Source organism: Mesorhizobium sp. M0174, from assembly GCF_040322275.1.
Classification (GTDB): Bacteria; Pseudomonadota; Alphaproteobacteria; order Rhizobiales; family Rhizobiaceae; genus Mesorhizobium.
The window spans coordinates 1-43,896 of record NZ_JAMYTB010000030.1 but is presented as its reverse complement, the minus strand read 5'-3'; the positions used below and the strand labels follow the sequence as shown (position 1 = coordinate 43,896).

Genomic DNA, 43,896 nt, shown 5'->3' with positions numbered 1-43,896 from the left:
TCGAATGGCATCCCGAACCCCCCAGCGCAAAGCGCGCCAAACTGTTCGCGATGTCCTCGCACACCTGTTCGCGATGTCCCCGGTCCAAACAGGGGGGAGATCAGACATCTCGCCGGCTTTCGCCAATCTTCAACGTTGCAGAATTGAGCGGAGCGCCCAAGCTGCCAATCTCCCCCCTTGAGGGGGAGATGTCCGGCAGGACAGAGGGGGGCGCTGTCCCGCCAGCGTCGCGCACTAGCCCTGGGGTATCGCGCTAGCGCGCTTCGGTTGCTCGTCACGCTAGCGCCTCCTCGACAATCTTGCCGAGCTCGGGCGCGATGCAGGAAAAGTCCTCCTCGTCCTTGATCAGCACGCCGATGGCGCGGCGGAAGGCTTCCGGCCAGGGGCTGCCGCCCTTTTCGAGGATGGTGGCGGCATTGGCCCATTCGACCGCCTCGGCGATGCCTGGCGGCTTGGCCAGCGGACGCGCGCGGATGTCGCGCACCGCGGAAGCCACGGCGCGCGCCGTGGCCTCGGCGACGTCGCCGGCGCGCAGCATGATGATCTCGGCCTCGCGATTGGCGTCGGGATAGGTGATCCAGTGATAGACGCAGCGCCGCCGCAGCGCTTCGGCCAGTTCACGCGTGCGGTTCGAGGTCAGGATGACGATCGGCTGCGCCGTCGCGCGAATGGTGCCGCGCTCGGGAATGCTGATCTGGAAATCGGACAGGAACTCCAGCAGCAGCGCTTCGAATTCATGGTCGGAACGGTCGATTTCGTCGACCAGCAGCACGCACTTTTCCGGCGCCTTCAGCACCTGCAGCAGCGGCCGCGCGATCAGGAAACGGTCGTCGTAGATGTCGACCTCGTGCTCGCCGGCATGGCGGATGGCGAGCAGCTGGCGCTGGTAGTTCCACTCGTATAGTGCATGTGCGGCGTCGATGCCTTCGTAGCATTGCAGCCGCACCAGATCGCGCCCGAGCAGTTCGGCTATCGCCTTCGCCGCTTCGGTCTTGCCGACGCCGGGCGCGCCTTCGAGCAGCAGCGGCTTACCCAGCCTGATCGCCAGGAAGATTGCGGTGGCCAGGCTTTCATCTGCGAGATAGCGCGAGGCGGCGAGGCGGGACGCCACCGCCTCCGGCGAGGTCGCGACTGTCTCTGCGCTTGAAGTCCGGGCGCTTCTCTTGGGCATTTCCAGCACTCAGTTCGATGCTTGCGCCTTCAGCGCCCGCAGGATGCGCTCCGGCGTGATCGGCAGCGTGTCGATGCGCACACCGACGGCGTCGAAGACGGCGTTGGCCACCGCCGGGATTTGCGGGTTGGCGCACATTTCACCCGGCCCCTTAGCGCCGTACGGCCCGTCGGCCGAGGGCCTCTCCAGCACGATGATCTCGGTTTGCGCGAGATCGCCAGGACCCGGCATCAGATATTGGTTGAAGTCGGTGCCGCCATGGTCGCGGTTGGGATAATAGGGCTCGGTCGTTTCGTAGAGAGCATGGCTGATGCCCATCCACGAACCGCCGACGAGCTGCTGCTCGACCATTTTCGGGTTCAGCGCACGGCCGATCTCAAACATGTTCTTCACCGTCAGCACGGTGACCTCGCCGGTCTCGTCGTCGACTTCGACCTCGGCAACCGTGCAGGCGTGCGCATAGCAGGTCGAGGGCTTCATCGCGCCGGTCTCTTTCTCCGGATAGGAGCGCGGGATCAAAAACATGCCGCGGCCGGAAATCGAACGGCCGCGCTTGAAATGCGCCGACAGCGCGACATCGAAGATCGAGATCGATTTCTGCGGCGCGCCCTTGACCAGGATGTTGCCCTGGCCATCGGTCTCGAGGTCCGAGGCATTCACCTCCAGCTCCTCGGCCGCCACTTCCAGCATCACCTGGCGGGCTTCCCTGGCCGCCTGGATGACGGCGTTGCCGGCGCGGTGCGTGCCGCGCGAGGCGAAGGTGCCCATGCAATGCGGGCCGGTGTCGGTGTCGGCGGTGTCGACGACGACACGGTCGGTCGGCACGCCGATCGTCTCGGCGCAGATCTGCGCCATGATCTGCTTCATGCCCTGGCCGAGGTCGACGCTCGACAGCGTGACCATGAAATTGCCGGTCGGCGTCGAATGGACCAGCGCCTGCGTCGGGTCGCCACCGAGATTCATGCCGGTCGGATAATTGATCGCGGCGACGCCGCGTCCGCGCCTGATCGCCATCTCAAACTCCCTTCGCGTAAGACGACATCGCCATGAATTTTTCCGCTACCGGCCAGTTGGCGGCGCGCGAGGCTTCCTGCATGCACTCGATCAGCGCCGCACCCTCGGTCGGCTGCCGATGTGCTTTCATGTCGCCATCGCGATAGGCGTTGATGAAACGGAATTCGAGCGGGTCCATGCCGATCAGCCGGGCGAGTTTGTCCATCTGTACCTCTAGCGCGAAATCGCCAATCGTCACGCCGAAGCCACGCATCGCAGAGGACGGGGTGCGGTTGGTGTAGACGCAGTAGGTGTCGATCCAGACATTCGGGATCGTATAGGGGCCGGGATAATGGCCGGCGCCCTTCTGCGCGCCGTAGGGCGAATGGCGCGAATAGGCGCCGGCGTCGGTGTAGCCGGTCACTTTGCGCGCGACGATGCGGCCGTCGTTCATGACGCCGTCCTTGATGACGACTTTCTCGGCGGCGCGCGGCGAGGAAATCTGCATCTCTTCCTCGCGGCTGTAGATAAAACAGACCGGTCGTCCTGTTAGTTTGGCGCCAAGGATGGCGATCGGCTCGACGATGACGTCGACCTTGCCGCCAAAGCCGCCGCCGACAGTGCCGCCGACGAAATGCAGCTTGTTGCCGGGCATCTGCAGGATGATCGAGGCGTTATCGAGGGTGAAGAACATCGCCTGCGTGTTGGTGTAGCAGGTGAAGCGGTCGTTGCCCTCCGGCGCGACGATGCAGCCGGTCGTTTCGGTCGGCGCATGCTCGATCGGTGAAGACTGGTAGGTCTGTTCGAGCACGTGGTCGGCTCCTGTAAAGCCTGCCTCGACATCGCCGAAGCGCACCTTGCGGCATTCGCCGCTGTCGTAGAGGTAATAATTCCGGCCGTGATATTCGTTGACGATCGGCGCGCCGGGCTTCAGCGCTTCGTCCATGTCGAAGACGGCCGGCAGCACCTCGTAATCGACCTTGACCTTGGCGGCGGCTTCCTGGGCGGCGCGCTCGGTCTCGGCCAGCACCGCCACCACGGCCTCGCCCTTCCAGCGCACCTTGCCGTCGGCCAGCACCGTCTCGTCCTCCGGCCCGATCTGGATCAGGATCAGGATGGTGTAGACATTGTGCGGCACATCCTTGGCGGTCAGCACCTTGACGACGCCGGGGTGCTTTTCCGCCTCTGACGTATCGATGCTGCGGATGCGGGCGTGATGATGCGGGCTGCGCACCATCTTCAGGTGCAGCATGCCGGGAAAATTGCGGTCGGCGAAATAGGCGGTCTTGCCGGTGACATGGCCGGGCGAATCCGAACGCGGCCGCGGCTGGCCGATCTCGTGCAGATCGTCCTTGCGCTGGTCGGCAAAGTAGCTCTTGCGGAGTTCCATCTTTTTGACTCCCCTCAAGCCGCGTTCTGCGAATTGGAGCGCGCGGCGCTCAGCACCGCCTGGATGATCGGTTCGTAGCCGGTGCAGCGGCAGATATTGCCGGACAGTGCCTCGACCACATCCTCGCGGCTGGGGTTCGGGGTTTGATCGAGCAGCACCTTGGCGGCCATGATCATGCCCGGCGTGCAGAAACCGCATTGCGTGGCGAAGGCGTCGAGGAAAGCGCGTTGCAGCGGATGCAGCACGCCGCCTTCCGAAAGCCCCGACGTCGTGGTGACGGTCGCACCGTTGCAGGTCTCGGCCAGCGTCAGGCAGGAGAGCCTGAGCTCGCCGTCGATGATGACCGAGCAGGCGCCGCAAGTGCCCTGGTGGCAGCCGCCTTTCGGCGAGGTGTCGCCGATCTTGTCGCGCAGCGCATGAAGCAGCGTTGTGCCGCTGTCGATGAATTCGGCCTTTTCGGCACCATTGAGCGTGAACTGAACCGGGACCTTTGCCATCTTTTTACTCCTTGCGCCGCAGCCAGGCGGACATACGCGCCACGGTCTTTCAGGCGAGCAGCAGCCGGCCGAGATGGACCGGCAGGACTTCGTTGCGATACCAGGCACTGGCGATCGGATCGGTTCGCGGCGAAGTGCCGTCGCGGGCAACAGCCAGTGCCGGTGCGATGCCCTCGCTCGTGAGTTCCCGGCCAATCAGGGCCTTCTCCGCCGCCCTGGCACGGATCGGCCGGTCGGCCATGCAGCCGAGCGCGATCCGCGCTGAGGTGACAGTGCCGTCCGGCGCCTGTTCCAGCACGGTGGCGATGCTCAGCACCGAAATGCCCTTTGGCTTGACCCTCGACACTTTCAGGAAGCGAAAGCCGCCTTCCTTCGGAATCGTGAAGCCGACCGCAGTGACGATGGCGTGGTTGCTTTCGCGTTTCGCCAGGAAGGTTTCGATCGGGAGTTCGCCGTCGCCGGTGCTGACGGTTGCATCCAAAGCCAGCAGCGCAACGGTGAAATCGCCGTAAGGCGCTGGCGCGAAGAGATTGCCGCCGACGCTCGCCATGTTGCGGATCGCCGGGCCGCCGACGGCGCGCGCGGCGTGGGCCAGCGGGATGAGATCCGGGTGACGGGCGACCGCCGCCATGGTCACCGAAGCGCCGATGCGGACCGTGCCGCCGGAGACGGTGATGGCCGACAACGCCGGGTCGGTCGACCTGACGAAACCGGAGATCGACACGTCGCCTTCATTGACGGCGCGCACCACCAGTGTGCCGCCACCGAGATAGCGGGTGCCGGCGGCTTTCAGCGCCGCGCCGGCGTCCTTCACCGTAGGGAAAGTCTGCAGTGCAAGCGCCATGGAACGCTCCCTTTTTCGGGCTTAGTCCGTCATTCAACTCTGGCCGGCAAAGTGGGCCTTCAGGGCGTTGAACCCGCCCTGGAAAACATTGGCGCCCATGCCTTCGGCCAATTTATCGGCTTCCTCGGGAGCGGCGTCGAAGCTGGCGGTCCATTCGGCATAGGTGCGGTCGCCGTCCGTCACCCGCCGCAACTGCAGCGTCGACTTGTGGTTGGTGAGCGGCTGCGGCGTCTCCAGGATGGCGTAGCTGACGAGGAAGTTCTCGTCGGAGAAATCGAGCAGCTTTTCGCGGAGGCGGGCGCCGCTGGCGAGCTGGAAATTGCGCACGCAGCCGATCGTGCCGGCATCCTTGCCGTCTTCGATATGGCTTTCGACCATGCGCGGGTGCCAGGTCGGCAGACCGTTGAAGTCGCGTATGCGCGCCCAGACCTTTTCGACCGGTGCGTCGATGACGCTGGAGATGGTGACTTTCGCCATATGATCGTTCCCTTGCAAATCAGCTGCTTGGGAGGGTAGAGCGGCAGGCTCGGCAGCGCTTATCAATGCGTCTTGAACGCCTATCAAATAGTCTGAAAAAACGGGCGCTCAGCTGATCGCCCGCGCCGCCTCGCGGTAAAGCGTCGGCGGGACGCCGACATGGTCGCGGAAGAAGCGCGAGAAATTGCCTTGCGTGGTGAAGCCGAGATTGCAGGCGACCGAGATCAGCGGCTCCTGCGACCACTGTAACTGCCGCACCGCTTCCTCCATGCGCAGCGTGTTCCAATAGACGTTGGGCGTCAGATTGGTCTGTTCCTTGAACAGGGCGAAGAAATGCGGCCGCGACAGGCCGACGCTGCGCGCCACGTCGTCGAAGCAGATGCGCTCGCAGACATTGGCTTTCATCAGCTGGATCGCCTTGCGGACGCGGAAGTCTTGCATGGTGTTGATGCGGGTGCGCACCGTCTGCGGTGCGGACGCGTCGGCGGCATCGAGCACGCTGTCGATGAAGCGCTCGATCTCGTAATTGGCGATGTCGTCGATGCTCTCATTGTCGCTGAGATGATCGAGAAGGTTGGCCGCTGCCTTGTGCAGCCAAGGCTCGAGCGTGATTGCCGGGGCGGAGAACAGCGGCGCGGCGGAAGGCAGCTCGCGGCGTTTTCGTGCCCAGTCCGGATCGATGTAAAAGGCGAGGAACAGGCCGGGCGTGCCGTCGCGGGACAGAGCGTGGCTGTGCGGCTGGAAGGAATTGATGCCGGCGGCGGTGCCCGGTCCAAGCCGTACCGTCTCGCGGCCGATGGTCATCTCGCCGGCGGTGCCTTCCAGCCAGATGATGATATGCGCCTCGACATGGGCATGGGTGACGAAGTCGCTGGCGACGTTCAGGACAGAAACATGTCCGAACCGGCCCCAGTAGAGCCTGATCGCTTCCGTCATGGGTATATCCTCCCGCAGGCGACTGGCCTCCCTTCGCCTGCTGCGAGCGATTGTGCGGCGCAGTTTGGGCTTGCGTCAAGACGCATGTGCACGTCCGGGCGCCGGCCATGCGCCGCAGCGGCGGATTTTCAGACCCGGCGATAGGAGGAAGGCGAGCGTTTCAAGGCCGCTATGGGAAGACAGATGCGGTCGGCCGGCGACCAGCGCCGGCGAGGCCTCGAGGCCGGCAATTCAACCGGCGAACGGTCTATGATTCAGCGTCGGGATGCGGCCGAGATTCAGTCGTTGCGCCTGAAATTGCGGATGCGGTCGAACAGCACGGCGAGCAGGATGGCGCCGCCGATGAACACGCCTTGCCAGAAGGCATTGATGCCGAGCAGGCCGAGGCTGTTGCGGATGACCTCGATCAGCGCCGCGCCGACGACCGCGCCGAAGGCTGTGCCCATGCCGCCGGCCAGGTTGGCGCCACCGATGACGGTGGCGGCGATCACCTGAAGCTCCATGCCGTTGCCGAGATTGGTGGTGACCGCGCCCAGCCAGCCGGTCTGGATGATGCCGGCAAGGCCAGCCGCCATTGCCGAGATCATGTAGACGACGACCTTGATCTGGCGCACCGGAACGCCGGTCAGCGTTGCCGCATGCTCGTTGCCGCCGATGGCGAAGATGTGCCGGCCGAATTTCGTCCAGCGCAGCACAAAGCCGGTGATCAACGCCAGCACGATCATGTAAAGCACCGGATTGGCAATGCCGAACACCCAGGCGCCGCCGCCCAGCGCCAGCAGCTTGTCGTGGTCCGGTCCGAACTGGAAGACGACGGTGTTGTTGGAGGCGACCATGGCAAGGCTGCGTGCAATCGACAGCATGCCAAGCGTCACCACGAAGGGCGGAAAGCCGAGATAGGCGATCAGAACCCCGTTGAAGGCGCCGATGATCAGCGCTGTGGCGATCGCAGCGCCAATGCCGATCTCGATGCCGTAGCCGGCATGCATGGTCACGGCCAGCACCATCGAGCACAGGCAAAGCACCGAGCCGACCGACAGGTCGATACCGCCGGTGATGATGACGAAGGTCATGCCAAGCGCCACGATGGCGACGAAGGTGACGTTGCGGGTGATGTTGTAGAGGTTCTTGGTCGTGGCAAAGGAATCCGTTGCCACCGACAGGAACAGGCAGGCGAGGATGACCGCGATCACCACCCAGAAGGTCTGGCTGGCAAACACCTTGCTCAGCAAGGTGTGCTGCTTGTGCGCGATCGTCTGATCAAGGGTGACTGCCATTATCGACCTTTTTTACTCATGGTTGAGGGGTCAATCATACCTGTTCGATGGCGCCGGTGATGAGCCCGGTGACTTCTTCCGGCGAACTCGATGCGATCGTCTTGTCGGCGACCTTGCGGCCGCGCCGCATGACGATGACGCGGTCGGCGACGTCAAAGACGTCGGGCATGCGGTGGCTGATCAGCACGACGGCGATGCCCTGGTCGCGCAAATGGCGGATCAGGTTCAATACCTCGGCGACCTGGCGGACCGAGATCGCCGCCGTCGGCTCGTCCATCAGCACGATCTTGGCCTGCGAAAGCATGGTGCGGGCGATCGCCACCGCTTGCCGCTGGCCGCCCGACATTTGTTTGACCAGGTCGCGCGGGCGGGTTTCGGATTTCAGCTCGGCGAAGATCTGGCCGGCACGCTTGTACATCGCGGCATAGTCGAGGATGCGAAGCGGCCCGAGGCCGCGGCGCAATTCACGGCCGAGATAGACGTTGGCGGCGGCCGTCAGATTGTTGCACAGTGCCAGGTCCTGATGGACGATTTCGATGCCGTGCTGGCGCGCCTCGACCGGCTTGTGCAGGATCAGCTCCTTGCCGTCCATCTGCATCGTGCCATGGCTCGGCGGGAAATTGCCGGCGATCATCTTGACCAGCGTCGACTTGCCGGCGCCGTTGTCGCCCATCAGGCCGACAACCTGTCCGGCCTCGATCGACAACGAAACGTCGTTGACCGCCTGGATGGCGCCAAAATGCTTCGAGATGTTGGTGAGTTCGAGAACCGCCACCAGCCTTCTTGCCTCCCCGTGCTTTGCGGCCTGCGGTTCTGCCGCGGCCATTCGCTCTCCCCAGTTCCTCCCGGAAGCAGCGATTTTGCCCATTTACGCATAAGCCTCCTTGGCGTCAACCACGGCTTCTTTCGAAAAATCAGTTTTGTAGGACAAATAGCATTGACGTCGATGACAAGGCGATATTAGCTAAGTGTCGGAGGAGCTTGCGCCGAGCCACCGGGTTGCCGGAAGGAATCGGTGAGGGTTTGTCGGTCAGGGATTTGGTAACCAGCGATATCTGTCGGTGCCGGTCTGAGACTGAATATGAAAATGCTTATCGACCTGGCTTGGCGACACGAGTGCGACGTCCTCTGTCATCTTGCTCCGGGTCGGTCTGTGTGTGGCGGGCACGCCGTGTCCGTTTGTTTCAAAGGGAGGACTGACATGAGGAAATCACTATTGCTCGCTGCCGCCGCCGTCATGGCGCTGGGTGCCGGGCCGGCTATGGCCAAGAAACAGCTCGTCATCGTCGTGAAGGGTCTCGACAATCCATTCTTCGAGGCCATCCACCAGGGTTGCGAGAAATGGAACAAGGAAAACGCCAGCTCGGAATATGAGTGCTTCTACACCGGACCGGCATCGACCTCGGATGAGGCCGGTGAAGCCCAGATCGTCCAGGACATGCTGAGCAAGCCCGACACGGTGGCGATGGCGATTTCGCCGTCGAACGCGCCATTGATCGCGCAGACGATCAAAAGCGCCAATCCGTCGATCCCGATCATGACCCTCGACGCCGACCTCAGCAAGGAAGACGCGGCGCTGCGCAAGACCTACCTCGGCACCGACAACTACCTGATGGGTCACAAGATCGGCGAATACATCAAGAAGGCCAAGCCGAATGGCGGCAAGATCTGCACCATCGAAGGCAATCCGGCCGCCGACAACATCCTGCGCCGCGCGCAGGGCATGCGTGACGCGCTGTCGGGCAAGGACGGCCTCGCGGCGCTGGCGGGCGAAGGCGGCTGGACGGAAGTTGCCGGCTGCCCGGTGTTCACCAATGACGACGGCGCCAAGGGCGTGCAGGCGATGACCGACATCCTCGCCGCCAATCCCGATCTCGACGCCTTCGGCATCATGGGCGGCTGGCCGCTGTTCGGCGCTCCGCAGCCCTACCGCGACCTGTTCAAGCCGATGGCCGACAAGATCGCCAGCAACGCCTTCGTCATCGGCGCCGCCGACACGATCGGCGACGAGGTGGCGATTGCCCGTGACGGGCTGGTGACTGCGCTGGTTGGCCAGCGGCCGTTCGAGATGGGCTACAAGGCACCCTCGGTGATGATCGACCTGGTCGACGGCAAGCCGGTCGCCGATCCGGTGTTCACCGGCCTCGACGAATGCACCAAGGACACCGTCGACACCTGCATCCAGAAGTAGGTTCGCAGTTTCGGGGCGCCCGTCGGGCGCCCCGTTACGCATCGTCCATACAAACGCACGAGGCGACGCTGCTTTGGAGCGTAGGCCGCTGCTTTGCCGTGCCCTGAGTTCAGGCTTTCGACAAGCAGTTGCCGGGGAATACCAATGCCGGACGCGACATCAAAAAAGCGACCCGCCAAATTCAAGGCAGAGCCTGGGCGGCCGGCCGTCGTTCGGCGTGCCGATGCCGCACACTTTCCCGGCTCGAGTGTGCACGCCTCGCTCGCCAACGAAATCGGGCTGAGGATCGTGCGCGGCGACTATCCGCCGGGAACCATCCTGCCCAACGAAGCCAAATGGTCCGAGACCTTCGACGTCAGCCGCTCGGCGGTGCGCGAAGCCATAAAAATGCTGATGGCCAAGAGCCTATTGGCGTCACGCCCGAAGATCGGCAGCTGGGTCGAGCCGAAGGAGCGCTGGAACCTGCTCGATCGCGACGTGCTGGCCTGGTATGCGACCTCGCCGGACCGCGAGGTGTTCCTGAGGACCGTGCAGGAATTCCGCCACATCATCGAGCCGGAGGCCAGCGCCTTTGCCGCGATGCGACGCACCGACGAGCAGATGGCCGAGATCAGCCAGGCTTGCCGCGAGATGGGCGAGGCGACCAACCTGCAGGAGCGGACCCGCGCCGACACGCGATTTCACCTCGCCATCCTGCGGGCCTCGGGCAACGATCTGCTGGTGCCGCTCGGCGTGCTGATCGAATCGGCGCTCGACCATTTGTTCCAGTTCGTCACCCGCGAGACCAGCGATCAGCGGCGGGCGCAGGCACTGCACGAGGCGATCGAGAAGAACATCCGCCTGCAGCGGCCCGCCGCAGCCCGCGCCGCGGTGCACAGGCTTCTTGCCAACACCGACGATGTCATCGGCCGGTCGCGGCGGTGATTTATGCGCCAGGGCTGGCGTTGCTCCGAACGATTGCAAAACTAGCATTCCTTCGCGCCCCTCCTTGTCCTGCCGGACATCTCCCCCACGAGGGGGGAGATTGGATGCCATTTCGGCTTTCGCTGATCATCAACGCTAGGCAATGAGGGCGGCGACCTCGGGTGGGAAAGGAATTCGGACTTTTTTTGCCGTCGCAGCTATTTTGTTCTTGCTTTGTGCCGGCAGCTATGCTAGTAATTTTGGTATGGTGCTAATTGGCTCCAACGACCCGCCTCCCGAGGCGGGTTTTTTGTTTCTGGCTTTCTCTTCGATCGGACGTTGCGTGTTGCAATGCACCGACTTTTCGACAACACCGACGACGTCATCTGCCCGGTTGCGATGTTGATTTGTCATATAGGTTGGTGCTGCCCCTCATCCGGCTGCCGCCACCTTCTCCCCGTATAGTGACGGGGAGAAGGGGCTGTCCGCGATCTTGGCACACCTTCTTGCAACGCAGGCAGTTGGCTTGCAACGCAGGCAGTTGGCGAAATCATTGGCGAAGGCGTCCTTCTCCCCGTCACTATACGGGGAGAAGTACCCGGCAGGGTGATGAGGGGCAGCGCCGGCCTCGATTGAAGGCAGTGTGCCGGGCGTATCGCACAAGCCTCAGATCGTCTGCTTCTTGCCATCCCTCGTCGGCATGAGGTCGACGCCGTTGACCTTGCCGATATGCGTCGCCAGCATCGGCACGTACTGATCGGCGGGGCCGGTGGCAAAGGCGCCGGCGAAGGCGTTCTTGGTGGCGTTGCCGAGCGGGTTGGCGATGCCGGCAGCACCCGCCATGGACTCGAGATAGGTGAGATCCTTGAAGGCGTTGGCGATGGTGAATTTGTGCGCGTCGCGGTCGCCTTCCAGCGTCCAGCGCATGAAGGTCTGGTAGAAGCCGCAATCCATGCGACCGTTGCGGATGACGCTGTCGAAGCGCGGCGGCGAGATGCCGACCTTCTGCGCCAGCGCCAGCGCCTCGGAATAAATCGCGGCGTAGCCGAGCGAAATGAAATTGTTGAGCAGCTTCATGCGATGGCCGTCACCGGTGTCGCCGATATGGACGATACGCCCGGCCCAGGTTTCGAGCACCGGCTTCAGCCGGGCAAAGACCGCATCGGGCGCGCCGACCATGGCGTCGAGCGTGCCTTCCCAAGCCTCCTTCGGGGTGCGGCTGAGCGGGGCATCGACATAATCGACGCCGAGCGCCTTGAGTTCGGCGGCCAGCGCCACCGTCGAAACGGGATCAGAGGTCGAGCAGTCTACGACAACCGATCCCTGCTTCAGGCCTTCCTTGAGGCCGCCTGGGCCGCGGATGATGGCTTCGACCTCGCGCGAGCCGGTGACGCAGATGAAGACGATATCGGATGCCGCCGCGACGTCGCGCGAGGTCGTCGCCTCCTTGGCGCCGCGGCCGAGCAGGTCTTCCGCCGGCGTGCGGTTCTTGCGGCCGAGAAACGTCAGCGGATAACCCTTGTCGACGATGTTCTTCGCGATCCCGTGCCCCATCAGGCCAAGCCCGATGAAGCCGATCTTTTCGCTCGCGGCAGTCGTGTTCATGTCGTTTCGTCCTATTTGCAGTGATGGATGACGGCGCTGCACATTGCCGGCGAATTGTTGAAGCGGGTTTTTGCCGCATGCCATGGCAGGCGATTGCAGAGTTCGATATTGTCTGACAATACACATGAATTCCAGGGAGAGCAAAATGACGAAGCGGATCATGTTCACCGGCGGCAGCGGCAAGGCCGGGCGCCACGTCGTGCAGTATCTGGTCGAGCAGGGCTGCCAGGTGCTCAACATCGACACCAAGCCGCTCGACAATCCCAAGGTGCGCACGCTGATCACCGACATCACCGACAGCGGGCAGGTGTTCAATGCGCTATCGAGCTATATGGGCCTGCATGAATTCGACCCGTCGCTGCGCTCGCAGCCGGTCGATGCGGTCGTGCATTTCGCGGCGATCCCGCGCATCATGATCACGCCCGACAATGAGGTGTTCCGCATCAACGCGCTCGGCACCTACAACGTGATCGAGGCTGCGGTGAAGCTCGGCATCCGCAAGGTGGTGATCGCCTCCAGCGAAACGACCTACGGGCTGGTATTCGCCAACGAGCCGCGCAACCCGACGCATTTCCCGCTCGACGAGGAGTACGACGTCGATCCGATGGACAGCTATGCGCTGTCCAAGGTCGTCAACGAGAAGACCGCGCGGGCGTTTGCACAACGCGATGGCAGCGACATCTATGCCTTGCGCATCGGCAACGTCATCGAGCCGCATGAATATTCGCTGTTTCCGAAATGGTTCGCCGATCCGGGTTTCCGCAAGCGCATCGCCTGGAGCTATATCGACGCGCGCGACCTCGGCCAGATCACGCTGCGCGCCATCGAGAAGGACGGGCTCGGCTATCAGGTGTTCAACGCCGCCAACGACGACACCTCGTCCGACCTGCCGACGGCCGAACTTTTGAAGCGGTTTTACCCCGATGTGCCGGTCAAGGGCGAACTTGGCGAATACGAGACGCTGCTCTCCAACCGCAAGGCGCGCGACATGCTCGGCTTTCGGCCGGAGCACAGCTGGCGGAAATATGTCAAGACGACCTGACGGGCGCACCTGACGCGGAGCCGCCACTGGGCCAGCCCCGAATTGCTCGTCATGACTCCAGGCTTACACCGGCTACGACCGATGCGCCCACACCCTAGGTTCAGGCGTTCGCAGTCGGGTTCATCCATACGATTTCCCAGACGTAGCCATCCGGGTCTTCAATGTGGCGGTTGTACATGAAGCCAAGATCCTGTGCGGGGTTGGGATCGGCGCGACCGCCCGCCGCAACCGCGCTGGTCAGTGTTGCATCGACGGCGTCGCGGTTATCGACAGTGAGGACGATCATTGCCTGGCTGTCGCGCCGTGCGTCGCCGATTGGGCGTTTGGTGAATTCGCGGTAGTGGTCATGGGTCAGCAGCATCACCCCGATCGTGTCCGAGAACATGAGCGAGGTGGATTTCTCGCCCGAAAACTGCGGGTTCACAGTGCCGCCTAGCGCCACGTAGAACGCCGTCGACGCCGACAGGTCACGGACAGGCAGGTTCACGAAAATCATTTTGGGCATCGATTTCTCCTTCTCCAAGGCTGCGCGCTGCGCTATTGTCTTGCTGCAATGTAAGTAGATGCAATGTATCTTGATTGCAAGATACATTTTGCCGAGGGAATATTTGCCATGGATCGCGCCGAGGCCGCAGCTAAGCAATGGGCCCGCGAGCGCCACGATCTTCCGTCGTTACCTGTTGAAACGGTAGGTCGTCTGCTTGATGCCGCCGCACGGGTCATCCGCGATCACATGAACCCGTTGCTCAAAGAAGCAGGCCTGAATGTAGGTGAGTTCGATGTGCTCACGCCGCTTAGGCGCGCCGGTGAACCCTATATGCTTTCACCTACTCAGCTCTACGAATCGGCAATGATCTCCTCGGGCGGCATGACCAGCCGCCTGGACCGGCTGGAGCGCGCTGGGCTGGTTGAACGACGCCCCGATCCCGCCGACCGGCGCGGCAAGCAAATTGCGCTGACGACCGGCGGCAAGCGCGCGATAGACGATTTGATCGGTCCAATGGTGGCGCTGGAAGAGCAATTAATCTCCGTGCTGACGTCGGCGGAGCAGGAAACTCTTAATGCTCTACTTAAGAAATTGCTCGCCGGCCTTTGAATTAGAAACTGTTTTGTCGTTCACGGAAACGCCGAACCGATCTATATTTTTTGTTTTGAGGCAATTCCGGGCGGAAAATCGTTTCACACTTTTCCTGGAATTGCTTCAGGTCGTTGTCCACGTCGGCACTCACCTCTGCCTCTGAATCAACGAGTCCTGACCCTACTTGTCTTTCCAGAATTCGGCCTGGAGTTGCGCCGCTTCATCGGCAAGCAGCGGGCCGACGACTTCAGTCGGACGCTGCCCGGCTTCGAAGACGATCCTGCAGGGCAGGTCGAGTGTGGGATTCTCGACATGTGCACCCGTTACCCGCTTGAGGTCATGTTCGCTCTGCCCAAAGACGACCCGTCCGATGCCCGCCCAATAGATTGTGCCGGAGCACATCGCGCAAGGTTCGGCCGACGTGTAGAGGCTGCAGGAGGCCAGCTTTTCGAGACTGACATTCATCCCCGCCCACGAGGCCAGCAGCCTTTCGGCATGAGCGGTGCGGTCGCCGCCGCCGGCTTTGTAACCGTTGGGCTGCTCGCGCAACACATTGCCGTCTTTGTCGGCGAGGAGCGAACCAAAGGGATGTTCGCCAGCATCGCGGGCCCTGCGCGCGACTTCGAACGCCTGACGGAGCAGACGCTCATCATAGGGGCGTTGTGGCATCGGCAGATCCTCCGGCGCTTGATCATAGTGCCGAACAATCCGTCGACTCAAGTCAACAGCCTAGGGCTCGGGACTCGTTGGTCAAAGCGGTATTATAGAGCAACCGGACCAAGATCTCAAAGGCGGTGACTCCACAAGAGACCAGAATCCGGTCATTGTTGGCTGATGGGCTATTTGGGGAAGTGCTTCCGGCGCGCGTTCGCGGGTTCCGTGCTATTCACGGACAAACTTTCAATCGTCGGCGGTGTATTGGTGCCGGCCGTATTTTCGGTCTCGGGTGAGGCCGTGAACGCGGCGGTACAAGCGTATGTGGCCTGGACGATAATTATTGTCGTTGGTGGTGGCGTCGGCCTTCGGCTTCTCACTGCGCCATATTTCATTTGGAAAGACGATCAAAGGGACTTAGCAGAGCTGCGTGGAATCCTTGCTGACACGTCCCTGAAGAGACGGCAGTTCTTTGAGGAATCATTTCTGGCGGAACGGGCGAAACTGGCCAAGGCGATGGGCAAATTCGCGGCGCTCGACCTCCCAATCGTCCAGATAGCCACGATCAATCCCGATGTCGAATTGAAACCGGTAACAGAAACCGCCGTGTTGTTTTTTTCCGACGATCACTTCAAGCAATATTGGAGGAACTTCTGTTCCGGCCTTCGGTGGACCGTTGATGGCTCAAAGTTTTTTGCGGAAGCGGGCGACAAGATTCCAGAGCCGCAAAAGCTTGAAGTCGTGGATCGGATTATCTTCGATATGGCCAATATGAGGGCCGCCGCAATGGCCATGGTTGCCGTTCTGACCGAAGACCTCAAGCACTCAGAAGACTATCAGCAACGCGTGGCGGAGCTTCAGGACCGATACTCCCATCTGGACAAAGAACTCATGCCTAACGAGCGATGGAAACCGCCGCCGTCCCTATCGCCTCCAGATAGGACCGCTGAAGTGCTGCCCGAGATTGGCGGCCGCGGCGTCGCGACCGATCTGGAAGTTGAAGTCTCCGGCAACCCGGAGCGTTCAGCCTGAATTGCCGTTGGGGCGTTGAGCCAGCCAGATACTGCCGATGACGAAAACGACGCCGGCGATCTGAGGCAAGGTCAGCGTCTGATCCAGGAATACCCATCCAAGCAGCACGGCGGTCACCGGGCTGAGGAAAAGCAGCGATGACACCACTGCGGATTCCAGTCGCGCAATGCCCCGGAACCAGAGGACATAGGTCAGCGCCGCACCGATCAGCCCAAGCCACGCCAGTCCAAGCAGGTTGGCGCCGGTCGGCAGCGGGATGGAAGGCTCGAAAAGCAGAGCCACCGGAACGAGCAGCAGACCGCCGGCGGTCAGTTGCCATGCCGTGAAGGTAAGCAGCGATACTGGCGGTTGCCATTTACGGGCCAATACGCTTCCGAAGGCCATAGAGGCCGCCCCGGCGAGGCCGGCGGCAACGCCGACCGCATCGAGCGCCGCATTCGGGGTCAGCACCAGCAATGCAACACCTGCGATCCCAACAAGGGCGGCGACGATCGCCAACCGGCGGACAGGGCTGTCAAGCAGGGCAGCAGCAAGGAAAATCACGATCAACGGCTGGACCGACAGCACGGTCGCGGCGACCCCGCCCGGAAGCCGGTAGGCGGCGACAAACAACAGGCTCAGGAAGATCGAGATGTTGAGGGCTCCGAGCAGGAAACTGCGTAGCCACCAGATGCCCGTCGGCAGTTGCCGAACGATCGCGAGCAGCAGCAATCCGGCGGGCAAGGCCCGCAGCATCGCAACCGTCATCGGCGAAAAGTTCGGCAGGAACTGCGTGGTGACGATGTAGGTGCTGCCCCATATTGCGGGTGCAATGGCTGTAAGCAGCAGATCGGAACGGCGCGTTTTCATAAGATTTCCAGTACTTCGGCAAGAGGGCGGCGGGGCTTTTGCGGCCAGTTTCCGGGCGCGGCGCGGCCGACCGCGATGAGCATCACCGGCACTTCGTTGCGCCCAAGGCCAAACTCGCGCGCCACGCCTTCGGCATCGAAGCCGGCCATCGGACCGGAGACGAGCCCCAGCGCTTCGGCCGCGAAAATCAGCGTTGCGGCGCCGAGCGTTGCCGAGCGCACCGCCTCGTCGCGAGCCGCTAGAGGATCGGCATATTGGGCGCGGGCGCCCTCCCGCCAGCCCGAAGCCATATCCGCCGGCATGAAACCGGCTTCCACGAAAGGAAGCAGCCTTGCATTGAGGGCAGCGTGGTCGGGCAGTACGCCGCAGATGACGAAGGTGACCGCTGCTTCCTGCACCTTGGCCTGGCCATGGGCCACGCTACGCAACCGCGCCTTTGCTTCCGGCGTCCGCACGGCGATGAACCGCCAATTCTGAAGGTTGTAGGCGGTTGGCGCGCGCGTTGCGAGGCGTGCCAGTTCCTCGACCTCGGCATCCGTCAATGCATGCGAGGCATCGAACCGATTGGCAGACATGCGCCGCTCGATCAGGGAGATTGTGGGGTTGGTCATCATGTCATTCCGAAATTGAGCAAGCCGTTCGGATAGCAGATAGAGAATTTACCAATGAGCGATAATACGCGATAATTGAAAGACATTGTTTACTAGAAGAGAATGATGAGATGGATCGCCTGAGGGCGTTGCAGGTTTTCCGCCATGTGGCGGAACTGAACAGCTTTGCCGAAGCCGGACGGCGGCTCGGTCTCTCTCCTCCCGCGGTCAGCAAGAACATCGCCGAATTGGAGGCGTATCTGGGGGTGCGGCTCATCAACCGGACGACGCGGCGCATGGCCCTGACCGAAGAAGGCAGCATCTATCTGGAGCATGTCACGCATGGGCTCGATGCGCTGGCCAGGGCCGACCAGGTCCTCGGCCCGATCAAGACGGCGCCGAGCGGCACGTTGCGGGTCAGCGCGCCGATGACTGTCACGTTGACGCGGCTTTCGGCTGCCATCCCCGCGTTTCTATCGCGCTATCCCGATTTGAAACTCGATCTGCATCTTGACGACAGGCGCGTCGATATCGTGCGGGAGGGATTTGACCTGGCCATTCGCGGCAGCGACAATCTCGAGGATTCCAGCCTGGTCGCGAGAAAGCTTGCGGTCATGCCGCACGTGCTTTGCGCAGCTCCGTCCTATTTCGAGGAGCATGGCCGGCCCAAGACGCCTGCCGATTTGAAGGCGGCCAATTGCATCCGGTTCAGCCTCTCGGGGCATGCGGACATATGGGAATTCCGCAAGGACGGCCGCGTCGAGCGGGTCGCCATCGACAGACGATATACGGTCTCGTCAAGCCTTGCCGTGCGCGATGCGCTGCGCGCCGGCTTCGGCGTCAGCCTGATCCCTTATCCCTATGTCGAGAGCGACCTGAAAGCAGGCCGGCTGCAATCGGCTCTGGACGACTGGGAAAAGGTCGAAACCACGCTCTACGCGGTCTATCCGGCACGGCAGCATCTTGCCCCGAAAATCCGCGTCTTCCTTGATTTCCTGATCGAGGAATTCAATCGGAACAAAGAGAAGCCGTTTGTGCCGCTCCGGCGGGAGCGCTCGGCAAAGCGCGGTGTCGGGGAGGGGACTGAGGCGGAAAACCAAACTGAGATATTGCCGTCGATTTCATCTCCTTGACACGCCTCCAAATCCGGACTTTGTGGAGCCATGCAGGACGCGAAGCCGAACAAGGGAAAGACAGCGGCCGAGGCGTTCGCCGAACGCACGAGCGGTATTCGCCGGGCCGATGCGGCGCGCATACCCGGGTCGAGCGTTCACGCGTCGCTGGCCAACGAAATCGGGCTGAGGATCGTGCGCGGCGACTATCCGCCGGGAACCATCCTGCCCAACGAAGCCAAATGGTCCGAGACCTTCGACGTCAGCCGCTCGGCGGTGCGCGAAGCCATCAAAATGCTGATGGCCAAGAGCCTGCTGTCGTCACGTCCCAAAATCGGCAGCTGGGTCGAGCCGAAAGAGCGTTGGAACCTGCTCGATCGCGATGTGCTGGCCTGGTACGCGACCTCGCCGGATCGTGAGGTGTTCCTCAGGACCGTGCAGGAATTCCGCCACATCATCGAGCCGGAGGCCAGCGCCTTTGCCGCGATGCGGCGCACCGACGAGCAGATGGCCGAGATCAGCCAGGCCTGCCGCGAGATGGGCGAGGCGACCAATCTGCAGGAGCGAACGCGCGCCGACACGCGGTTCCACCTCGCCATCCTGCGCGCCTCGGGCAACGATCTGCTGGTGCCGCTCGGCGTGCTGATCGAATCGGCCTTCGATCATCTGTTCGCTTTTACGACGCGGGAACTCGACGATTTGCAGCATGCGCAGAGGCTGCACGAGGCAATCGAGAAGAGCATCCGCCTGCAGCGGCCAGACGCGGCGCGCAATGCGGTGCGCAAGCTGCTTGCCAATACCGACAGCGTCATCAAGTCCAGGTAGCGGCCGTTCGGCTACAGGTTGAGCGCTCAGTCGAAGGGTGCGGTCGCCAGATGCTGCCATGTCAGGCCGAGCAGCAGCTCCTGGTCGCGGGCGGCGTGTTCGGGCGGGTTGACGACGGGGTCGCCATTGACGATGGCCGCCCGGAAGCCACGCATCTCCTCGACGAAGGCTTCTGCGTAGCCGGCGCGCAAATCACGCTTCGACAGTATGTGACCGTCCGAGGTCGTCACCGTCAGCCGGGTCGGATGATGGTTGAGCCAGGGCGAGGGGAATTCGAGCTCGAGGCTGGCATCGTCGAAGAACAGCGTGATCCGCTCCTTGTAGTCGGCAAGCTTGGGCACGGTGAGATGGGTCATGGTCCACAGCGCCTGCCCGTCCAGCAACTTGACGGCGCCCTGGCCGCCGTCGCCATTGGCAAAGATCTGCGCGCCGACGACCTCGCCGTCCGGCACGCCGAGCGCGTCGAGCAGGCCGTGGACGGCGTTGACGTCGTGAATCAAGGCCGAGCTGTAAGCGCCGATAAATCCACGGAAAGCGAGCTTCGTCACAGGGACACCGATGGCGTATTCGACCTGGCGCTTCTGCTTGGCGGCGACAGCAGCGATCAGGTCGTTGGGGATATCGGTGCCGCGCCTGTAGGGCTGGTGGGTGATGAACGGCCAGGCGTCGGGATCGTTCACTTCCACCGAGACCGCGCGCAGCGTGCTTGATGTTCCAGGCAGCGAAGCGAGCGCCAGCCGGTAGCTCGGATCGAAGCGCTTCATATAGCCGACCTGAACGATTTTCCTGGCGGCGTCGCGCGCGGCGATGATCTCGGCGATTTCCGCCAGCGAATAGCAAAGCGGCTTTTCGCAAAAGACATGCAGGCCAACCGCCAGCGCCGCCAGCACCTGTTCGTGATGTAGCGGGTCCGGCGAGCCGATCACCACCGCGTCGAGGCTTTGGTCGAAGAGCTGGTCGATCGTTTCGAAATTGGCAATGCCATGCGTGTCGGTGACGAACTGCCGCGAGATCCTGGAGGGATCGGCGACCCCGACCAGCTCGAACAATTCACTGAGGCGCAGCAGATTGGGAATATGCTCGAGCTGCGAGATCATGCCGGCGCCGACGACCCCGACGCGTATCCTGCTCATTGGATCATTCCCCGCAATGTCCTGATGTCAGCTCAAGGCGCCGCAGGCGGCCGGTTGCCGATCTGGGCGAGCAGGCCGGCAATCTCCGCCTCGACCGCCTTCAGATCCTCGCCGCCCGACATGATCGAGATGACCTCGTCGCGCGAGATCTCCGACTTGGCGTAGGTACCGCGATTGCGGCCGCGGTTGAGCAGGGTGAAGGTGTCGCCGACCGGATAGGCATGGTGGATGTTGTGGCTGATGAAAATGACGGCCAGGCCCCGCATGCGCGCTTCGATGATGAATTTCAGCACCATCGCCGCCTGGTGGACGCCGAGTGCGGAGGTCGGCTCGTCGAGGATCAGCACGCGCGCACCAAAATGCACGGCGCGGGCGATCGCCACTGACTGGCGCTCGCCGCCCGACAGCGTGCCGACGGCTTGCGTCGGATCGCGCACGTCGATGCCGATATCGGCCATCGCCTGCCTGGCGATGGTGTTGGCGCGCTCCTTGTCGATGCGCGAGAAGGGCAGGCTGCTTTTGGTCGGCTCGCGGCCGAGGAAGAAGTTACGGGTGATCGACATCAGCGAGATCATGCCGAGATCCTGGAACACCGTTGCCACGCCGAGCTCCTGCGCGTCGCGCGGGCTGCGGAAGGTGACCGGCTTGCCGTCGACCAGGATTTCGCCCTTGGTCGGCCGGTAGACGCCGGACAGAACCTTGATCAGTGTCGACTTGCCGGCGCCGTTATCGCCAAGCAGGCAGTGGACCTCGCCCGGATAGACCTTGATGTCGATGTCCTGGAGGGCGCGCACCGAACCGAAATTGACGCTGACGCCGCGCAGTTCCATTGCTGGCGCGGTCATTTGGGCCGGCTCGGTCATTTGCCACCTCCGCGGCCGAGCGCCTTCAGCCTGATGTAGTTGTTGACCAGCACGGCCATCAGGATGACGATGCCGAGGAAGACCTTGAACCAGTCAGTGTCGATGCCGGTGTAGAAGATGCCCATCTGCACCAGCCCGAAGATCAGCGCGCCGAACAGCACGCCATAGACGGTGCCGTAGCCGCCGGTGAGCAGCACGCCGCCGATGACGGCGGCGATGATCGCCTCGAATTCCTTGAGCAGGCCGCGCGTGGTGTCGGCGGAGCCCGCCTCCATCACCTGGATGGTGGCAAGCAGCGTCGCCGCGCAGGCGGTGTAGATGAACAGGCTGATCTTGACGCGATCGACCGGCACGCCAACGTTGCGGGCTGCGATCAGGTCGCCGCCAGTGGCGAAGATCCAGTTGCCGTATTTCGTCTGGGTCAGCACGTAGCCGGCCAGCGCCGTCAGGCCAAGCCACCAGACGATCGACATCGGAATGCCGGCGACGAACGGGATGCCGTCGCTGCGGGTGGCGATCCAGCCTTGCGCGCCCATCCAGTGGAACAGGCCGGTGAGCAGATGGCCGTTGAAAATGCCGGCCGTCGCCGGATCCGGTGCGCCTTCGAGTATGTAAGGGATCTGGGTGCGGCCCGTGACGGCGCGGGTGATGCCGATCGACAGTCCGCGCAGGATATAGAGCGTGGCGAGCGTGACGATGAAGGAGGGCAACCGCGTCTTCACCACGATCAGGCCATTGAGATAGCCGGTGAGGATGGCAACGGCGAAGGCGCAGGCGATGCCGCCCCATAGCGGCAGTCCCCAGTACTTCACCGTCAGCCCGATGACAACACCGGCGAAGCCGACCATGGAGCCGACCGAAAGATCGAACTCGCCGGCGATGATGAGGAGTGCTGCCGCGGTGGCGACGATGCCGAGCTCCGCCGACAGCGTCAGGAAGGTCATTGACCCCTGCAGCGAATAGAGGTTCGCCGCGCCCGGCAGCAGCGCAAAGATGATGATCGTCGCAAGCAGCCCACCGGCGGCACCGGCTTCCGGCCGGCGCAGCCACTGGGTCAGCTTGCCGGTGCTGGCCAACCGTTCGTCGGCGCCGGCGGCCCGCTTCGACGTCATGCCGAAGCGGTCGGTCGCCTTCAGTTCGCCCGGAGATATAGCCTTGTCTTCCACGACCGCCATTAGGCTCTCCAATCGCTCAAATCGCAATCTTCGAAGGAACGGGAGAGCGCTTGGCGCATTCTCCCGTTCCGTCGGAGCGCTGGCCTAAATTTTGATGCATGTCGTTACCGCAAAACCGCTGCACACTTTTGCGCGACATGCATTAGCGGATGCCTTCTTTGGCGAGCGCCAGGATCGCCTTGGCTTTTTCCGGCGAGTCTATGAACAGCGGTCCGGTATAGGCGTTGTTCTGCGGCCAAAAGCCGTGCGTCGCTTGCTCGACCAGATAGATCACCGGCAGATAGCCCATCAGATATTGCTGGGCGTCCATGCCGAAGCCCATTTCGCCGGCCACGACCGAATCGAGGACCTCCGGGCTGATGTCGAATGTGTAGAGCTTGAGCTTGCCGAACAGTTCCTTGTCGCGAAACATCGGGATCAGCGGGTTGGCGGCGGTGGCGCCGAGCGCAAAGACGGCCTGCGTGTCGGGATGCGCGGACAGATAGGCTTCCGTGCGGCGCTGGATGTCTGCGGGATCGGGCGCCACGGCCAGAACCTCGGTGCCGCCGCCGGAGGGCTTCAGCCCGTCATTGAGGCCCTGGCAGCGCTGGTCGAGGCTGACATTGCCGACCTCGTGGTTGATACAGACGACCTTGAGCGTGCCTTCCTTGGCCAGCCGCTCGCCGGCCTTCTTGCCGGAATCATATTCGGAAACGGTGCCGACATAGAGCGTCGTGCCGAGCTCGGCGCCTTCCTTTTCGCCGGAATCCAGAACCACCATGGGAATATCAGCGGCAAGCCCGGATTTGACCGATTTGCCGAGCGCATTGGCGTCGGCGATGGAGACGGCGATACCGTCCGGCTTGGTGGCGATAGCGGCGTCGAGAAGCCGGGCCTGCTCGACCACGTCGAAGACCTGCGGCGCGTAATATTCGACCTTGGCACCGGTAAGGGCGGCCGCGTCATCGACGCCGCGCTTGACCACCGACCAATAGGGATCGGATGCCGACCCATGCACTACGAAGGTGATGCGGACGTCCTTCGGATCCTTGAGGCCCGCGGCATGCGCGATACCCGTCATCAGGCCCGCCGAAACGAAGGCGCCCAATGCCGCTTTCAGAAGCGTTTTCATCTTATTCTCCCATTTGTCGTTGCAGTTCCAATCCCTCTGGCTCCGTTTTCCGGCCCCCACGATCGGCTCACGTTGCGGATCGGGTGGCCGCTTTGCGGGCCTTTGCCGACGCCGATCGCTGTTCGCCCGCGTTGCTGCCGCGGGTCGTTGTCGATGATCGCCCGGCCGAGAGCGTGGCGCGAAGCTCCTCGCGCAGCGGCTTCATGCCGATGATGTCGATCGGCTGGGCGGCGAGCCAGTCGCGAAAGCCCTGGTCGCGGAACAGCTCGTACTCTTCGGTGCGGATATAGGCTGAGCGCGGCTCGATCAGCTCGAGTTCACCGGGCGCGTTGCAATGCAGGCAAAAGAAGGTCAGGCCCTCGCGCACACCCTCGATGAGCGCTTTGTAAGCGGGCTCGATCGACCTGGAACGCGGCCGGCCCCAGGTTGTCTGGATCGCGGCGTCGAAAATGGCAAAGCCGCCGGCGCGGGCCAGCGCCACGCCGCGCTGGAACGCCTCCTCGGTGACGCCGACCAGATTGTCGTTGGGGGAATAGGCGGACAGCGTCTTGGTCAGCAGCACGGGCAGTTGATATTCCAGCCCGAGCTTGATGTAGATGTCGCAAAATTCCGGCGACAATGCCGCGCCCATATGCGCGTCGAGATGGGTAACGTCGATGCCGGCGCGATAGGCGGTGTCGATCTGGGCGCGAAGCTCGGCCTCGACCGCCTGCGGCACCGCCTTGCGGCGCGTGGTCGCCACATCGGGCCAGAAGAAGCCGAACTCGTCGGTCAGGCCGGCCGCCCGCGACGGCGCGGTCAAGGGCCGCCATTTGTAATGCTGCTTCTCGCTGTTCAGCGTCAGGTGGACGCCAAGGTCAAGGCTGGGGTTGGCGGCGGCGCCTTCGGCCATTTCGAGGAACCAGGGGCACGGCACCATCACCGCGCCGGAACTGCAGACACCCAGCCCGCTCAATTCGAGAAAGGCGCTGTTGGCGCCGTGGCACATGCCGACATCGTCCTCGTGGAGCACGATCCGTTTGCTGGAGCCGGCGGCGTTCACGAATGGCCGCCTTCCCGCCGGCATACCGGTTTCGAGGGTCTTCCAAAGTGTGTCCCGTATTTCATGGAACCAACTGTTTGCCCAACTGGCCGGAATGGAACGCCGAAACCCGGCTTTCCGACAGGGCCACTTTGGCGAATTCGGATGGATACGATTTGCCTGCCGGCTGAGACACTTAGCTACCGATTTCCCCAATCAGGGTTCAAAACCACTCATAGGAACCGTCTTCCGGGCGCAGATGGCTTGGTCGAATAGCGGCGGAGTGGTTCTTTCAAACTGTGCCGACAAGCCTACAGCTGTCCACACCATCGAGCGACCCACATTACCAAATGACTTGGAGGCCTGTCATGTACACCGCCGGCGAAGAGGAAATCGAAGCCATTGCCAGGGTGATCCGCTCTGGCGCGCTGTTTCGTTACGGCAAGGACAGCGAATGCGACCGCTTCGAGGCCCGCTATGCGCAGCATCTTGGCGTCGAGCATTTCGCGCTGGCCGCCAGCGGCACCTATGGGCTCGCCGCCGGCCTGATCGGCCTCGGCATCGGCCCGGGGGACGAAGTGCTGGTGCCGGCGCACACCTATATGGCGACCGCGACGGCGGTGCTTTCGGTCGGGGCCATTCCCGTCATCGTCGACATCGACGAGAGCCTGACCATCGATCCCATCGCCTTGCGGGACGCCATCGGGCCGCGCACCAGGGCGGTCATCCCGGTGCATATGTGGGGCGCGGCCTGCAACATGAATGCGATCATGGACATTGCTGCCAAGCGCGGTCTGCTGGTGCTGGAGGATGTCTGCCAAGGCATCGGCGGCGGCTATGACGGCCGCAAGCTCGGCTCGATCGGCCATGCCGGCGCCTATTCCTTCAACTATTTCAAGAATATGACCTCGGGCGAGGGCGGCGGTATCGCCACCAGCGACCCGAAAGTGGCGGAACGGGCGCGCTGCGCCATCGACCCTTGCCATTTCTACTGGCAGGGCAGAAGCGACAGCATCAAACCCTTCGCCGGCATCGGCGCGCGTGCTTCCGAACTGATGGGGGCGATGCTCAACGTCCAACTCGACCGGCTGGACGGCATCATCGAGGCGATGCGAGCCGAGAAGAAGACGGTGCTGGCCGGTACCCGCCACCTTAGCAATCTTGGGCTGACGCCGTCGCCGATGAACAGCGCAGACGACGATTGCGCCGCACAGGTTATGTACCTGCTGCCGAGCGAGCAGGCGGCGCAGACTTTTTCGAAGACCATTCCGAGCGTCGTTGCCGGCAAGACCGGCCGTCACAATTTCACCCAGTGGGACCAGGTGCTGATGCATGAAGGGGCGCATCACCCGGCGCTCAATCCTTACGCACTGCCCGAGAACCAGGGCCTGCGGCTGGATTATCCCGACGACCTCGGCAAGCGCTCGCTCGACATCCTCAACCGCACCGTGATGGTCGCCATGAACCCGGCGCACAGCGATACCGACATTCAGGACATGATCCACAACATCGACGCGGCGGCGCGGGTGGCGCTGGAGAATGCTTCGCTCGATGATATCGAATTGCGCAAGGCGGCACCGGTTGATCTGCAGAAGTTCGACAGTGTGAACTAGACCAGATCCGGCGCGGTTTGCTACCCTGCGGTCGAGTTCCTTGTCCGGTGGCCGGCCGAGGATTCCGGCCGGCATAACCGGCCGCCAAAAAATCCGCGGGCCCGTGTCGGATAGGCCGGGCTCCGCTCGTCCTAGGGGGCATCGATCACCAACACGGAGGATTAACGATATGCCCGGCACCGTACGGCTGCACCGCATTCTGACAACCAGCTCGGAGAAAGTCTACCGCGCGTTCCTTGAAGCGGATGCACTTGCGAAATGGCTTCCGCCGAACGGCTTCACCTGCACGGTTCATCACTTCGAGGCGAAAGTCGGCGGTGCGTTCAAAATGTCCTTCCGCAACTTCACCACCGGCGACAGCCACTCGTTCGGCGGCGAATATGTCGAGCTCGTGCCCAATGAGCGACTGCGTTACACCGACCGGTTCGACGACCCCAACCTGGCCGGCGAGATCGAGGTGACCGTGACATTGAAGAAAGTGTCGGTCGGCACCGAAGTGAATATCACGCAGGCAGGTATCCCAGACGCCATCCCGGTTGAGGCCTGCTATCTCGGCTGGCAGGAGTCGCTGCGAAATCTGGCGAAGCTCGTTGAACCCGAGATCAACCAGTAAGGTAAAGCGCTGCGCTGGCGGGTTGGCGTCGCTAACCGGAAACCCAGGGATGACGCCGGTCTTCCCACCCAACATGCGCCGGGGCCGGAAAGGCGGGATCGGCGAAGCAGCCGACCGCGACGGCGATCCATTCAGGCTTTCGCTCGGGCTCCCAGAAGACGCTCGAGCCGCAGCCCGGGCAGAAATGGAAAGTGACGTGGTGGCCGCTCCCAGCTGACCGCCTGTAGGTCCTGGCGTCGCCTCCGGCTTCTACCTTGTCGCGCGCAAAGAAGGCGGCGACGCCGTAGGTGCTGCCGGTCCGTTTCTGGCAGTCGAGGCAGTGGCACTGTGCGACCAGCTGTGGCTCTCCGTTACAGGAGATCCTCAGTTGCCCGCAGGCACAGGATGCGGTTCTCATGGCAATCCTCATGGTTCAGATGAATGCGTTGCCCGCCAATACCGGCGGTGGGCATGCTTCTGGTTTTCGGGGAGGTTCGGCCTTGGGAAGCGCGCTTTGCGCGAACGCCGAAAACAAGGACCGACGCCCCATATTCCTAATCACTGCGGGCGACCGACTCAACCCCGCGGTGAACGAGATGGAGAGCCTGGCTCTAGCTTCTATCCAATCTTAGGAACGCGGCGCGCAACGCCAGAACGGCGCGCAGGATCTGACGTTCGTCCATCGCCGCATAGCCGAGCAGCAGGCCGTGCTCGGGCTCAGTGGAATGATAGTTGATGGAGATGCCCTGAACGTCGAGCCCCTCCTTGAGGGCGGCGGCGACCACGTCGCTGTCCTTATAGGGCCTGACGAAGCTCGCCAGCAGCTGCATGCCGGAATCGTTTTCCGTGACGATCAGCCATTCGGCCAGATGCTCCTGGCACAGCTTGACGAAGTTCGCCTGCCGGCGCGCGTAGAGCCGGCGCATGCGCTTGAGGTGCGTGGCGAAATAGCCCTGCATGATGAAGTCGTTGACCGTTGCCTGCAGGATCAGCGGCGCGAACTGGCCGGTGATGCTCACCGCCCGGTCGAACGGAACCGACAATTCGCGCGGCACGATCAGATAACCGATGCGCAGCGCCGGAATCAGCGTCTTGCCGAAGCTGCCGATATAGACGACGCGGTCGGCATGGTCGAGCCCGCGCAGCGCCGGCACCGGCCGGCCGCGGAACCGGTATTCGCCGTCATAGTCATCCTCGACGATCCAGGCGCCGTTGCGTTCGGCGATGTCGAGCAGTTGCAGCCGCTCCTCGATGCGCATGATGGTGCCGAACGGCCATTGGCAGGATGGCGTCACATAGATTAGCCGCGGCGGCGGCAGCTCCGGATCGGCAAGATGCCAGCCGCGCCGGTCGACCTTCAACGGTGCCAGCTTGGCGCCGCTGGCGAGAAAGGCGCTTTTGGCGCCGAGATAGCCGGGCTCTTCCATCCAGACATGGTCGCCTTCGTCCATCAGCACGCGCGAGACCAGATCGAGCGCTGCCTGCGCACCGGTGACGATGATCACCTGGTCGGCGGTGCAACTGATGCCGCGCGACAGGCCGATGGTCGAGGCAATGGCCTGGCGCAGGCCGGGGTGACCGGCAAAGGAGAGATAACCAAGCAGACTATCGTCGCGGCTGCGTGCATTGCGCACCAGAAGGCTTGACCAGATGGTGAACGGAAACGATGCCGTTTCAGGCACGCCGGGATGGAAATTGATGACGCCGGCATTGCGCGGCGGTTGCGGGCCGTTGACGATGGTCTGACCGCGCCGCGACAGCTTTTGCGGCGCTGCCAGTCCGGCGCGCAGCGATGCCAAGGGGCGGTTCTGCTGGATCGGCGCCACCCAGGTGCCCGATCCGGCACGCGCCTCGATAAAACCTTCGGCAAGGAGCTGGTCATAGGCGGCGATGACCGTGTTGCGCCCGACCTTCAGATCTTCGGCCAGCGAGCGCGTCGACGGCAGCAGCGTGTTCTGCGGGATCTGGCCGTCAAGAATGAAGCGTCGCAAGGCGCCGTAGATCTGACGATGCATCGGTTCTTCCGAAGCGCGGTCGACCGACATGATGTCGAGGGAAAGGCGCATGTGGTCGGGCAAGGCACTATCCCCCGACGAACCGGGCGGCGCGGGCGATCTTTTCCTCGTTGAGCCGGCAGACGGTGTCGAGCACCAGCCGCCTGGTTTCGGGACGGATCTCGCGGCTGTTCTTCAGCGCGCGATGCACGGTGGCGGCGCCAAGTTCCGCCTTCTCGGCAATCTCGCGGATGGTGCAAAGCCGTTCCATGCCAAGCGCAGCTTCGAAAGCCATATCGCTCCTCCTCGGTTGCATCAAGGCACGGCTTCCGGCCGGCCTCAAGCTTGAAAGTCGGGGTTTGCAATCCAGAGCCGGGATTCTGCGATCCGCGCCGCGCAGGGAGCAAGGCGGCGCGGATCGCCGGGCGCTTTCGCGTCGCTAACCCCATCGCGGCGCGCGCTCATCGTGTCCCCCGGCTCGCAAATGCGGGCCGGTCAGTTTGCCTGCCGCGTCGCCACTTCGAAGCCGGCCTCGCGGGCGGTGGCGAGCAGCGAGAAATAGCCCTTGCTGGCATAGGTCAGCGGATGCGCCTTGGCCGGATCCTGCTCGGCCTCGACAACGAGCCAACCTTCATAGCCGCGCGCGGCGAGGGGCTTCAGCAATGACAGGAAATCGACCGAGCCGTCGCCGGGCACGGTAAAAATGCCGTCCATTACCGCCGCCATGAAGCTCATGTCCTCGCGGCGTGCCCGTTTCAGCATCGCCCTGCGAACATCCTTGCAATGGAAATGCACGATACGGTCGAGATGCCGTTGCAGCAGCGATTGCGGGTCGCCGCCCGAAAACAGGCAGTGGCCGGTATCGAACAAAAGGCCGACGCTTCGGCCCGTCGCCGCCATCAGCCTGTCGACTTCATCGTCCGTCTCGACGATGGTGCCCATGTGGTGGTGGAAGGCCATGCCGACCCCGAATGCGGCCATGCGGTCGGCGAGGGCGGTCAGTTTCTCGCCATAGGACGGCCAGTCCCTGTCGGCGAGGCGCGGACGCTCGGAGATCGGTGCGAAAATGCCGTCATGGCGACCGCGCGAGGTGTCGGCGTAGACGACGATCCTGGCGCCAAGGTCGCGCAACAGCTGAAGATGTGGGGTGATCGCCGCGAATTCCTCGTCGACCGTGCGGTCGAGAATGCGGCCATGATACCAGCCGGAGACGAGTTCCAGGCCATAGGAAGACAGGAGCGGCCCAAGCACTTCAGCCTGGCGCGGAAATTTGCCGCCGAGTTCGGTGCCGCGGTAGCCGGCCAGCGCCGTTTCCGACAGGCAGGTCTCCAAGGACGTATCCCCGCCAAGCGCCGGAACGTCGTCATTGCTCCAGGTGATGGGATTGATGCCGATCTTGACCGTCATGACGCCAGGCTTTTGCGGGCTTGGGAATACAAGCCGAGCCTGCAGACTGGCGACAAAGAGGCCCTGTCACTAGGTCCAGTTCAGCCGAATTTGGCAGAACCAATTAATGGAGACCGACCCTAATCTTCCTTTGGGCGGCCAAAAAGGGCGCGCAGGTCGTCTTTGGCGTCCTCCAGCACTTTCTTCTGCGCCGCCGGCAGGTTCTTGCCGGCGCGGTTGATGTAGAAATTCAGCATCGACATGGCGGATTGAAACGGCCCTGCCTTGCGTCGGTCGCTGTGCTCGGCCGATCGCTTCAAAGAGGCGGCGATCTTCTTGGGATCGTGGGATTCGAAGATGTGTTCCTCGAGGTCCAGCGCGTCGCTGTGCTCGGTGACGTCGGCGGACCATTTCCGTTGCGCGGTCATGGCAAACTCCTTCCACTAGGTCGTTGCCGGAAAACGCCTTATGGCGCACCCCTGTTCCACTTCGGCCCGAATCCCTGGAGCCACGGATTTGCCTGTCGTGGCGCTGCTCGGCGATGCGAATGCGCCGATAGTGGTCAGAACCGCCGATTCAAGAACTGCGGACAGGAAACGCTCTTGACCCCAATCGTCTCAAGCCAGGCAGGAAGTTCCGGCATCGACAGTGCCTATGCCTGGATACGGCTGGGCATCTCGATGCTGCTGGCAACGATCGGCGGGGTCGGCATGTGGGCGGTGGTCGTGGTGCTGCCTGCCGTGCAGGCAGAATTCGGCGTCGACCGCGCCGCTGCCTCGATGCCCTACACCGCGACCATGGTCGGCTTTGCCGCCGGTAATGTGCTGTTCGGCCGCGCCATCGACCGCATGGGGTATTGGATCCCGGCGCTGATTGCCGCGATTACACTTGGCGCCGGCTTCCTGCTGGCGTCGCTGACCAGTTCGATCCTGCAGTTCACCCTCGTCCAGGGCCTGTTGATCGGCGTTGGCTCGTCGGCGATCTTCGGGCCGCTGATCGCCGACATCTCGCACTGGTTCAACCGGCGCCGCGGCGTCGCGGTGACTGCTGCCGCATCAGGCAACTATCTCGCCGGAGCGATCTGGCCGACGGCGATGCCCTATGTCATGCAGGCGCAAGGCTGGCGCTTCACCTATGCCGCGATCGGCGCCGTCTGCCTAGTCACCATGGTGCCGCTGATCCTGCTGCTCCGGCGCGGCGCACCGCCCCAGGCGGCTCCGGGATCGCCGGGCAGCCGCGTGGTGCAGCCGATCTCCCTGTCGCCGGCGGCCTTGCAGGCGCTGCTCATCGTGGCCGGGCTCGGCTGCTGCGTGGCGATGTCGATGCCGCAAGTCCATATCGTCGCCTATTGCATGGATCTCGGCTACGGCGTGGCGCATGGCGCCGATATGCTGTCGATCATGCTGGCGGCGGGCGTCGTCAGCCGGCTAGGCTCGGGCTTCCTTGCCGATCGCATCGGCGGCGTGAAAACCCTGCTGATCGGCTCGGTGCTGCAATGCCTGTCGCTGTTGTTCTATATCCCGTTCGACGGGCTTGCCTCGCTCTATGTCGTCTCGCTGGTCTTCGGCCTGTCGCAGGGCGGCATCGTGCCCTGTTATGCGATCATCGTGCGCGAATATATGCCAGCCAAGGAGGCTGGCCAGCGCGTCGGCATCGTCATGATGGCGACCATCTTCGGCATGGCGATCGGCGGCTGGATGTCGGGCTGGATTTACGATCTGACCGGCTCCTATGCCGCCGCGTTCCTCAACGGCATTGCCTGGAACCTTCTGAATATTTTGGCCATGGTGCTGCTGCTGTGGAAGGCCCGGCGCAGCGCTGCTGTGGCGGCCTGAAGCACAGCGGTACGGATACAGTCTCTCCGGCCGTCGCTTGACAACAGCCGAAGGCTGCGCGACGCCAGACAAGGTGTGGCAACGGGCCAGGTTCGCAAGGCAGCAGTGGCAAAGACCCTGAACATCGTCTCACGATCGCGTCTGGGCGGTTGCCCGGCTTCGGGACCAGTACGGTGATCAAGCCGCGCTCACGCCGCGGCGGCGGCCGCCCGACCATCGCCGACGTCGCCCGCAAGGCCGGCGTCGGCGCCATTACCGTATCGCGCGCCCTGCGTGAGCCGGGGCGTGTCTCGGAAGATCTGCGCCGCCAGATCGAGTCGGCCGTGAACGAGCTCGGCTATGTGCCCGACCCGAATGCGCGGGCGCTGGCTTCGGCGCGCGCCGAGGTCTTTGGCGTTCTGGTGCCGTCGCTTACCAACAACGTCTTTGCCGAAGTGGTGCGCGGCATCTACGACAGCCTGTCGGACGGCCCTTTCCGGATTCAGCTCGGCAACACCCACTATTCCGGCCTCGAGGAAGAGCGGCTGCTGCAGGTGTTTGGCCCGCAACGCCCGGCGGCGCTGATCGTGGCCGGCATCGACCAGACGCCGGCCTCGCGAAAACTGCTGGAAACGGCAGGCTGTCCGGTGGTGCAGGTGATGGAGACCGGGCCCGATCCGGTCGACATGATGGTCGGTTTCTCACATTTCGAGGGCGGCAAGGCGGCTGCGGAACATCTGATCGAGGCAGGCTATCGCCGGATCGGCTTCATCGGTGCGCGCATGGATCCGCGTTCGCAGCGGCGCTTGGCCGGCTATCGCGCGGCGATGGAGGCGGCCGGCCTGTTCGATGCGCGGCTAACCACCACCACGCCGGTGCCCTCCAGCGTCACCCTCGGCCGCGAATTGTTCCGCGACGCGCTGGCCAAGGTGCCGAGCCTCGACGGCGTATTCTGCAACAATGACGACATAGCCCTTGGGGTGCTGTTCGAATGCCATCGCGCTTCGATCGCCGTGCCGAAGACGATCGGCATCGTCGGCTTCAACGATCTCGACATGATGGAAGTGGCGTTTCCGTCGGTCACCAGCGTTCGGACCTATCGTTACGAGATCGGCCGGCGGGCTGTCGCCATGGCGCTTGCGGCGATCGAGGGCAACAGGCCGGAGTCGCGCGTTGTCGATCTCGGCTTCGAACTCAAGCGACGTGAGAGCACGGCGCGCTGAACCGAGCTTCAACGCAATGGCGCTTTACACTACGTCATGGTAGCGCTACCAGTTACCGCCGGTTGGTACATCGCTCAGAAGATGGGAGGCTGTTTATTATACATAAGCGACAGCTCATGCTTGTTTATTATGTATAATATGATAGTTTTTGCGGGACTAGCCGGGCAACAAAGGAGGGGATCGGGTCGGCATTCGGCCACCTGAACGCACAGCGGATACGGCGGGAGGTGCCGGACCGGAAAAGCGCAATTTCATCGACGTAAGAACAAACAAAACTGCAAATGGGAGGAATATCGATGATCAAGTCACTCGTTGGCGGTATCGTTGCCGCCACTGCTTTTGTCATGCTGAGCTCGTCGGCGATCGCCGAGCCTGAAATCGTCAAGGGGCCATCGGCCGAGCCTGACTGCTTCGCGCCCTGGTCGGCCGATACGCAGTTCTTCAAGTTCCCCAAGAAAGACGGCCCGTACCGCATCGCTCTGGCCAACGGCTATATCGCCAACACGTGGCGCATCCAGATGGTGCAGACGGCAAAAGCCTATGCAGCGCAGCCGGAGGTCGCGGCCAAGCTCAAGGAATTCAAGGTGGTCTCGACCGGCGAAGACGTGCCGGCCCAGATTTCGGCAATCAATAATTTCATCGATTCCGGCTATGATGCGATCGTCGTCAACGCCCAGAACCCGACCGCATTCGGCCCTGTCATCAAGCGGGCCAAGGAAGCCGGCGTGGTGCTGGTCGCTTTCGACAACATCCTCGACACCAAGGATGCCATCAACGTCAATGTGGACCAGAAGGGCCTTGGCGAATTGTGGGGCAATTGGCTGGTCAAGCACGTGCCGAACGGCGGCAAGGTGCTGGAAGTGCGTGGCGTAGCCGGCACATCCGTCGATACCGACCGCCATAACGGCATCCACGAGGTTCTCGACGCCTCCGGCAAGAAATGGGATGTCACCGAGGTCGTCGGCAAGTGGGATGACGGCGTTGCGCAAAAGGCTACGGCCGATGCCATTGCCACCAACGGCCCCTTCGACGGCATTACCGGACAGGGCGGCGATACCGGCATCGTGCAGGCGATGATCGATGCCAAGCATCCGTTCGTGCCGTTCGGCGGCGAGACGGAGAACGGCTTCCGCAAATTCTGCGCCAAGTTCGCCGCTGATGGCCTGAAATGCTCGTCGGCCGGCACCGGCCCGGCTCAGGTGGCGGTTGCCATCAAGACGGCGATTGCAGCACTTGAAGGGCAGGTCGTGCCGCAAGCGATCAAGCTGCCGCTGGCGATCGTCGAGGATCCGAACTTCAAGGAAGGCCAGGACTACTTCCCCGACCAGTCCGACAATTTCTTCGTCGGCAATTCCTTCCCGACCTGCGGCATCAATTTCACGGCGCAGGAAATCATGGGCCAGAGCAAGGAAAACCAGTAAACTCCGAGAGCCCGGCGCCGCCGGGGCTCCCCCGGCCCCGGCACTCGACATCCTGATTGCCAAGCGCCTGGGGAGGGCCGATGGACGGTGCGGTTCCGCTCTTCCGCATGGAAGGCATATCCAAGCGCTATGGCGGCGTGCGCGCGCTGGAGAAGGCCGAACTGTCGGTCACTCCAGGCAGCATCCACGCCATCCTCGGCGAGAACGGCGCCGGCAAATCGACGCTGATCAAGGTCATGGCGGGGGTCGTCGCGCCCGACGAGGGCCGCATGATGCTGGACGGGAACGAAGTGAGCTTCGCTTCGCCGGCCGCTGCCAACCAGGCCGGCATCGTCTGCATCTTCCAGGAACTGTCGCTCGTCCCCGAACTCAGCGTTGCCGACAACATCGTCATTTCCGATCCGCCGAAGCGTTTCGGCATGATCGACCGCAAGGCGCAGCGCCGCATCGCCGAAGAAGCCCTGGCTCGCGCCGGCGCTTCCGATATCCATCCGCTGGCGCTGGTCAAGGATCTTCCTCTTTCACGAAGGCAGATGGTCGAGATCGCCAAGGCACTGGCGCGCAAGCCACGCATCCTGATCCTCGACGAGGCGACCTCGGCGCTGACCGCGGCCGACGTCGCCAGGGTTTTCGCCGTGTTGAAGCGGCTGCGTTCGGAAGGGCTGGCGCTGCTCTACATCTCGCACCGCATGAACGAGATCGCCGAGCTGGCCGACCAGTGCACGGTGTTCCGCAATGGCCGCAATGTCGCCAGCTACGCGGCCGGCACCAAGAGCGACAACGAGGTCGTCGAACTGATGATCGGGCGCGAATACAGCCACATCTTTCCGCCCAAACCCGCGCGGGCGGCTGCCGCAGCCACGCCGGTTCTAGAGGCGCGCAACCTGTCCTGGACGGATCGGCTGCACGATGTCTCGCTATCGGTCGGGGCGGGCGAGGTGGTCGGGCTCGGCGGCCTCGACGGCCAGGGCCAGCGCGAATTGCTGCTCGCCTTCTTCGGTGTGCTGCGTGGCCTGTCGGGCCAGATCCTGATCGACGGCAGGCCGGTGGCGATCGCCAGTCCGGCCGCGGCGCGTGACGACCGGATCGGCATGGCGCTGATCCCGGAGGATCGCAAGACGGAAGGGTTGATGCTGCCGATGACGGTGCGCGAAAACCTCTCCTTCGCCGCCCTCGACCGGCTGTCCAGGGCCGGCATCATCGATCGCGCCGCCGAGCAGCGGCTGATCGACGACATGGTCGGTCTCCTGGCGATCAAGACGGCCGGCCTCGATATTCCGGTCGGCGCGCTATCCGGCGGCAACCAGCAGAAGGTCGTCATCGCCAAATGGCTGATGCGGCAGCCGCGCATCATCCTGCTCAACGACCCGACGCGCGGCATCGATGTCGGCACCAAGCAGGAGCTGTACCAGTTGATGCGCAAGCTTGCCGACCAGGGTGCGGCGATCCTGTTCTATTCGACCGACTATGACGAGCTGATCGGCTGCTGCGACCGAGTGCTGGTGCTCTATGACGGCGCGGTCAAGCGCGAACTGGTCGGCGCCGAAATCACCGAGAGGGCGCTGATTGCCAGCGCGCTCAACATTCACGAAGAGATGCCAAGGCAAGGAGCGGACGCGTGAAGGATTGGCGCTATTGGCTCGCCGAACAGCGCGGAACGCTGCTGGCGTTCGGCATCTTCGTTGTCATGTTCATCATTTACACCTCGAACCATCCGGCGGGCTTCACCGCCAATGTTGTGCAGACGGCGTCGAACAAGGGCGTGCTGCTCGCCTTCGTTGCGATGGCGCAGACGCTGGTGGTGATCACCGCCGGCATCGACCTCTCCGTCGGCATGATCTTCACCCTGACCAATTGCCTGGCCTCGTGGCTAGTCGTCGGCACCGGCCTCGAGACCGCCTTCGGCGTCATCGCCGTGCTCGGCACCGGGCTGCTGTGCGGGGCAATCAACGGCGCCATTGTCATCTATGGACGCCTGCAGCCGATCGTCGCCACCATTGCCACCGGTGCGGTCTATTTCGGCATCGCCCTGCTGCTTCGGCCGTTTCCGGGCGGCTCGGTCAATGAAGGGCTCGCCGATGCGCTGACCGGGCGCCTGTTTGGTATTGTGCCGGCGAGCCTGGTGACGCTGCTGGCGGTCGTGCTCGTTGTCTGGGTGCCGTTCAGCCGGTCGGTGCTCGGCCGCGCCGCTTATGCGGCCGGCTCCTCGGAGATGGCGGCCTACATGTCCGGCGTGCCGATCCGGCGTGGAAAGTTCGCCGCCTATACGCTTGCCGGGCTGCTGGCCGCGATCGGCGGGCTGTTCCTGACGTTCTTCACCTATACCGGCGATGCGGCCTATGCCAGCGGCAATGCCTATACGCTGTTTTCGATCGCTGCGGTCGTGCTTGGCGGCGTGTCGCTGTTCGGCGGCAAGGGCAGCGCCATCGGCGCGATCTTCGGCGCTCTTGCCTTCCGCACCATCGGCGACCTGCTGTTCGTCTTCGATTTCGATCCGCTCTGGCAGCCCCTGTTCCAGGGCGTCATCCTGCTGATCGCGGTCAGCCTCGGCGCCTTCGCCCTGTTTCGGGTCCGCAACCGGCTGGAGTGGTTCCTGTGAGCGAAACGACTGTGAGCGGTCTCGCCGGCCGCATGCCGAAATTCCTCCGCCGCGCCGACCCTGCGGTGCTGACGGCGTTCGCCTGTATCGTGCTGCTGCTGTTCCTCGGCAGCCTCTATTCGCGCAGCTTCCTGTCGCCTGAATACCTTTTGCAGCAGCTCAAAGTGGCGTCGTTTCTCGGCGTCATCGCCACCGGCATGATGCTGGTCATCCTGCTCGGCCAGATCGACCTGTCGGTACCCTGGTCGGTGGCGGCCGGCGCGATGATGGCCTGCGCCGCGGCCGCTTATGGGCCGGTCGGTGTGGCGCTTGCCATTCCGTTCGGCATCTTCTGCGGTGTTCTGATCGGCGTCGTCAACGGCATCGGCGTCGCCTATCTGCGCATTCCCTCGATGATCATCACGCTTGCCACCAACGCCGTCGCGCAGGGGCTGATGGTGGTCTACACGGGCGGTTTCTCGCCGCAGGATTCGGCGACCGGTGCGATGCGCTATCTGGCGACCGGCTTTGCCGTTCCTGGCGTGCCTAACGCCGTTCTCATCTGGGCACTGATCGGCGCCGCAATGGTGTTCGTGCTGACCCGCACCGGCTTCGGCCGCACCGTCTACGGCATCGGCAACCGCGAGCGTGCCGCCTATCTTTCCGGCATCGACACAAGGCGCGTGGTGATGATCGCCTTTGCGGTTTCGGGCGGGCTCTCCGCCTTCGGCGGCGTGCTTTTGGCCGGCTATGCCTCCAAGGCGGCACAGTCGATGGGCGACGCCTATCTTCTGCCGTCGATAGCAGCGGTGGTGCTCGGCGGCACCTCGATCCTCGGTGGGCGCGGTTCCTATCTCGGCACCGTCGCCGGCGTGATCCTGATCACGCTTTTGCAATCCATTCTTTCCGTCATGCAGATGCCGGAGGCGGGACGGCAGATCATCTACGGCGTCGTCATCGTCGCCATGCTGCTGCTCTATGGCCGCGCGCCGGCAAGCCGCTGACCTGCATGAGCGGGAAAGACGTGGCATATAGACCGGCGAGCACTGTTCGAACGTTGCCTGCCATCGTGGTGATGGGCGTCGCTGGCTGCGGCAAGTCGGTCATCGGCGAAGCGCTTGCAGCGGCATTGGGCGCGCTCTTTATCGAAGGCGACAGGCTGCATCCGCCCGAAAACGTCGCGCGCATGGCGAGCGGGCAGCCGCTTACCGACGCGCTGCGCGAGGGCTGGCTCGACGCGATCGGCCAGCGTATGGCAGCGTCGGTCGCAAGCGGGCGAGGTGTGGTCGCCGCCTGCTCGGCGCTGAAGCGCAGTTATCGTGATCGCCTGCGCGGCTTTTGCGCGGATATCATTTTCGTTTACCTTGAGATCGACCCGGCAACGGCGAAACAGCGCGTAGGCAGTCGCAAGGGTCATTTCATGCCGGCAAGCCTGGTCGACAGCCAGTTCGCCACGCTCGAGCCGCCAGCGGCGGACGAGGCGGCAATGACCTTGGATGGCACGCGTTCGGTCGCCGACACCGTCGCGACCGCCTTGAGCCTGCTCGCGCGCTAGATCTGCGACGTCAGCTCGACCGGGAAATCGTCATTGTCGGCGTCGCGCATGGCGGCGAGGCTGCGGTTGTCGAGCACCTCGGCGATCGCCTGACGCACCTCCAGCATCATATGCCGGACCTGGCAGGTCGCCTCGTCGCAATCCTCGCAACGCTGGTATTGCGTGCGGCTGGCGCAGGGGATCGGCGCCAGCGGCCCGTCGAGGACGCGCACGACATGGCCGATCTTGATCTCGGAAGCCGGCCGGGCGAGACGGTAACCGCCTTCCTTGCCCTTGCGGCTCTGGACGAAGCCGGCGTTGCGCAACTCGCCCAGGATGGCATCGAGGAATTTCTTCGGGATATTGTTGGCGACCGCGATGTCATTGACGAATGCGAGCTGGCCGACCGGCAGGCCCGACAGATGCACGAGGGCCTTGAGGCCGTATTTGCCTTTTTTGGTAAGCATGCCCGAACCAACCCATAAAGCCCCAACCACCCGCATCTGGCGGCTGTTTGTGTGCAAATAATGACGGTTTGGCCGTGCGATGCCGTTCGCGCAGACAGGCCGCCCGACGACATATTGCGCGCAAACGCGTTGATTCTTCGTAACGTTTTGGCGGGCGGGCGGTCCCGAAGGTGCGGAAGCTGCAATTTCGGCGGGCAAAATGGAGGAAAAGCCGGCAAGGGCCAGCTTTCAACGAGTTGGCGACCTCAGCGGCTGCCGTAGGTCTGGTCGAGCAGGCCGCCCGCTGCAAAATGCTCGGCCTGGACCTTGGCCCAGCCGCCGAAGACCTCCTCCACCGTCAGCAGCCGGACGTCGGGAAACTCAGCCTTGTATTTGGCGGCGACCGCCGGGTCGCGGGCCCGCAGGCCGTTGCGGGCGGCGATGTCCTGGCCCTCCGGCGTATAGAGGAAGTCGAGATAAGTCTTGGCAAGATCGCGCGTGCCATGCTCGTCTGCGACCGTATCGACGATCGCCACCGGAAATTCCGCCAACAGGCTGACCGAAGGCGTCACCTGCTCGAATTTGTCCTCGCCATACTCCTTGCGGACGCCGCGCGTTTCAGACTCGAAGGTGATCAGCACATCGCCGATTTCGCGCTGCACGAAAGTGGTGGTCGCGGCGCGTCCGCCGGTGTCGAAGATCGGCACGTTGTCAAACAGCTTCGTCACAAACTCCTTCACCTTGGCATCGTCGCCCTTGAAGGCTTCCTTGGCGTAGGCGGTGGCCGCGAGATAGGTGTAGCGCGCATTGCCCGATGTTTTCGGATTGGGGAAAATCACCTGGACGTCGTCACGCACGAGGTCGTTCCAATCCTTGATGTGCTTCGGATTGCCGGCGCGCACCAGGAAGGAGGGCAGCGAATAGAAAGGCGAGGCGTTGTCGGGAAAGTCCTTCTGCCAGTCGGCGGAGATGAGGCCCTTCTTGACCAGGAAATCGATGTCGATGACCTGGTTGAACGTGACCACGTCGGCGCCGAGGCCTTCGGCGATGGCGCGCGCCTGTGCCGAGGTTCCGGCATGCGACTGATCGATGGTGACGCCGGGGTGGCCGGCGACGAACGCCTTGTTGACCTGCGCAAACAGTTCGCGACCGACATCGTAAGAGGCGTTCAGCAATCTGTCGGCCGACCAGGCTTGGGAGGATGCGAGGACCAGGCCGGCCAATGTGGCGACGCCAAGCAAAAATCGCTTCATGAAAATAGGGCTCCAATGCGGTACGCTTATTGCCGGACCATAGCGGCAAGGCCTCGTGCGCGACGAGGCACGCAGAGCGGCCCCTCGACGTTATCGCGAGAAAAAGTAGTCCCGCTGTGGGCGATTTCTAGTTTTTTCTTTCAAGCAGAGTCTCAGGACAGCTTGGCAGCGGTGCCGATGTCGTCGGCGTGTACGATGGTTCCCGGCCGGCCAACGCTGTGCAATGCGATTGCATCGCCGCGTTGTCTGGCATATACAAATAGTATATACAAGGAGCTGTTGTCATGCCTCAACACCGCCATTCAACAACCCCGCCGAAAGAGGCAAAGCTGTTTCGTAACAATCGCAGCCAGGCGGTGCGCATTCCTGTCGAGTTCGAACTTCCCGGCGAAAAGGTCTTGATCAGCCGTGACGGCGACCGCCTGATCATCGAGCCGGTCCGCAGGCCTGGCCTCACCGCACTGCTCGCGCAATGGGCGAAAGAGCCACCGCCCGGTGTCGAGGAAGACTTTCCCGATATCGAGGATATGCCTGTCAAATCCGAGGAATTTTTTTGATGCGGTTCATGCTGGACACGAACATTGTCAGCGACATGATCCGAAATCCGGCCGGGAAAGCCGCAAGCGCTGTCCTGCGCGTGGGAGACGCCGCCGTGTGTACCAGCATCGTGGTCGTGTCGGAACTGCGATGTGGCTGCATCAAGAACAGATCGGCCAAATTGCACAAGAAGGTCGAGGAATTGCTGGCTGAGATTCCCGTCTTGCCGCTCGATGTGCCAGTGGATGCCGAGTACGGCGCGATTCGCGCAGAACTGGAAGGCGGGGGCCAGACCATCGGCCAAAACGACCTTTTTATTGCTGCTCACGCCCGTGCGCTGGGAACTACCCTGGTGACGGCCAACATCGGGGAGTTCAACCGGATCAAAGGCCTGAAGGTCGAGAACTGGCTGGTGTAGCGCCTGATAGAGGATCAAGCAGCCGGAAAAAGCTTCCAGCGCCGCGGCCTAAAAGCCACGCGACTTTTCTGCGCCGCAGGATGGTCGACGGGCAATTCGATCTCGACCCGCTGACGTTCGCCGCCAATTTCGAGCTCGACCCTTCGGGTGCCGGCGACGCGGCGGCTGGCGGCGACCGTGCCGGCGATGCAGCCGTTGCATTCTTCCACCAGATCGACGTCGTGTGGGCGGAAGAACAGCGTCGCTTCGCCTTGCGGTGCGTGCGGCGCGGAAAGCCCGATCGGCCGGTCGGCGATCCAGACCTGGCCGTCCTCGACCTTGACGGGAATCGAGCTCGATTCGCCGATGAAGCCGTAGACGAAGGGCGAGTTCGGCGTGTCGTAGATCTCGTCGGCGGTGCCGACCTGCTCGATGCGGCCCTGGCTCATCACCACGACGCGGTCGGCAAGCTCCAGCGCCTCTTCCTGGTCATGGGTGACGAAGACCGTCGTGTGGCCGGTGGCGTCGTGGATGTCGCGCAGCCAGCGGCGCAGTTCGCGGCGCACCTGGGCATCGAGCGCGCCGAACGGCTCATCGAGCAAAAGCACCGCCGGTTCGATCGCCATGGCGCGGGCCAACGCCACGCGCTGGCGCTGGCCGCCCGAAAGCTGCGCCGGATAGCGTTTTTCCAGACCGGAGAGCTGAACGAGGTTGAGGAGTTCCGAGGCGCGGCGGCGGATTTCCTTTGCCGACGGGCGCGTCGGCCCGTGCCGGACCTTGAGTCCGAAGCCGATATTGTCGGCGACCGTCATATGGCGAAACAGCGCGTAGTGCTGGAAGACGAAGCCGACATTGCGCTCCTGGATCGACTTTTGCGAGGCATCCTCTTCGCCGAAGAAGATCTTTCCGCGGGTCGGCCGCTCCAATCCGGCAATCAGCCTGAGCAGCGTCGTCTTGCCGGAACCGGACGGTCCCAGCAGAGCGATCAGTTCTCCCGACTTGATGTCGAGCGAAACGTCGCGGAGGGCCGGAAACCGCTCAAACTCCTTGCGCACGTTGGCAACGCGAACTTCCATGCAAATCCCTTTTGTAGTTGATGCATGTCGTTATCCAAAACCGGTTCCCACTTTTGGGCGACATGCATTTTGTCAGTGTCCGCGCGTCGCGGCGATCTCGGCGCCGTAGCGCAACTCGAGAAGTGTTTTCAAGACCAGCGTGACGAGCGCCAGGCCGGCAAGCAGCGAAGCGACGGCAAAGGCGGCGGCGGCATTGTACTCGTTATAAAGGATTTCGACATGCAGCGGCATGGTGTTGGTCAATCCGCGTATGTGGCCGGACACCACCGAGACCGCGCCGAACTCGCCCATGGCGCGGGCATTGCACAGCAGCACGCCGTAGAGCAATCCCCATTTGACGTTGGGCAACGTCACGTACCAGAACGCCTGCCAGCCATTGGCCCCGAGCGACAGGGCAGCCTCCTCGTCGCCATTGCCCTGTTCCTGCATCAGCGGGATCAATTCTCGGGCGACGAAGGGGAAGGTGACGAAGATCGTGGCCAGCACGATGCCCGGCACCGCAAACAGGATGACGATGCCATGCGCCTTGAGCCAGGCGCCGAGCAGGCCTTGCGCGCCGAACAAGAGCACGTAGACAAGCCCCGAAATGACCGGCGAGACGGAAAAGGGCAGGTCGATCAGCGTGGTCAGGAACGCCTTGCCCTTGAACTCGAACTTGGCGATGGCCCAGGCGGCGGAAATGCCGAAGACAATGTTGAGCGGCACCGAGATCGCCGCCACCAAAAGCGTCAGGCGGATCGCCGAGCGCGTATCCGGTTCGCCTAGCGCCTGTGTGTAGGCCTCGATGCCCTTGGCGAAAGCTTCCTTGAAGACGATGATCAGCGGCAAAAGCAGGAAGATGGCAAGGAACGCAAACGTTACGGCCATCAGCACGGTTCTCGCCGTGCGGCTTTCGGTCACCGCCGGCGACTGGCTTTCATGGTGCGGCGCGTAGGATTTGATCTCCGGGTCAGCCATAGCGCTTGCGGCTCCAGGTCTGCACCAGGTTGATGACCAGCAGCATGACGAAGGACAGCGCCAGCATGATCGCCGCGATCGCGGTCGCCGCCGCATAATTATATTCCTCCAGCCGGATGACGATCAGAAGCGGTGCGATTTCGGATTTATAGGGCAGATTGCCGGCGATGAAGATGACGGAACCGTACTCGCCGACGCCGCGCGCGAAGGCCAGCGCGAAACCGGTGACGATGGCCGGCGCCAGTCCGGGAAGCAGAACGCGGCTGATGATCTGGAAGCGATTGGCGCCGAGCGTGGCGGCCACTT

At 63.1% G+C, this 43,896-nt stretch carries 47 protein-coding genes; 18 read left to right on the top strand and 29 right to left on the bottom strand.

Annotated features, from left to right (window positions below):
* Positions 1–274: 274 nt before the first annotated feature.
* From NKJ13_RS29270 to NKJ13_RS29230, 9 genes are all read right to left on the bottom strand, one after another.
* Positions 275–1,171, bottom strand: a complete 897-nt coding sequence (locus tag NKJ13_RS29270) for an AAA family ATPase (RefSeq protein WP_352740718.1) — start codon at positions 1,169–1,171, stop codon at positions 275–277.
* A gap of 9 nt (positions 1,172–1,180) precedes the next feature.
* Complete coding sequence (locus NKJ13_RS29265; protein WP_352779185.1) at positions 1,181–2,185, bottom strand: xanthine dehydrogenase family protein molybdopterin-binding subunit; 1,005 nt, start codon at positions 2,183–2,185, stop codon at positions 1,181–1,183.
* A gap of 1 nt (position 2,186) precedes the next feature.
* Positions 2,187–3,554, bottom strand: a complete 1,368-nt coding sequence (locus NKJ13_RS29260) for a xanthine dehydrogenase family protein molybdopterin-binding subunit (RefSeq protein WP_352740714.1) — start codon at positions 3,552–3,554, stop codon at positions 2,187–2,189.
* Positions 3,555–3,568: 14 nt separating this feature from the next.
* Positions 3,569–4,051, bottom strand: coding sequence for a (2Fe-2S)-binding protein (locus NKJ13_RS29255; protein WP_352708825.1), 483 nt, complete (start codon positions 4,049–4,051; stop codon positions 3,569–3,571).
* Between the two features lie 49 nt (positions 4,052–4,100).
* Positions 4,101–4,895 (bottom strand): FAD binding domain-containing protein, encoded by a 795-nt coding sequence (locus tag NKJ13_RS29250; protein WP_352740712.1) that lies wholly within the window; start codon positions 4,893–4,895, stop codon positions 4,101–4,103.
* A gap of 33 nt (positions 4,896–4,928) precedes the next feature.
* The gene (locus NKJ13_RS29245) at positions 4,929–5,372 is read right to left on the bottom strand and encodes an SRPBCC family protein (protein ID WP_352740711.1); all 444 of its coding nucleotides are present in this window, start codon (positions 5,370–5,372) and stop codon (positions 4,929–4,931) included.
* A gap of 108 nt (positions 5,373–5,480) precedes the next feature.
* On the bottom strand, positions 5,481–6,308 hold the full coding sequence (locus tag NKJ13_RS29240) for an AraC family transcriptional regulator (RefSeq protein WP_023675803.1): 828 nt from the start codon (positions 6,306–6,308) through the stop codon (positions 5,481–5,483).
* A gap of 278 nt (positions 6,309–6,586) precedes the next feature.
* Positions 6,587–7,585, bottom strand: a complete 999-nt coding sequence (locus NKJ13_RS29235; RefSeq protein WP_352453761.1) for an ABC transporter permease — start codon at positions 7,583–7,585, stop codon at positions 6,587–6,589.
* A gap of 34 nt (positions 7,586–7,619) precedes the next feature.
* Positions 7,620–8,360 (bottom strand): ATP-binding cassette domain-containing protein, encoded by a 741-nt coding sequence (locus NKJ13_RS29230; protein WP_023675804.1) that lies wholly within the window; start codon positions 8,358–8,360, stop codon positions 7,620–7,622.
* Between the two features lie 426 nt (positions 8,361–8,786).
* Here NKJ13_RS29230 and NKJ13_RS29225 point away from each other — a divergent pair, with 426 nt between their 5' ends.
* Both NKJ13_RS29225 and NKJ13_RS29220 read left to right on the top strand, forming a co-directional pair.
* Positions 8,787–9,776, top strand: coding sequence for a sugar-binding protein (locus NKJ13_RS29225; protein ID WP_023675805.1), 990 nt, complete (start codon positions 8,787–8,789; stop codon positions 9,774–9,776).
* A 144-nt stretch (positions 9,777–9,920) separates the two neighbouring features.
* The gene (locus NKJ13_RS29220; protein ID WP_023675806.1) at positions 9,921–10,700 is read left to right on the top strand and encodes a FadR/GntR family transcriptional regulator; all 780 of its coding nucleotides are present in this window, start codon (positions 9,921–9,923) and stop codon (positions 10,698–10,700) included.
* A 645-nt stretch (positions 10,701–11,345) separates the two neighbouring features.
* Here the strand turns inward: NKJ13_RS29220 and NKJ13_RS29215 are convergent.
* Entirely contained in the window at positions 11,346–12,284 is a 939-nt protein-coding gene (locus NKJ13_RS29215) for an NAD(P)-dependent oxidoreductase (RefSeq protein ID WP_352740709.1), read from the bottom strand.
* A gap of 145 nt (positions 12,285–12,429) precedes the next feature.
* Between NKJ13_RS29215 and NKJ13_RS29210 the strand changes: the two genes are divergently transcribed.
* The gene (locus NKJ13_RS29210; protein ID WP_352740707.1) at positions 12,430–13,326 is read left to right on the top strand and encodes an NAD-dependent epimerase/dehydratase family protein; all 897 of its coding nucleotides are present in this window, start codon (positions 12,430–12,432) and stop codon (positions 13,324–13,326) included.
* 100 nt (positions 13,327–13,426) lie between these two features.
* Here NKJ13_RS29210 and NKJ13_RS29205 read toward each other — a convergent pair whose 3' ends face one another.
* Positions 13,427–13,831, bottom strand: a complete 405-nt coding sequence (locus tag NKJ13_RS29205; RefSeq protein WP_352456261.1) for a VOC family protein — start codon at positions 13,829–13,831, stop codon at positions 13,427–13,429.
* A gap of 108 nt (positions 13,832–13,939) precedes the next feature.
* Between NKJ13_RS29205 and NKJ13_RS29200 the strand changes: the two genes are divergently transcribed.
* Entirely contained in the window at positions 13,940–14,422 is a 483-nt protein-coding gene (locus NKJ13_RS29200) for a MarR family winged helix-turn-helix transcriptional regulator (protein WP_352740705.1), read from the top strand.
* Between the two features lie 162 nt (positions 14,423–14,584).
* Here the strand turns inward: NKJ13_RS29200 and NKJ13_RS29195 are convergent, their stop codons facing one another.
* Entirely contained in the window at positions 14,585–15,073 is a 489-nt protein-coding gene (locus NKJ13_RS29195; protein ID WP_352740703.1) for a nucleoside deaminase, read from the bottom strand.
* Between the two features lie 210 nt (positions 15,074–15,283).
* Here NKJ13_RS29195 and NKJ13_RS29190 point away from each other — a divergent pair, with 210 nt between their 5' ends.
* Positions 15,284–16,090 (top strand): hypothetical protein, encoded by an 807-nt coding sequence (locus NKJ13_RS29190; RefSeq protein ID WP_352740702.1) that lies wholly within the window; start codon positions 15,284–15,286, stop codon positions 16,088–16,090.
* On the opposite strand, the gene NKJ13_RS29185 is transcribed toward NKJ13_RS29190, so the two are convergent.
* Positions 16,082–16,939, bottom strand: coding sequence for an EamA family transporter (locus tag NKJ13_RS29185; protein ID WP_352740701.1), 858 nt, complete (start codon positions 16,937–16,939; stop codon positions 16,082–16,084). The two genes, NKJ13_RS29190 and NKJ13_RS29185, sit on opposite strands and share 9 nt — an antisense overlap.
* Positions 16,936–17,550, bottom strand: a complete 615-nt coding sequence (locus NKJ13_RS29180; protein ID WP_352705150.1) for a nitroreductase family protein — start codon at positions 17,548–17,550, stop codon at positions 16,936–16,938. Before NKJ13_RS29180 ends, NKJ13_RS29185 begins: the two co-directional genes overlap by 4 nt.
* A gap of 110 nt (positions 17,551–17,660) precedes the next feature.
* Between NKJ13_RS29180 and NKJ13_RS29175 the strand changes: the two genes are divergently transcribed.
* Together NKJ13_RS29175 and NKJ13_RS29170 are read left to right on the top strand one after the other, a co-directional pair.
* Positions 17,661–18,662, top strand: coding sequence for a LysR family transcriptional regulator (locus tag NKJ13_RS29175; protein WP_352740697.1), 1,002 nt, complete (start codon positions 17,661–17,663; stop codon positions 18,660–18,662).
* 30 nt (positions 18,663–18,692) lie between these two features.
* On the top strand, positions 18,693–19,466 hold the full coding sequence (locus NKJ13_RS29170) for a FadR/GntR family transcriptional regulator (protein ID WP_254819087.1): 774 nt from the start codon (positions 18,693–18,695) through the stop codon (positions 19,464–19,466).
* A 26-nt stretch (positions 19,467–19,492) separates the two neighbouring features.
* Here NKJ13_RS29170 and NKJ13_RS29165 read toward each other — a convergent pair whose 3' ends face one another.
* From NKJ13_RS29165 to NKJ13_RS29145, 5 genes are all read right to left on the bottom strand, one after another.
* Positions 19,493–20,599 (bottom strand): Gfo/Idh/MocA family protein, encoded by a 1,107-nt coding sequence (locus NKJ13_RS29165; RefSeq protein ID WP_352740695.1) that lies wholly within the window; start codon positions 20,597–20,599, stop codon positions 19,493–19,495.
* 32 nt (positions 20,600–20,631) lie between these two features.
* Positions 20,632–21,444, bottom strand: coding sequence for an ATP-binding cassette domain-containing protein (locus NKJ13_RS29160; protein ID WP_254819104.1), 813 nt, complete (start codon positions 21,442–21,444; stop codon positions 20,632–20,634).
* A gap of 14 nt (positions 21,445–21,458) precedes the next feature.
* Positions 21,459–22,574, bottom strand: coding sequence for an ABC transporter permease (locus tag NKJ13_RS29155; RefSeq protein WP_352491125.1), 1,116 nt, complete (start codon positions 22,572–22,574; stop codon positions 21,459–21,461).
* A gap of 205 nt (positions 22,575–22,779) precedes the next feature.
* Positions 22,780–23,748, bottom strand: coding sequence for a rhizopine catabolism ABC transporter substrate-binding protein (locus NKJ13_RS29150; protein ID WP_352740693.1), 969 nt, complete (start codon positions 23,746–23,748; stop codon positions 22,780–22,782).
* 67 nt (positions 23,749–23,815) lie between these two features.
* Positions 23,816–24,790 carry a polysaccharide deacetylase family protein gene (locus NKJ13_RS29145; RefSeq protein WP_352740691.1) on the bottom strand — a complete coding sequence of 325 codons (975 nt, stop codon included), beginning with the start codon at positions 24,788–24,790 and terminating at the stop codon, positions 23,816–23,818.
* A 347-nt stretch (positions 24,791–25,137) separates the two neighbouring features.
* Here NKJ13_RS29145 and NKJ13_RS29140 point away from each other — a divergent pair, with 347 nt between their 5' ends.
* Both NKJ13_RS29140 and NKJ13_RS29135 read left to right on the top strand, forming a co-directional pair.
* Positions 25,138–26,382, top strand: coding sequence for a DegT/DnrJ/EryC1/StrS family aminotransferase (locus NKJ13_RS29140; RefSeq protein ID WP_352740689.1), 1,245 nt, complete (start codon positions 25,138–25,140; stop codon positions 26,380–26,382).
* Positions 26,383–26,551: 169 nt separating this feature from the next.
* Positions 26,552–26,995, top strand: a complete 444-nt coding sequence (locus tag NKJ13_RS29135) for an SRPBCC family protein (protein ID WP_352740688.1) — start codon at positions 26,552–26,554, stop codon at positions 26,993–26,995.
* Between the two features lie 31 nt (positions 26,996–27,026).
* On the opposite strand, the gene NKJ13_RS29130 is transcribed toward NKJ13_RS29135, so the two are convergent.
* The 5 genes from NKJ13_RS29130 to NKJ13_RS29110 all read right to left on the bottom strand — a co-directional run bounded on the left by NKJ13_RS29130 (position 27,027) and on the right by NKJ13_RS29110 (position 30,782).
* Positions 27,027–27,392, bottom strand: coding sequence for a GFA family protein (locus NKJ13_RS29130; RefSeq protein WP_352740686.1), 366 nt, complete (start codon positions 27,390–27,392; stop codon positions 27,027–27,029).
* A gap of 193 nt (positions 27,393–27,585) precedes the next feature.
* Positions 27,586–29,052, bottom strand: a complete 1,467-nt coding sequence (mocR, locus tag NKJ13_RS29125) for a rhizopine catabolism transcriptional regulator MocR (RefSeq protein ID WP_352740684.1) — start codon at positions 29,050–29,052, stop codon at positions 27,586–27,588.
* Positions 29,053–29,056: 4 nt separating this feature from the next.
* Positions 29,057–29,263: a LacI family DNA-binding transcriptional regulator gene (locus NKJ13_RS29120; RefSeq protein WP_352453276.1), complete on the bottom strand. Its 207-nt coding sequence runs from the start codon at positions 29,261–29,263 to the stop codon at positions 29,057–29,059.
* Between the two features lie 200 nt (positions 29,264–29,463).
* Positions 29,464–30,375 (bottom strand): myo-inosose-2 dehydratase, encoded by a 912-nt coding sequence (gene iolE / locus NKJ13_RS29115; RefSeq protein WP_352779182.1) that lies wholly within the window; start codon positions 30,373–30,375, stop codon positions 29,464–29,466.
* Positions 30,376–30,494: 119 nt separating this feature from the next.
* Positions 30,495–30,782, bottom strand: a complete 288-nt coding sequence (locus NKJ13_RS29110) for a DUF3175 domain-containing protein (protein ID WP_352740680.1) — start codon at positions 30,780–30,782, stop codon at positions 30,495–30,497.
* Between the two features lie 174 nt (positions 30,783–30,956).
* Between NKJ13_RS29110 and NKJ13_RS29105 the strand changes: the two genes are divergently transcribed.
* From NKJ13_RS29105 to NKJ13_RS29075, 7 genes are all read left to right on the top strand, one after another.
* Positions 30,957–32,189 carry an MFS transporter gene (locus NKJ13_RS29105; protein ID WP_352491068.1) on the top strand — a complete coding sequence of 411 codons (1,233 nt, stop codon included), beginning with the start codon at positions 30,957–30,959 and terminating at the stop codon, positions 32,187–32,189.
* Between the two features lie 173 nt (positions 32,190–32,362).
* Positions 32,363–33,391, top strand: a complete 1,029-nt coding sequence (gene gntR / locus NKJ13_RS29100; RefSeq protein ID WP_254819076.1) for an HTH-type transcriptional regulator GntR — start codon at positions 32,363–32,365, stop codon at positions 33,389–33,391.
* Positions 33,392–33,687: 296 nt separating this feature from the next.
* On the top strand, positions 33,688–34,812 hold the full coding sequence (locus NKJ13_RS29095; RefSeq protein ID WP_352740678.1) for a sugar ABC transporter substrate-binding protein: 1,125 nt from the start codon (positions 33,688–33,690) through the stop codon (positions 34,810–34,812).
* A gap of 80 nt (positions 34,813–34,892) precedes the next feature.
* Positions 34,893–36,434, top strand: a complete 1,542-nt coding sequence (locus tag NKJ13_RS29090) for a sugar ABC transporter ATP-binding protein (protein WP_352779179.1) — start codon at positions 34,893–34,895, stop codon at positions 36,432–36,434.
* Positions 36,431–37,411 (top strand): ABC transporter permease, encoded by a 981-nt coding sequence (locus NKJ13_RS29085; protein ID WP_352475436.1) that lies wholly within the window; start codon positions 36,431–36,433, stop codon positions 37,409–37,411. The genes NKJ13_RS29090 and NKJ13_RS29085 overlap by 4 nt, the downstream gene beginning before the upstream one ends.
* Complete coding sequence (locus tag NKJ13_RS29080; protein ID WP_254819072.1) at positions 37,408–38,394, top strand: ABC transporter permease; 987 nt, start codon at positions 37,408–37,410, stop codon at positions 38,392–38,394. Before NKJ13_RS29085 ends, NKJ13_RS29080 begins: the two co-directional genes overlap by 4 nt.
* 71 nt (positions 38,395–38,465) lie before the next feature.
* Positions 38,466–38,945 (top strand): gluconokinase, encoded by a 480-nt coding sequence (locus NKJ13_RS29075; protein ID WP_352741106.1) that lies wholly within the window; start codon positions 38,466–38,468, stop codon positions 38,943–38,945.
* Here the strand turns inward: NKJ13_RS29075 and NKJ13_RS29070 are convergent.
* Together NKJ13_RS29070 and NKJ13_RS29065 are read right to left on the bottom strand one after the other, a co-directional pair.
* Positions 38,942–39,391, bottom strand: a complete 450-nt coding sequence (locus NKJ13_RS29070; protein ID WP_006202816.1) for an RrF2 family transcriptional regulator — start codon at positions 39,389–39,391, stop codon at positions 38,942–38,944. The two genes, NKJ13_RS29075 and NKJ13_RS29070, sit on opposite strands and share 4 nt — an antisense overlap.
* A gap of 245 nt (positions 39,392–39,636) precedes the next feature.
* The gene (locus tag NKJ13_RS29065) at positions 39,637–40,623 is read right to left on the bottom strand and encodes a sulfate ABC transporter substrate-binding protein (RefSeq protein WP_254819070.1); all 987 of its coding nucleotides are present in this window, start codon (positions 40,621–40,623) and stop codon (positions 39,637–39,639) included.
* 284 nt (positions 40,624–40,907) lie between these two features.
* Here NKJ13_RS29065 and NKJ13_RS29060 point away from each other — a divergent pair, with 284 nt between their 5' ends.
* Both NKJ13_RS29060 and NKJ13_RS29055 read left to right on the top strand, forming a co-directional pair.
* Positions 40,908–41,180 carry an antitoxin gene (locus NKJ13_RS29060; protein WP_352741102.1) on the top strand — a complete coding sequence of 91 codons (273 nt, stop codon included), beginning with the start codon at positions 40,908–40,910 and terminating at the stop codon, positions 41,178–41,180.
* The gene (locus NKJ13_RS29055) at positions 41,180–41,578 is read left to right on the top strand and encodes a type II toxin-antitoxin system VapC family toxin (protein WP_352741100.1); all 399 of its coding nucleotides are present in this window, start codon (positions 41,180–41,182) and stop codon (positions 41,576–41,578) included. Before NKJ13_RS29060 ends, NKJ13_RS29055 begins: the two co-directional genes overlap by 1 nt.
* 14 nt (positions 41,579–41,592) lie before the next feature.
* Here NKJ13_RS29055 and NKJ13_RS29050 read toward each other — a convergent pair whose 3' ends face one another.
* From NKJ13_RS29050 to NKJ13_RS29040, 3 genes are all read right to left on the bottom strand, one after another.
* Positions 41,593–42,633: a sulfate/molybdate ABC transporter ATP-binding protein gene (locus tag NKJ13_RS29050; RefSeq protein ID WP_352741098.1), complete on the bottom strand. Its 1,041-nt coding sequence runs from the start codon at positions 42,631–42,633 to the stop codon at positions 41,593–41,595.
* A gap of 72 nt (positions 42,634–42,705) precedes the next feature.
* Entirely contained in the window at positions 42,706–43,590 is an 885-nt protein-coding gene (cysW, locus tag NKJ13_RS29045) for a sulfate ABC transporter permease subunit CysW (RefSeq protein WP_352741096.1), read from the bottom strand.
* Positions 43,583–43,896, bottom strand: a 314-nt coding sequence (locus NKJ13_RS29040; RefSeq protein WP_352779176.1) for an ABC transporter permease subunit, incomplete at its 5' end; no start/stop codon positions are given. The genes cysW and NKJ13_RS29040, both read right to left, overlap by 8 nt.

Coding starts and splice junctions, on each gene's coding strand:
- NKJ13_RS29220 (WP_023675806.1), top strand. CDS start 9,921: ATGCCGGACGCGACATCAAAAAAGCGACCCGCCAAATTCAAGGCAGAG.
- NKJ13_RS29160 (WP_254819104.1), bottom strand. CDS start 21,444: ATGACCGCGCCAGCAATGGAACTGCGCGGCGTCAGCGTCAATTTCGGT.
- NKJ13_RS29180 (WP_352705150.1), bottom strand. CDS start 17,550: ATGACCAACCCCACAATCTCCCTGATCGAGCGGCGCATGTCTGCCAAT.
- NKJ13_RS29090 (WP_352779179.1), top strand. CDS start 34,893: ATGGACGGTGCGGTTCCGCTCTTCCGCATGGAAGGCATATCCAAGCGC.
- NKJ13_RS29255 (WP_352708825.1), bottom strand. CDS start 4,051: ATGGCAAAGGTCCCGGTTCAGTTCACGCTCAATGGTGCCGAAAAGGCC.
- NKJ13_RS29075 (WP_352741106.1), top strand. CDS start 38,466: ATGGGCGTCGCTGGCTGCGGCAAGTCGGTCATCGGCGAAGCGCTTGCA.
- NKJ13_RS29210 (WP_352740707.1), top strand. CDS start 12,430: ATGACGAAGCGGATCATGTTCACCGGCGGCAGCGGCAAGGCCGGGCGC.
- NKJ13_RS29055 (WP_352741100.1), top strand. CDS start 41,180: ATGCGGTTCATGCTGGACACGAACATTGTCAGCGACATGATCCGAAAT.
- NKJ13_RS29155 (WP_352491125.1), bottom strand. CDS start 22,574: ATGACGTCGAAGCGGGCCGCCGGCGCCGACGAACGGTTGGCCAGCACC.
- NKJ13_RS29065 (WP_254819070.1), bottom strand. CDS start 40,623: ATGAAGCGATTTTTGCTTGGCGTCGCCACATTGGCCGGCCTGGTCCTC.
- cysW (WP_352741096.1), bottom strand. CDS start 43,590: ATGGCTGACCCGGAGATCAAATCCTACGCGCCGCACCATGAAAGCCAG.
- NKJ13_RS29265 (WP_352779185.1), bottom strand. CDS start 2,185: ATGGCGATCAGGCGCGGACGCGGCGTCGCCGCGATCAATTATCCGACC.
- NKJ13_RS29110 (WP_352740680.1), bottom strand. CDS start 30,782: ATGACCGCGCAACGGAAATGGTCCGCCGACGTCACCGAGCACAGCGAC.
- NKJ13_RS29235 (WP_352453761.1), bottom strand. CDS start 7,585: ATGGCAGTCACCCTTGATCAGACGATCGCGCACAAGCAGCACACCTTG.
- NKJ13_RS29185 (WP_352740701.1), bottom strand. CDS start 16,939: ATGAAAACGCGCCGTTCCGATCTGCTGCTTACAGCCATTGCACCCGCA.
- NKJ13_RS29195 (WP_352740703.1), bottom strand. CDS start 15,073: ATGCCACAACGCCCCTATGATGAGCGTCTGCTCCGTCAGGCGTTCGAA.
- NKJ13_RS29175 (WP_352740697.1), top strand. CDS start 17,661: ATGGATCGCCTGAGGGCGTTGCAGGTTTTCCGCCATGTGGCGGAACTG.
- NKJ13_RS29225 (WP_023675805.1), top strand. CDS start 8,787: ATGAGGAAATCACTATTGCTCGCTGCCGCCGCCGTCATGGCGCTGGGT.
- NKJ13_RS29060 (WP_352741102.1), top strand. CDS start 40,908: ATGCCTCAACACCGCCATTCAACAACCCCGCCGAAAGAGGCAAAGCTG.
- iolE (WP_352779182.1), bottom strand. CDS start 30,375: ATGACGGTCAAGATCGGCATCAATCCCATCACCTGGAGCAATGACGAC.
- NKJ13_RS29245 (WP_352740711.1), bottom strand. CDS start 5,372: ATGGCGAAAGTCACCATCTCCAGCGTCATCGACGCACCGGTCGAAAAG.
- NKJ13_RS29260 (WP_352740714.1), bottom strand. CDS start 3,554: ATGGAACTCCGCAAGAGCTACTTTGCCGACCAGCGCAAGGACGATCTG.
- NKJ13_RS29130 (WP_352740686.1), bottom strand. CDS start 27,392: ATGAGAACCGCATCCTGTGCCTGCGGGCAACTGAGGATCTCCTGTAAC.
- NKJ13_RS29140 (WP_352740689.1), top strand. CDS start 25,138: ATGTACACCGCCGGCGAAGAGGAAATCGAAGCCATTGCCAGGGTGATC.
- NKJ13_RS29095 (WP_352740678.1), top strand. CDS start 33,688: ATGATCAAGTCACTCGTTGGCGGTATCGTTGCCGCCACTGCTTTTGTC.
- NKJ13_RS29165 (WP_352740695.1), bottom strand. CDS start 20,599: ATGAGCAGGATACGCGTCGGGGTCGTCGGCGCCGGCATGATCTCGCAG.
- NKJ13_RS29135 (WP_352740688.1), top strand. CDS start 26,552: ATGCCCGGCACCGTACGGCTGCACCGCATTCTGACAACCAGCTCGGAG.
- NKJ13_RS29270 (WP_352740718.1), bottom strand. CDS start 1,171: ATGCCCAAGAGAAGCGCCCGGACTTCAAGCGCAGAGACAGTCGCGACC.
- NKJ13_RS29070 (WP_006202816.1), bottom strand. CDS start 39,391: ATGCTTACCAAAAAAGGCAAATACGGCCTCAAGGCCCTCGTGCATCTG.
- NKJ13_RS29240 (WP_023675803.1), bottom strand. CDS start 6,308: ATGACGGAAGCGATCAGGCTCTACTGGGGCCGGTTCGGACATGTTTCT.
- NKJ13_RS29200 (WP_352740705.1), top strand. CDS start 13,940: ATGGATCGCGCCGAGGCCGCAGCTAAGCAATGGGCCCGCGAGCGCCAC.
- NKJ13_RS29250 (WP_352740712.1), bottom strand. CDS start 4,895: ATGGCGCTTGCACTGCAGACTTTCCCTACGGTGAAGGACGCCGGCGCG.
- NKJ13_RS29050 (WP_352741098.1), bottom strand. CDS start 42,633: ATGGAAGTTCGCGTTGCCAACGTGCGCAAGGAGTTTGAGCGGTTTCCG.
- NKJ13_RS29120 (WP_352453276.1), bottom strand. CDS start 29,263: ATGGCTTTCGAAGCTGCGCTTGGCATGGAACGGCTTTGCACCATCCGC.
- NKJ13_RS29170 (WP_254819087.1), top strand. CDS start 18,693: ATGCAGGACGCGAAGCCGAACAAGGGAAAGACAGCGGCCGAGGCGTTC.
- NKJ13_RS29150 (WP_352740693.1), bottom strand. CDS start 23,748: ATGAAAACGCTTCTGAAAGCGGCATTGGGCGCCTTCGTTTCGGCGGGC.
- NKJ13_RS29215 (WP_352740709.1), bottom strand. CDS start 12,284: ATGAACACGACTGCCGCGAGCGAAAAGATCGGCTTCATCGGGCTTGGC.
- NKJ13_RS29205 (WP_352456261.1), bottom strand. CDS start 13,831: ATGCCCAAAATGATTTTCGTGAACCTGCCTGTCCGTGACCTGTCGGCG.